Annotated in this window: 48 protein-coding genes and 3 tRNA genes (1 of these 51 only partly in view); 41 read left to right on the forward strand and 10 right to left on the reverse strand. The window is 62.2% G+C overall.

The genetic code is table 11. The features are described from left to right. Positions 1-151 precede the first annotated feature (151 nt). Together C5J26_RS05890 and C5J26_RS05895 are read left to right on the forward strand one after the other, a co-directional pair. Positions 152-1435 carry an O-acetylhomoserine aminocarboxypropyltransferase gene (locus C5J26_RS05890; protein ID WP_105400994.1) on the forward strand — a complete coding sequence of 428 codons (1284 nt, stop codon included), beginning with the start codon at positions 152-154 and terminating at the stop codon, positions 1433-1435. Between the two features lie 96 nt (positions 1436-1531). Next, positions 1532-1876, forward strand: coding sequence for a cupin domain-containing protein (locus C5J26_RS05895; protein ID WP_105400995.1), 345 nt, complete (start codon positions 1532-1534; stop codon positions 1874-1876). A gap of 3 nt (positions 1877-1879) precedes the next feature. Here C5J26_RS05895 and C5J26_RS05900 read toward each other — a convergent pair whose 3' ends face one another. Then, entirely contained in the window at positions 1880-2365 is a 486-nt protein-coding gene (locus tag C5J26_RS05900; RefSeq protein WP_105400996.1) for a MarR family winged helix-turn-helix transcriptional regulator, read from the reverse strand. 183 nt (positions 2366-2548) lie between these two features. On the opposite strand from C5J26_RS05900, the gene C5J26_RS05905 reads away from it, so the two are divergent. Next, complete coding sequence (locus C5J26_RS05905; RefSeq protein ID WP_105400997.1) at positions 2549-3358, forward strand: SDR family oxidoreductase; 810 nt, start codon at positions 2549-2551, stop codon at positions 3356-3358. A gap of 55 nt (positions 3359-3413) precedes the next feature. Here the strand turns inward: C5J26_RS05905 and C5J26_RS05910 are convergent, their stop codons facing one another. Beyond that, positions 3414-4682, reverse strand: coding sequence for a cytochrome P450 (locus C5J26_RS05910; protein WP_105400998.1), 1269 nt, complete (start codon positions 4680-4682; stop codon positions 3414-3416). 112 nt (positions 4683-4794) lie between these two features. On the opposite strand from C5J26_RS05910, the gene C5J26_RS05915 reads away from it, so the two are divergent. After that, on the forward strand, positions 4795-5625 hold the full coding sequence (locus C5J26_RS05915) for a hypothetical protein (protein WP_105400999.1): 831 nt from the start codon (positions 4795-4797) through the stop codon (positions 5623-5625). Here C5J26_RS05915 and ggt read toward each other — a convergent pair whose 3' ends face one another. Next, positions 5626-7413, reverse strand: a complete 1788-nt coding sequence (gene ggt / locus C5J26_RS05920) for a gamma-glutamyltransferase (protein WP_105401000.1) — start codon at positions 7411-7413, stop codon at positions 5626-5628. A gap of 67 nt (positions 7414-7480) precedes the next feature. Then, a complete protein-coding gene (locus tag C5J26_RS05925) occupies positions 7481-8731 on the reverse strand; it encodes a GGDEF domain-containing protein (RefSeq protein ID WP_172745768.1) in 1251 nt (416 codons plus the stop codon). Between the two features lie 374 nt (positions 8732-9105). Between C5J26_RS05925 and clpP the strand changes: the two genes are divergently transcribed. The 5 genes from clpP to C5J26_RS05950 all read left to right on the forward strand — a co-directional run bounded on the left by clpP (position 9106) and on the right by C5J26_RS05950 (position 16970). Beyond that, positions 9106-9738: an ATP-dependent Clp endopeptidase proteolytic subunit ClpP gene (gene clpP / locus C5J26_RS05930; RefSeq protein WP_007753416.1), complete on the forward strand. Its 633-nt coding sequence runs from the start codon at positions 9106-9108 to the stop codon at positions 9736-9738. 285 nt (positions 9739-10023) lie between these two features. Next, positions 10024-11301, forward strand: a complete 1278-nt coding sequence (gene clpX, locus C5J26_RS05935) for an ATP-dependent Clp protease ATP-binding subunit ClpX (protein ID WP_046635404.1) — start codon at positions 10024-10026, stop codon at positions 11299-11301. Between the two features lie 406 nt (positions 11302-11707). Next, complete coding sequence (gene lon / locus C5J26_RS05940; RefSeq protein WP_105401002.1) at positions 11708-14125, forward strand: endopeptidase La; 2418 nt, start codon at positions 11708-11710, stop codon at positions 14123-14125. Between the two features lie 200 nt (positions 14126-14325). Further along, positions 14326-14601: a DNA-binding protein HupB gene (gene hupB, locus C5J26_RS05945; protein WP_007753405.1), complete on the forward strand. Its 276-nt coding sequence runs from the start codon at positions 14326-14328 to the stop codon at positions 14599-14601. Positions 14602-14780: 179 nt separating this feature from the next. Further along, positions 14781-16970, forward strand: a complete 2190-nt coding sequence (locus C5J26_RS05950; RefSeq protein WP_105401003.1) for an esterase-like activity of phytase family protein — start codon at positions 14781-14783, stop codon at positions 16968-16970. 121 nt (positions 16971-17091) lie between these two features. On the opposite strand, the gene C5J26_RS05955 is transcribed toward C5J26_RS05950, so the two are convergent. Beyond that, a complete protein-coding gene (locus C5J26_RS05955; RefSeq protein ID WP_105401004.1) occupies positions 17092-18078 on the reverse strand; it encodes an aldo/keto reductase in 987 nt (328 codons plus the stop codon). A gap of 115 nt (positions 18079-18193) precedes the next feature. Between C5J26_RS05955 and C5J26_RS05960 the strand changes: the two genes are divergently transcribed. Continuing rightward, positions 18194-19429: a DNA repair exonuclease gene (locus C5J26_RS05960; RefSeq protein ID WP_105401005.1), complete on the forward strand. Its 1236-nt coding sequence runs from the start codon at positions 18194-18196 to the stop codon at positions 19427-19429. 3 nt (positions 19430-19432) lie between these two features. Then, complete coding sequence (locus C5J26_RS05965) at positions 19433-22885, forward strand: YhaN family protein (protein ID WP_105401006.1); 3453 nt, start codon at positions 19433-19435, stop codon at positions 22883-22885. Here the strand turns inward: C5J26_RS05965 and C5J26_RS05970 are convergent. Together C5J26_RS05970 and C5J26_RS05975 are read right to left on the reverse strand one after the other, a co-directional pair. After that, positions 22882-23730, reverse strand: a complete 849-nt coding sequence (locus C5J26_RS05970) for a DUF6030 family protein (protein ID WP_105401007.1) — start codon at positions 23728-23730, stop codon at positions 22882-22884. The two genes, C5J26_RS05965 and C5J26_RS05970, sit on opposite strands and share 4 nt — an antisense overlap. Before the next feature lie 132 nt (positions 23731-23862). Further along, positions 23863-24648 (reverse strand): metallophosphoesterase, encoded by a 786-nt coding sequence (locus C5J26_RS05975; protein ID WP_105401008.1) that lies wholly within the window; start codon positions 24646-24648, stop codon positions 23863-23865. 448 nt (positions 24649-25096) lie between these two features. Between C5J26_RS05975 and C5J26_RS05980 the strand changes: the two genes are divergently transcribed. The 13 genes from C5J26_RS05980 (at position 25097) to C5J26_RS06040 (ending at position 41033) form a co-directional block, all read left to right on the forward strand. Next, a complete protein-coding gene (locus C5J26_RS05980; protein ID WP_371681894.1) occupies positions 25097-26167 on the forward strand; it encodes a polysaccharide biosynthesis/export family protein in 1071 nt (356 codons plus the stop codon). Positions 26168-26305: 138 nt separating this feature from the next. Next, a complete protein-coding gene (locus tag C5J26_RS05985; protein WP_245441124.1) occupies positions 26306-28579 on the forward strand; it encodes a polysaccharide biosynthesis tyrosine autokinase in 2274 nt (757 codons plus the stop codon). 184 nt (positions 28580-28763) lie between these two features. After that, positions 28764-29870 carry a GDP-mannose 4,6-dehydratase gene (gene gmd, locus C5J26_RS05990; RefSeq protein ID WP_371412543.1) on the forward strand — a complete coding sequence of 369 codons (1107 nt, stop codon included), beginning with the start codon at positions 28764-28766 and terminating at the stop codon, positions 29868-29870. Then, positions 29863-30834 (forward strand): GDP-L-fucose synthase, encoded by a 972-nt coding sequence (locus tag C5J26_RS05995; RefSeq protein WP_105401010.1) that lies wholly within the window; start codon positions 29863-29865, stop codon positions 30832-30834. The genes gmd and C5J26_RS05995 overlap by 8 nt, the downstream gene beginning before the upstream one ends. Then, positions 30834-32141, forward strand: coding sequence for a WcaI family glycosyltransferase (locus C5J26_RS06000; RefSeq protein ID WP_105401011.1), 1308 nt, complete (start codon positions 30834-30836; stop codon positions 32139-32141). Before C5J26_RS05995 ends, C5J26_RS06000 begins: the two co-directional genes overlap by 1 nt. After that, positions 32138-33040: a hypothetical protein gene (locus C5J26_RS06005; protein ID WP_105401012.1), complete on the forward strand. Its 903-nt coding sequence runs from the start codon at positions 32138-32140 to the stop codon at positions 33038-33040. Before C5J26_RS06000 ends, C5J26_RS06005 begins: the two co-directional genes overlap by 4 nt. A gap of 18 nt (positions 33041-33058) precedes the next feature. Beyond that, complete coding sequence (locus C5J26_RS06010; RefSeq protein WP_172745770.1) at positions 33059-34594, forward strand: lipopolysaccharide biosynthesis protein; 1536 nt, start codon at positions 33059-33061, stop codon at positions 34592-34594. After that, positions 34591-36207: a hypothetical protein gene (locus C5J26_RS06015; protein ID WP_172745771.1), complete on the forward strand. Its 1617-nt coding sequence runs from the start codon at positions 34591-34593 to the stop codon at positions 36205-36207. Before C5J26_RS06010 ends, C5J26_RS06015 begins: the two co-directional genes overlap by 4 nt. Beyond that, entirely contained in the window at positions 36204-37241 is a 1038-nt protein-coding gene (locus tag C5J26_RS06020; RefSeq protein ID WP_105401015.1) for a glycosyltransferase, read from the forward strand. The genes C5J26_RS06015 and C5J26_RS06020 overlap by 4 nt, the downstream gene beginning before the upstream one ends. Beyond that, on the forward strand, positions 37238-38350 hold the full coding sequence (locus C5J26_RS06025) for a glycosyltransferase family 4 protein (protein ID WP_105401016.1): 1113 nt from the start codon (positions 37238-37240) through the stop codon (positions 38348-38350). Before C5J26_RS06020 ends, C5J26_RS06025 begins: the two co-directional genes overlap by 4 nt. Beyond that, positions 38347-39522 (forward strand): glycosyltransferase, encoded by a 1176-nt coding sequence (locus tag C5J26_RS06030; RefSeq protein WP_105401017.1) that lies wholly within the window; start codon positions 38347-38349, stop codon positions 39520-39522. Before C5J26_RS06025 ends, C5J26_RS06030 begins: the two co-directional genes overlap by 4 nt. Then, positions 39509-40105 (forward strand): putative colanic acid biosynthesis acetyltransferase, encoded by a 597-nt coding sequence (locus tag C5J26_RS06035; RefSeq protein ID WP_105401018.1) that lies wholly within the window; start codon positions 39509-39511, stop codon positions 40103-40105. The genes C5J26_RS06030 and C5J26_RS06035 overlap by 14 nt, the downstream gene beginning before the upstream one ends. 16 nt (positions 40106-40121) lie before the next feature. Next, complete coding sequence (locus C5J26_RS06040; RefSeq protein WP_105401019.1) at positions 40122-41033, forward strand: glycosyltransferase family 2 protein; 912 nt, start codon at positions 40122-40124, stop codon at positions 41031-41033. Between the two features lie 26 nt (positions 41034-41059). Here the strand turns inward: C5J26_RS06040 and C5J26_RS06045 are convergent, their stop codons facing one another. The 3 genes from C5J26_RS06045 to C5J26_RS06055 form a co-directional block, all read right to left on the reverse strand. After that, positions 41060-42781, reverse strand: coding sequence for a hypothetical protein (locus C5J26_RS06045; protein ID WP_105401020.1), 1722 nt, complete (start codon positions 42779-42781; stop codon positions 41060-41062). 4 nt (positions 42782-42785) lie between these two features. Continuing rightward, positions 42786-42968, reverse strand: coding sequence for a hypothetical protein (locus tag C5J26_RS06050; RefSeq protein ID WP_105401021.1), 183 nt, complete (start codon positions 42966-42968; stop codon positions 42786-42788). Positions 42969-43421: 453 nt separating this feature from the next. Beyond that, a tRNA-Val gene (locus tag C5J26_RS06055) sits at positions 43422-43497 on the reverse strand. A 276-nt stretch (positions 43498-43773) separates the two neighbouring features. Between C5J26_RS06055 and C5J26_RS06060 the strand changes: the two genes are divergently transcribed. From C5J26_RS06060 to C5J26_RS06140, 17 genes are all read left to right on the forward strand, one after another. Next, positions 43774-43850: transfer RNA gene (locus C5J26_RS06060), tRNA-Asp, on the forward strand. A gap of 72 nt (positions 43851-43922) precedes the next feature. After that, positions 43923-43999 (forward strand) — tRNA-Asp (locus C5J26_RS06065). 264 nt (positions 44000-44263) lie between these two features. Beyond that, positions 44264-44629 (forward strand): NADH-quinone oxidoreductase subunit A, encoded by a 366-nt coding sequence (locus C5J26_RS06070; protein WP_037080537.1) that lies wholly within the window; start codon positions 44264-44266, stop codon positions 44627-44629. After that, positions 44620-45201 carry an NADH-quinone oxidoreductase subunit B family protein gene (locus C5J26_RS06075; protein WP_037080534.1) on the forward strand — a complete coding sequence of 194 codons (582 nt, stop codon included), beginning with the start codon at positions 44620-44622 and terminating at the stop codon, positions 45199-45201. The genes C5J26_RS06070 and C5J26_RS06075 overlap by 10 nt, the downstream gene beginning before the upstream one ends. 32 nt (positions 45202-45233) lie before the next feature. After that, positions 45234-45836, forward strand: coding sequence for an NADH-quinone oxidoreductase subunit C (locus C5J26_RS06080; RefSeq protein WP_046636651.1), 603 nt, complete (start codon positions 45234-45236; stop codon positions 45834-45836). Between the two features lie 77 nt (positions 45837-45913). Next, positions 45914-47104 (forward strand): NADH-quinone oxidoreductase subunit D, encoded by a 1191-nt coding sequence (locus C5J26_RS06085; RefSeq protein WP_046667760.1) that lies wholly within the window; start codon positions 45914-45916, stop codon positions 47102-47104. Next, entirely contained in the window at positions 47101-47361 is a 261-nt protein-coding gene (locus tag C5J26_RS33165; protein WP_371411959.1) for a hypothetical protein, read from the forward strand. The genes C5J26_RS06085 and C5J26_RS33165 overlap by 4 nt, the downstream gene beginning before the upstream one ends. A gap of 16 nt (positions 47362-47377) precedes the next feature. After that, positions 47378-48319: an NADH-quinone oxidoreductase subunit NuoE gene (nuoE, locus tag C5J26_RS06095; protein WP_245441109.1), complete on the forward strand. Its 942-nt coding sequence runs from the start codon at positions 47378-47380 to the stop codon at positions 48317-48319. Between the two features lie 89 nt (positions 48320-48408). Continuing rightward, positions 48409-49713, forward strand: a complete 1305-nt coding sequence (gene nuoF, locus C5J26_RS06100; RefSeq protein WP_105401024.1) for an NADH-quinone oxidoreductase subunit NuoF — start codon at positions 48409-48411, stop codon at positions 49711-49713. A 4-nt stretch (positions 49714-49717) separates the two neighbouring features. Further along, on the forward strand, positions 49718-50434 hold the full coding sequence (locus C5J26_RS06105) for a 5' DNA nuclease (protein WP_245441110.1): 717 nt from the start codon (positions 49718-49720) through the stop codon (positions 50432-50434). Positions 50435-50504: 70 nt separating this feature from the next. Continuing rightward, positions 50505-52586: an NADH-quinone oxidoreductase subunit NuoG gene (gene nuoG, locus C5J26_RS06110; protein WP_105401026.1), complete on the forward strand. Its 2082-nt coding sequence runs from the start codon at positions 50505-50507 to the stop codon at positions 52584-52586. Positions 52587-52594: 8 nt separating this feature from the next. Beyond that, positions 52595-53638 (forward strand): NADH-quinone oxidoreductase subunit NuoH, encoded by a 1044-nt coding sequence (gene nuoH / locus C5J26_RS06115; RefSeq protein ID WP_038593139.1) that lies wholly within the window; start codon positions 52595-52597, stop codon positions 53636-53638. Between the two features lie 39 nt (positions 53639-53677). After that, complete coding sequence (gene nuoI / locus C5J26_RS06120) at positions 53678-54169, forward strand: NADH-quinone oxidoreductase subunit NuoI (RefSeq protein ID WP_038585696.1); 492 nt, start codon at positions 53678-53680, stop codon at positions 54167-54169. A 146-nt stretch (positions 54170-54315) separates the two neighbouring features. Then, positions 54316-54930, forward strand: a complete 615-nt coding sequence (locus C5J26_RS06125; RefSeq protein WP_046635483.1) for an NADH-quinone oxidoreductase subunit J — start codon at positions 54316-54318, stop codon at positions 54928-54930. A 22-nt stretch (positions 54931-54952) separates the two neighbouring features. Beyond that, positions 54953-55261 carry an NADH-quinone oxidoreductase subunit NuoK gene (gene nuoK, locus C5J26_RS06130; protein ID WP_007772674.1) on the forward strand — a complete coding sequence of 103 codons (309 nt, stop codon included), beginning with the start codon at positions 54953-54955 and terminating at the stop codon, positions 55259-55261. Positions 55262-55268: 7 nt separating this feature from the next. Beyond that, complete coding sequence (nuoL, locus tag C5J26_RS06135; RefSeq protein WP_105401027.1) at positions 55269-57269, forward strand: NADH-quinone oxidoreductase subunit L; 2001 nt, start codon at positions 55269-55271, stop codon at positions 57267-57269. Continuing rightward, positions 57269-57450 carry the beginning of an NADH-quinone oxidoreductase subunit M gene (locus C5J26_RS06140; RefSeq protein WP_105401028.1) on the forward strand. 1330 nt of this gene lie beyond the right edge of the window, so only the first 182 of its 1512 coding nucleotides appear in the window; the start codon lies at positions 57269-57271; its stop codon lies beyond the right edge, outside the window. Before nuoL ends, C5J26_RS06140 begins: the two co-directional genes overlap by 1 nt.

The following is a 57450-nucleotide window of genomic DNA, read 5'->3' on the forward strand; positions in this document are numbered from 1 at the left end:
GGTCAAGGGTGGGAATTGTGTTGTCCATTGCAAACTCCTCTCTATTTCCCCGGAGGATAGGTTCCGGAGAACGATATACCTTGATCGTGATCAACCGCCGGGGTCTGTTGGAGCGCTAATAACCAGGCGCCATTTAAGGGGAGGGACTAACATGCCGACACTCAATCCGGGGTTTTCGACGCTGGCCGTGCATGCGGGGGCGCAACCCGACCCGACGACCGGGGCGCGGGTGACGCCGATCTACCAGACGACCGCTTTCGTCTTCAACGATGCGGACCACGCCGCCGCCCTGTTCGGCCTGCAGCAGTTCGGCAATATCTACACCCGCATCATGAACCCGACCCAGGCGGTGCTGGAGGAACGGGTGGCGGCACTCGAGGGCGGCACCGCGGCGCTTGCGGTCGCCTCCGGCCATGCGGCGCAGATGCTGACCTTCCACACGATCATGCAGCCGGGCGACAATTTCATCGCGGCGCGAAAACTATACGGCGGCTCCATCAACCAGTTCGGCAACGCGTTCAAGAGTTTCGACTGGCAGGTGCGCTGGGCCGATCCCGACGATCCGGCAAGCTTCGAGGCCGGCATCGACGAGCGTACCCGGGCGATCTTCATCGAGAGCCTGGCAAATCCCGCCGGCACGTTCGTGGATATCGCGGCGATCGCCGAGGTGGCGCATCGGCGGGGCATTCCGCTGATCGTCGACAACACCATGGCAACCCCCTACCTCCTTCGGCCGCTCGAGCACGGCGCCGATATCGTCATCCACTCGCTGACCAAGTTCATGGGCGGCCACGGCAATTCCATGGGCGGCGTGATCGTTGACGGAGGCACCTTCAACTGGTCGAAATCGGGCAATTATCCGTTGCTCTCGGAACCGCGCAACGAATATGGCGGCATCGTCCTGTACCAGGCTTTCGGCAATATCGGCTTTGCCATCGCCTGCCGCGTGCTGGGCCTGCGCGATATGGGACCGGCGATCTCGCCCTTCAACGCGTTCTTGATCCTGACCGGCATCGAGACGCTGCCGCTGAGGATGCAGAAACACTGCGACAACGCCGCTGCCGTCGCCAAATGGCTGAAGGCGCATCCGAAGGTCGCCTGGGTCAGCTATTCCGGTCTGGAGGACGACCCCAACCATGCCCTGCAGAGGCGGTATTCGCCGAAGGGCGCCGGCTCGGTCTTTACCTTCGGCGTTACCGGCGGCTACGAGGCGGGTAAGACGCTGGTGGAAGGCCTGCAGCTGTTCTCCCACCTCGCCAATATCGGCGACACCCGTTCGCTGGTCATCCATCCGGCCTCGACGACGCATCGGCAGCTGAGCGAAGAACAGCAGATTGCCGCCGGCGCCGGGCCGGACGTGGTGCGCCTGTCGATCGGCATCGAGGATGCTGCCGACATCATCGCCGACCTCGACCAGGCTTTGTCGAAGATCTGATGACCGGCGCCCGCAGGTGCTCCGATCGGGCGCCTGCGGGCGATCATCGTGATCGCGTCAAACAGCTCGAAAACATGCACCCGAGAGAACCAAATAATGAGCGCCTGGATCAAATTCGACCTCTCGTCCATCGAACCGGAAGAGGGCGCGCCGGCACCGGATCGGCTGGTCTCCGGCACCCCGACGTTCCGCACCTGGAACTTCGAGGAAGCGGAGGGCGGGCTTTATGCCGGCATCTGGGAGGCGACCCCCGGCAAGTGGCGGATTGTTTATGACGAGTGGGAATATTTCCACATCCTCTTCGGCCACTCGGTCGTCACCGAGGAGGGCGGCGAAGCGGTCCAGTTAAAGCCGGGCGACAGCATGATCCTCAGACCCGGGTTCAAGGGAACCTGGCAAGTCGTTGAAACGACTCGCAAGGACTACGTGATCAGGGTTTGAGGGTCAGGCTTCTTCATCACGCTTGAAGGCCTTGGCGAATTCGCCCGACGAGATGAAGGCCAGCGTCCGCCGCAATTCCTCTGATTTTTCCTTGCCGAATGCCTTGTCGAAACGGTCCTGAGCGATCTGCCAGCGGGCGGTGAGGTCGCGCTGTGTGGCTGCGCCCGTCTCCGTCAGGCGGACGCGCTTGGCGCGGCGGTCCTGGGGATCGGGTACCAGTTCCACCAGTCCGTCGCGGATCAGCGGCTTCAGCGTATGGCCGAGCGCCGAGAGGTCCATGACCATCGCCTCCGCGAGGTTTTTCAACGTCGGCTGGTTGGATCCGGCGATCTGGGACATCAGGGAGAACTGCGTTCCCTTGAGGCCGGTATCGCCCATCGCATCCTCGTAGAGCTGGCCGAGATGCCGCGAGGCGCGGCGCACTGCGGTATTGCTGCAATGAAGCCAGACGCCGTCTTCGTTCTGCCCTTGCTTGTCTTTGTCCGTCATGTCTCGTTCCGATCCTGCCGCGGGATAATGCCCGCTTTTGGCAGGCCCTTCCACTTCGATAAAAATTTACGGCCGCCCCTTGCAGCTTCAAATCGTGCTTTTCATATATAGTGGCATATGCCAGTAAATTCCAGATGCCGGAAACGCCGGCCAAAATTCCAGCCAAAACCAAGGAGATGGACCATGACCAACACCTCGAAACTCGGAACCGCACTCGTGACCGGCGCGTCGTCGGGCATCGGAGCGACCTATGCGGAAAAGCTTGCCAAGCGCGGCTATGATCTCGTTCTCGTCGCCCGCGACGCGGATCGCCTGAAGGCGCTTGCCGGCCGGTTGACGAGCGAACATGGCATCAAGGCGGACGTACTGCGCGCCGACCTCAGCCAGCGTGCCGATGTGCTCGCCGTCGACAGGCGCCTGCGCGAAGACGGCTCGATCACGCTCTTCGTCAACAATGCCGGCATCGGCCCGAAGGGCCCGCTGCTGAAGGCCGATCCGGATTATCTCGACCAGATGGTCGACCTCAACGTCACCGCCGCCAACCGTCTCGCAATCGCAGCCGCGCAGGCTTTCGTTGCCCGGGGTCAGGGCGCCATCGTCAATATCGCCTCCGCCGTGGCGCTCGCCGCCGAATTCTTCAGCGGCACCTATGCCGCCAGCAAGGCCTTCGTCCTGGCCCTGACGGAAGCCCTCGCTGCAGAGCTGAAGGACACCGGCGTCAGGATCCAGGCGGTCCTGCCCGGTTATACCCGCACCGAAATCTTCGATCGTGTCGGCGGCTCGATGGACAATCTGGACCCGAACTCGGTCATGGAAGTCGGCGACCTTGTCGATGCGGCGCTTGTGGGTCTCGATCGTGGCGAACTGGTCACCATGCCGTCGCTTGCCGATACGCAGCTTTATGAGACCTACACGACCGCCCGCGGCGGGCTGCGCCCCTATCTGTCGCTCAACAAGCCGGCAATCCGTTACGGAGTTGTCGCCGGCGTCTGACTGCGACGTGCAACTGCGGCATAGTCCGCAGTTGCACACCGGTTTCGGGAACTATTCAGGGAGCCGGGCTTGCCTGTCCCCAAGCCAGGTCCAGCCGCTCAAGCCCGTGGAAATGATAGACGTCCTTCACCACTGGTGTTGCGGCGATCCGCATGCCGGGCAGCCGCCGGAAGAGGATGGGCAGCACGGTATTGAGTTCCAGCCTTGCGAGCGGCGCGCCGATGCAGAAATGGATGCCAGCGCCGAAGGAGAGGTTTGCGGCTTCCTGCCGGTTGGGCCTGAAGGCCAGCGGATCGGAGAATTTCTTGGGGTCGAGATTGGCGGCGGCGAGGATGAGGCTCACCTTGTCGCCGCGCTTGAACTCGAGCCTGTCGATCTCGACGTCCTCGAGCGCCCAGCGCTGGAAGATGTGCACGGGCGCGCAGATGCGCAGCGTTTCCTCGACCGTTCGCTCGGTCGCCGCCTCGTCGCGGAAAAGGTCTGCCGGGGACAGGCCGCTCTCCAGGATTACCCGCACCGAATTGCCGATCTGGTGCACCGTCGCCTCGTGGCCGGCATTGAGCAGCACGATGGTGGTCGAGACCAGTTCGTCGTCGGTGAGATACTGGCCCTTGTGCTCCGTGTGGATCATGTGGGTGAGGAGGTCTTCGCGCGGCTCCCGGCGGCGCTCGGCGATCAGGCCTTTGACATAGTCGGAAAATTCTCTTGCTGCCCGGTCGGCGGCATGTTCGTCCTCCTCGGTCCGCTTGAACATGTACATGCCGACATAGGCATGTGACCATTTGAGAAGCTGAGGTCCCATCTCGTCCGGAATGCCGATCATCCGGGCGATCATCGTTACCGGAATGATGTCGGCGAAGGCGGAGAGCAGCTCCGTTTCGCCTTGGCCGCCGAGCCCGTCGATCAGGCTTTCGGCAAGCTCTGCGATCTCCGGCCGAAGCCTTTCGATATGCCGCGAAACGAAGGCGCGGTTGATGAGCGTGCGAAGCCGCGTGTGGTCAGGCGGCTCAAGCTCCAGCAACGAATACCGCTCGGCGAGATCGAAGTTTTCGAGATGAGCCAACGGCTCGGGCAGGCCGAGTTCCTCACGGCTGGCGATATGCAGGATCTGCCGGCCGAACCGCCGGTCACGCAACAGCCCGTTCACATGGTCGTAGCCGGTGAAGAACCATTGCCGCTGCTCTTCCCAATAGAAGGTTGGACAATGTTCGTGGAGCAGGGCGTAGACGCGGTTCGGGTCGCTATAGAAAGCCGGGTTGCGGCCGTCGAGCGAGACGCGGCGGGTGTCGGGATCGATGCGCAGGAAATCGGGCAGAATGGTCATGCGAAAGACCTAGCGGATTTCGCGAGCGTGGAAAAGATTGAGTGATTGACGCAATTCAGGATTGCGATCATGTTTGGATGCAAGGGTCGCTGTCGAGCGGGGAGGGAAGCCTGTGTGCCTGTCATCGCGCGAATACAAGGTCATGCTGCATGCGAAGGAGTTCGCCGGTGACGAGGCTGCCCGCGGTAGAGCGGTGGCGCGCTTCTGGGAGCGTCTGCGTGCGGAACTGCAGGGCGTCGACATCGATACGCACGGCAGGCTTGATGTGCTAAAGGACAGCAAGCAGCGTGACCTCTTCTTTCTGGATACCGAGAAACGAGATCTCTACCGCCGTTCCGACATGGTTTTCCGCATGCGCCGCAAACTGGGTTCCAGCAAGGATTGGAAGGCGACGCTGAAGTTCCGGCATGGCGACCGCCTGCTTGCCGAAGCGCAGGATTTCGAACTGCGGAAGAAGGGCGACGAAGAGCCCAAGTTCGAGGAGGACGTGAAGGCGATGCCGCCTGCCGACACCCCCCGTTTCTGGGCGCTGTTCAGCCGTTCAGTGGAAGCGGAATTTAATCCGAAGCACATGCCCCTAACCGTCGGCGAGTGCCTTGCGCCTTACACGGATGTTCGCAAGGCCTCGCTGCCAGACCCCGAGACCCCGGTGCAGACCGTCGCCGGCCTGCGTGTCGTCGAACATGTCTACGAGGAAGGGTGGATCAGGTTTTCGAATGAGATCGAGGCGGAATGCGCCATGATCCTCTGGTGGAGGGAGGAAAAGCTTCGTACGCCGATCGCCGCCGAATTCAGCTTCCGCTTTTCTCTCGAAAAAGGCGGAGCGGATATCAAGGTGGTGCGCAAGGCCTGGACGGTGATGAAGACGCTTCTCAAGTCACCGCTGGTCGATCCGAAAGGGCCGACCAAGACGGCCCTGGCCTATGGCGACGCCGAAGTCTGATCATTCGCCGACTGCCACGCCCTCGCGGCGCGGGTCCGCGCTGCCGACGAGACCGCTCGCGGTGATCTCGATCGCATGCAGTCCGGAATTCATCTCGCCCGGCTTCACCTCGTAACCCAGCGCCTTCAACGGTTCGGCAAGCTTTTCCGCCTCGGTGCCGGCCTCGATCTCGTAAGTCCCGAACCGGTTGATGAAATGCGGTTGGGCGACGATCTGCTCCACCGGCATGCCCCAGTCGATATAGGCGATCAGGGCCTGCGCCACATAGCCGATGATCTGGCTGCCGCCGGGTGAGCCGATCGCGAGCAGCGGCTTGCCGTCCTTCATCACGATCGTCGGCGCCATCGAGGAACGCGGCCGCTTGCCCGGCTCGACGCGGTTGGCGACGGGCAGGCTGCCGTCATGGGTCTTGAAGGAGAAGTCGGTGAGCTCGTTGTTGAGCAGGAAGCCGTTTGTCATCAGCCTTGAGCCGAAACCGCTTTCGATCGTCGTGGTCATCGACACGACATTGCCCTCTCTGTCGACGATGACGAAATGGCTGGTGGAAGGCATCTCGATCGCCGCGTCGCGGCCGAACAGCAGCGCATGGTCCCATTCCGGCTCTCCGGCCTTCACCTGGTCGGCGTTAAGAGCCTTGGTGCCGTCGAGCAGGCCGGCGCGCTTGCCGAGATAGTCCTTCTTCAACAGGCCCTTGATTGGCAAGGGCTGGAAATCCGGGTCGGCCAGGTAGCGCTCGCGATCGGCGAAGGCGAGGCGCTGCGCGTCGCCGATGATCCGCCAGCTTTCGGCGTTCCGTGGGCCGAGGGCCTTGACGTCGAAATTCTCGATCACGCCGAGCATTTGGCCGACCGCGACCGCGCCGGAGGAGGGCGGTCCCATGCCGCAGATGTCGAGCGCCCGGTAGGCGGCGCAGACCGGCTCGCGTTCCTTGACGCGGTAATTGGCGAGATCGGCGAACGACAGGACGCCGGGATTGCCTGGCGCTTCGCGCACCGTCTTGACGATCGCCTCGGCGATCGGCCCTTTGTAGAAGGCATCCGCGCCGCCGGTCGCAATCGCTTTCAGCGTCTCGGCATAGGCTGGGTTCTTGAGCACCGTGCCGGCCTTCAGCGGCGCGCCGGATGCGTCGTAGAAGTAACCCCTCGGACCATCGTGTTTCTTCAGCCGGTCACCGTCGGCGGCGATCAGCGAAGCCAGACGGGGGGAGACCTGGAAACCGTCGGCGGCAAGCTTCTCCGCCCGTTCGAACAGGCTCGCCCAATCGGCCTTGCCGTAGCGCTTGTGGACTTCGGAGAGGAGGCGCACGGTACCTGGCGTGCCGACCGAACGACCGCCGATAACCGCGTCCATGAATTTCAGCGGCTGGCCCTGAGCATCGAGGAAAAGTTTTGGCGTTGCCTCCATCGGCGCCGTCTCGCGACCGTCAAACGTGACGAGCTTGCTGGTGGCCGCATCGTAATAGACGAGGAACGAGCCGCCGCCGAGGCCGGAGCTCTGGGGCTCGACAAGGCCGAGCACGGTTTGGACCGCGATCAATGCGTCGATCGCATTGCCGCCCCTGGCGATAACGTCGCGCCCGGCTTCGGCCGCCAGTGGATTGGCGGCGGCGACCATGAAGTTTTTCGTCTCGACGCGCTTGGCGGACGTGAACCCCGTTGCCCGTTCCGGTGCAACGGTATCGGACGCCTGCTGGGCAAACGCCGTACCGGCCGAAAACACCGAGACGGAAAGCACTGATGAAAGAAAAATGCCCGCGAAAGGTCTGATCCCCGAAAATCCTGCCCGCATGACCCACTCTCCGCGTTTTATCCCTGCGGACGAATGTGGGTTTCAGGATGAAGAGGACAAGGGGATGTCAGCGCTTGCCAAGCGACGCCATGCGTTTGAGAGCTGCGACCTGGTGGCTGGCGCGTACGTCGGTTGGCGCCTCGTCCTCACCCTGCCGGTCGACGGCCGGGACGACCGAGGCGTCGGTGCCGGTATCGATCGCGGTACGATCGCGGCCGCTGTCCTTTGCGGTATAGAGCGCCCGGTCCGCGGCGCTGAGCAGAAGATCGAGGTCAGCGCTTTCGGCTGCCGCGATCGCGATGCCGGCGCTGACGGTGACCGTGATGTTGTGCTCGCCAGTGACGATGGTCTGGCGCTTGAGCGTCAGGCGGATCGCCTCGGCGATGCTCGCGGCCTCGATCATGTCGCCGACGCGCAGGATGGAGGCGAATTCCTCGCCGCCCATGCGGCCGAAGAAGCCGCGGCCGCGCATCGAGGTCTGGCCGACCTGCGAAAAGGCGACCAGCACCGAATCGCCCGCCTGGTGGCCGCAGCGGTCGTTGATCTGCTTGAAGTTGTCGAGGTCGAAATGCAGGAAAGCGATCAGCGGCTTTTCATCGTTCTCGATTTTTCTCAGGGCATGGAACTGGTCGATCAGGCCGCGCCGGTTGAGAACCCCGGTCAAAGGGTCGGTGACCGCAAGCGTCTTGAGCTTCTCCTCCGAACGCTCGGTCAGCAGTTTGGCGCCGGTCATGACGATGGCGATGAGACAGACTGCCGCCGGGAAGAGCAACCAGGCGGAGTGCGGCGACGCGCCGATGGTTTTCGCCTCGCCGACGACCACCAGAACTGCGACGACGCCGTTTGCGCAGAGTTGTACGGCGATGAAGGCCGCAAGCACCCGTCGCGTTATCTTCGACGCGCCGTGGTTCCTGAGGAGGATGGCGATCATGATCGCATGGCCGACCATGGTCGCGACGTTATGGAGAGCCACCCGGTTGGCGAAGTTCTCGCGCACCGGATAGAGGAACATGCCCGCCACCCAGAGAAGTGCCGGGATGGCGACGTAGGCTTCCACGGGCTTTCGGTCGAACTGCAGGAGGCCGGCGATCCACAGGCCGACACCGGCGAGCACCAGCGTGTTGGCGATCTGGATGGAGACGAAATCGGGAATGTCGCCGCGCAGCGCGACCAGAATGACGCCTATCCCGTGCAGCGCAAACCCGCCGCCCCAGCTCAGGTAGAAGCGGTCCCGCTCGTAATACCAGCGTGAGCACAGGAGGACGGCAAGCGTCAGTGCCTCCGCCGCCCAGATCATCAGGCCCGTTAAAATATCCACCCGAAACTCCCATACTCGATGTCGAGCGCGGCCAGAATGCCATGCAGTCTTTAAGACGACGTTGCACGGATCACGGAAAATCCGGGGCTCGGACCGGCGGTGGAGGGATTTTCGAGACAATGTTCACGCCTGCTTTACCCTGATTGGGCAAAAACCTGTGCTTGTCAGCGAAACCAGGCATCTGTCGGCTGTGGCCGGGCACGAATCGTAATAGCGGTCAGCCTCGCGCATCCCCGGGCAGTTAAGGATATCGGATGCTCCGTCTTGAAGTACCGGGCGTTGACACTCTATGTAGGGATGACCCATTCCATTTGATTCCGGAGCGCCTTTCTGCCTTCGGCCAGGGATCAAGAGAAGCTTGACAAAGGACGGACATGAGAAATCCAGTTGATACCGCAATGGCCTTGGTGCCAATGGTCGTCGAGCAGACCAATCGCGGTGAGCGCTCATACGACATCTATTCGCGTCTTCTTAAAGAGCGCATCATCTTCCTGACGGGCCCCGTCGAAGACTATATGGCGTCGCTGATCTGCGCCCAGCTTCTCTTCCTCGAGGCGGAAAACCCGAAGAAGGAAATCGCCCTCTACATCAATTCCCCCGGCGGCGTCGTCACCGCCGGCATGGCGATCTACGATACGATGCAGTTCATCAAGCCAGCGGTTTCGACGCTCTGCATCGGCCAGGCCGCCTCCATGGGCTCGCTGCTCCTGTGCGCCGGCGAGAAGGGCATGCGCTTTGCAACCCCGAACTCGCGCATCATGGTGCACCAGCCCTCCGGCGGCTTCCAGGGTCAGGCGTCCGATATCGAGCGCCATGCCCGTGACATATTGAAGATGAAAAGACGTCTTAACGAGGTCTACGTGAAGCATACGGGCCGCACGTTGGAGGAAGTCGAAAAGACCCTCGACCGCGACCATTTCATGACGGCCGACGAAGCCCAGGATTGGGGCGTCATCGACAAGATCCTGACATCGCGTCAGGAAATGGAAGGTGGCTCCGGAGACTGAGTCTGATGGCGCGACCCGTGCACCTCACCCCGAAGTGAGCAAAAAGGGGTTTCAAGTCGCACGGAAAGCGCTATTAGTACTTATTAATGCTGTGTTGAACTTTTATGACATAGCATTCGTTTCTTAGGGGTTTCGTTGCCGCTGATCCCGCATGATGTGCGCAGGATCGGTAGAGTACCCTTAAGGCAAGGCAGGCGCGCAAGGCCCGTCGGGCGCGCGCCGGCAAGCGGTAGAGTGGACCGCGCCCGTTTTGACGTGAGTGCGGAGTGCTGGAAGGAAAGTGATATGAGCAAAGTCAGCGGCAGCAACGGCGGCGACTCCAAGAATACCCTGTATTGCTCTTTCTGCGGAAAGAGCCAGCACGAAGTCCGGAAGCTGATCGCCGGACCGACCGTATTCATCTGCGATGAATGCGTCGAGCTGTGCATGGACATCATCCGCGAAGAGAACAAGACCTCGATGGTCAAGTCCCGCGACGGCGTGCCCACGCCTCAGGACATCATCAAGGTCCTCGACGAATACGTCATCGGCCAGAAGCAGGCCAAGCGCATCCTGTCGGTCGCGGTGCATAACCATTACAAGCGCCTGGCGCACGCCTCCAAGGGCGGCGACGTCGAGCTTGCGAAGTCGAACATCATGCTGGTCGGCCCGACCGGCTGCGGCAAGACCTATCTTGCCCAGACGCTCGCCCGCATCATCGACGTTCCCTTCACGATGGCCGATGCCACGACGCTGACCGAAGCCGGCTATGTCGGCGAGGACGTCGAAAACATCATCCTGAAGCTTCTGCAGTCTGCGGATTACAATGTCGAACGCGCCCAGCGTGGCATCGTCTATATCGACGAAGTCGACAAGATCTCCCGCAAGTCCGACAACCCGTCCATCACCCGCGACGTGTCGGGCGAGGGCGTGCAGCAGGCGCTTCTGAAGATCATGGAAGGCACGGTTGCCTCGGTCCCGCCGCAGGGCGGCCGCAAGCATCCGCAGCAGGAATTCCTGCAGGTCGACACGACGAACATCCTGTTCATCTGCGGCGGCGCCTTTGCAGGCCTCGACAAGATCATCTCGGCCCGCGGCGAAAAGACCTCGATCGGCTTCGGTGCCTCCGTGAAGTCTGCGGAAGACCGTCGCGTCGGCGAAGTGCTGCGCGAACTGGAGCCGGAAGATCTGGTGAAGTTCGGTCTCATTCCGGAATTCATCGGCCGTCTGCCGGTTCTGGCGACCCTCGAAGACCTCGACGAGGATGCGCTGATCCAGATCCTGTCCGAGCCGAAGAATGCGCTGATCAAGCAGTACCAGCGCCTGTTCGAGATGGAAGACGTCGATCTGACCTTCCACGAGGATGCGCTGCGCGAGATCGCCAAGCGGGCGATCACCCGCAAGACCGGCGCCCGCGGCCTGCGCTCGATCATGGAGAAGATCCTTCTCGACACCATGTTCGAACTGCCGACGCTCGAAGGCGTGCGCGAAGTGGTCATCTCGGACGACGTCGTGCGTGGAAACGCCCGGCCGCTCTACATCTATGCCGACCGGCAGGATGAAAAGGCGAACGTTTCGGCCTGATCCGCCCGTTCCGAACCGCACAATGCAAGAGGCCCTGTCGGGGCCTCTTTTTTATGTTGGTGGATAGCCTTGCTTATTTTGATTTTTCCACCATTTTCGCCTCGCGAAGAATTGCACCATATTCATCTTGCATTAGAGACGGTGCGGGAAGATCATCAATGTCCGGGCTGCTTCGCCTGCATGTGATCGCAGGTTGGCAGTTCAGGTGAGTCGCGTCCCGTGTCCTTAGGCGTTCCGCGTGGCGTAATGTGCGCACGCTTTGTAATACCCCTGTCACAATCCCAGCGGCGGCGGCCTTGCAAGGCTTGAAATCAAATTTCGAAAACTCCACTTTGGGCGAGAGTGAAGTGCCCGGGTGATTTGCCCGGGACGTATCCCGGAAACGGGACGATGGAAAGGAAATGAAATGACGAATTCAACGTCTGCGACTGGTAGCGAAACCTATCCGGTGCTGCCGCTGCGCGACATTGTGGTCTTTCCGCATATGATCGTGCCTTTGTTCGTCGGACGGGAGAAGTCTATTCGCGCGCTCGAAGAGGTGATGGGTTCCGACAAGCAGATCATGCTGGTCACCCAGATCAACGCCGGCGACGACGATCCCGAACCCTCGGCAATCTACAAGGTCGGCACCGTCGCCAACGTGCTGCAGCTCCTGAAGCTGCCCGACGGCACCGTCAAGGTTCTGGTGGAAGGCCGCTCGCGCGCCAAGATCGACGGCTATACCGACCGTGAAGAATTCTACGAGGCGACGGCAAGCGTTCTTGCCGAACCCGACGAGGACGCGGTCGAGGTCGAAGCCCTGTCGCGCTCCGTAGTTTCCGAGTTCGAAAACTACGTGAAGCTCAACAAGAAGATCTCGCCGGAAGTGGTGGGCGCCGCAAGCCAGATCGAGGACTATTCGAAGCTGGCCGATACGGTCGCTTCGCATCTGTCTATCAAGATTACCGAAAAGCAGGAAATGCTGGAAACGGTTTCCGTCAAGCTGCGCCTCGAAAAGGCGCTCGGCTTCATGGAAGGCGAGATCTCAGTCCTTCAGGTGGAAAAGCGTATCCGCTCGCGTGTAAAACGCCAGATGGAGAAGACCCAGCGCGAGTACTACCTCAACGAACAGATGAAGGCGATCCAGAAGGAGCTCGGCGACGGCGAGGAAGGCCGCGACGAGATGGCCGAACTGGAAGAGCGCATCGCCAAGACCAAGCTGTCCAAGGAAGCCAAGGAAAAGGCCGATGCCGAGCTGAAGAAGCTCAAGCAGATGAGCCCGATGTCGGCGGAAGCCACCGTCGTGCGCAACTATCTCGACTGGCTGCTCGGCATTCCGTGGGCCAAGAAGTCGAAGGTCAAGGCCGACCTCAACAATGCCGAGAAGATCCTCGAAGCGGATCACTTCGGCCTCGACAAGGTCAAGGAACGCATCGTCGAATATCTCGCTGTGCAGGCCCGTGCGACCAAGCTCAAGGGTCCGATCCTGTGCCTCGTCGGCCCTCCGGGCGTCGGCAAGACCTCGCTCGCCCAGTCGATCGCCAAGGCGACCGGCCGCGAATACGTGCGCATGGCTCTCGGTGGCGTCCGTGACGAAGCCGAAATCCGCGGTCACCGCCGCACCTATATCGGCTCGATGCCCGGCAAGGTCATCCAGTCGATGAAGAAGGCCAAGAAGTCCAACCCGCTCTTCCTGCTCGACGAAATCGACAAGATGGGCATGGATTTCCGCGGCGACCCGTCTTCGGCCCTGCTCGAAGTGCTGGATCCGGCGCAGAACTCGACCTTCATGGACCACTACCTGGAAGTCGAATACGACCTGTCCGACGTGATGTTCATCACCACGGCGAACACGCTGAACATCCCGGCTCCGCTGATGGACCGTATGGAAATCATCCGTATCGCCGGTTACACCGAGGATGAGAAGCGCGAGATCGCCAAGCGTCACCTTCTGCCGAAGGCGATCAAGGAACATGCCCTGCAGCCGAACGAATTCTCGGTCACCGACGATGCCCTGATGGCGATCAGCCAGCAGTACACGCGGGAAGCCGGCGTTCGTAGCTACGAGCGTGAGCTGATGAAGCTCGCCCGCAAGGCGGTCACCGAGATCATCAAGGGCAAGACCAAGTCGGTTGCGATCACCGCGGCCAACATCTCCGACTACCTCGGCGTTCCGCGCTTCCGCCATGGCGAAGCCGAGGGCGAGGATCAGGTCGGCGTGGTCACGGGTCTCGCATGGACCGAAGTCGGTGGCGAGCTGCTGACGATCGAAGGCGTGATGATGCCGGGCAAGGGCCGCATGACGGTCACCGGCAACCTCAAGGAAGTCATGAAGGAATCCATCTCGGCGGCGGCATCCTATGTCCGCAGCAGGGCCGTGGATTTCGGCATCGAACCGCCGCGCTTCGACAAGTCGGACATCCACGTCCACGTTCCGGAAGGTGCCACCCCGAAGGACGGCCCGTCCGCCGGTGTCGGCATGGCAACCGCGATCGTCTCGATCATGACCGGCATTCCGGTTCGCAAGGACGTGGCGATGACCGGCGAGATCACCCTTCGCGGCCGTGTGCTGCCAATCGGCGGCCTCAAGGAAAAGCTGCTTGCCGCCCTTCGCGGCAACATCAAGACCGTTCTCATCCCGGAAGAAAACGCCAAGGATTTGGCCGAAATTCCGGACAACGTGAAGAACAACATGGAGATCATTCCGGTTTCCCGCATGGGTGAGGTGATCCGTCACGCGCTCGTCCGTCAGCCGGAAGCGATCGAATGGGATGGTACGGTGGAAACGCCGCTGATCACCACGGTCGAAGGCGTGGACGACGCAGGCGTTGCCGTCGCACACTGATCGATAGCCTTTTGGTTATGCCAAATTGGCACCAGCAATGAAAAAAGCCGGCAAAACGCCGGCTTTTTTTGTGAAAAATAACGCGGACCCCTTGTTTTTCAGGCGATTGCGGAGCTTTTGGGTTGCCACGGGCGGGCGCCTGACTATTGTCTGCCCCGATTACATGAGTCGTTCCAAAACCGTTTGAAAGGGGTGGAAACATGAATAAGAATGAGTTGGTATCCGCAGTGGCCGAGAAGGCCGGCCTCTCTAAGGCTGATGCCGCATCCGCTGTAGACGCCGTTTTTGAGACCGTACAGGCTGAACTGAAGAAGGGCGGCGATATCCGTCTTGCCGGTTTCGGCAGCTTCTCCGTTTCCCGTCGCGAAGCGTCCAAGGGTCGTAATCCTTCGACCGGCGCCGAAGTCGACATCCCGGCACGTAACGTGCCGAAGTTCTCGGCCGGCAAGGGCCTGAAGGACGCAGTCAACAGCTAACGCGCTGCCTTTAAGGCATCCTGTTACAGTCTCGCATTTGAAAAGGCCCGGGTTTTCCCGGGCCTTTTTTACGAATTGCTAATCTCCACCGGCCAGGACGCCGGATGCGAAAACTGTCATCTGCCTGTCACGACCGTGGCTCACAAGCCACCTGTGTTTCATGGACAGGAGGGCTTCCCATGACGTTTTCACTTCGTGCCGCGTTGACCGCAGCACTTCTTGCTTCGGTCGCCGTGCCGGCGAGCGCCGAGCAGGTTTTCAACCGCATCGCATCTTTCCCTGTCGCAGCCAATCTTCCCGCTGACAAGGACAAGCTGAGCGTCAGCTCGGCTGAAATCGTCACCGCCAGCGAAGACGGCATGACGCTCATCTATACCGATAGCCCGCTCGGCGCGATCGGCTTCATCGACATCACCGACCCAAAGGCCCCGAAGGCGCTCGGCGCGCTCACCTTCAAGGGCGAGCCGACCTCGGTTGCCTCGGTCGGCAAGAAGGTTCTCGCCGCCGTCAACACCGGCGAAAGCAAGCAGAAGCCGACCGGCATCCTCGCCGTCGTCGACATTGCGACGAAGAAGGTCGACCTGACCTGCGATCTCGGCGGCCAGCCGGATTCGATCGCCGTCTCCAAGGACAAGACCTTTGCCGCGATCGCCATCGAGAACGAGCGCGACGAGGACGTCAACGATGGTGCCCTCCCGCAGATGCCGGCCGGCGACCTGGTGATCGTCTCCCTGAAGGACGGCACCGCCGACTGCGCCTCGATCAAACACGTGACGCTGACCGGCCTTGCCGGTGTCGCGCCGGAAGATCCGGAGCCGGAATTCGTCGCCATCAACGACAATGGCGAAATTGCCCTGACAATGCAGGAGAACAACGAGATCGTCATCATCGACGGCAAGACCGGCCAGGTCACCGGCCACTTCTCCGCCGGCAAGGCCGATCTCGAAGGCATCGACAACAAGACCGACGGCCAGCTGTCCTTTACGGCCAAGGCTTCGGCGTTGCGCGAGCCTGACGCCGTCAAGTGGCTCGACAACAACCGCCTCGTGGTCGCCAACGAAGGTGACTGGAAGGGCGGCTCGCGCGGCTTCACCATCTTCGACCGCACCGGCAAGGTTCTCTACGAATCAGGCGCCTCGCTGGAGCGCGCGGTTGCCCGCCTCGGCCATTTCCCGGAAAAGCGCGCGCGCTCGAAGGGCATCGAGGTCGAAGGCATGGAAGCCGCGACCTTCAACGGCCAGAAGTATCTCTTCCTGCTCGCCGAACGCGCCTCTGTCGTCGCCGTCTACAAGGACACCGGCGCCGAGCCGCAGCTCATGCAGATCCTGCCCTCGGGCATCTCGCCGGAAGGCGCCGTCGCCGTTCCGGGCCGCAACCTTTTTGCGACCGCCAATGAAGTCGATCTCGGCAAGGACGGCGGCGCCCGTTCGCATGTGATGATCTACGCCCTGGAAGAAGGCGTGGCCAGCTATCCGAAGCTCGTCTCCAAGGACATCGACGGCAACGTGCTCGGCTGGGGCGCGCTCTCGGGTCTGGTCGGCGACGCCCAGAAGGACGGCGTCCTCTATGCCGTCAGCGACTCGGTCTACACCATGCAGCCGTCGATCTTCACCATCGACACCACCAGGAAGCCCGCCGAAATCACCGGCGTCCTGCGCATCACCCGCGGCGGCCAGCCGGCTCAGAAACTCGACATCGAAGGCATCGCGCTCGACGGCAAGGGCGGTTTCTGGCTGGCGTCGGAAGGCGACTCCGCCAAGCTGACCGGCCATGGCCTCTACAACGTCGACGCCAAGGGCGAGATCAAGGCCGAGATCGGCCTTCCCGCAGACCTGCTCGCTGGCGAGACCCGCTTCGGTTTCGAAGGCGTGACGACGGTCGGGTCAGGCGACGACATGGTCCTGTGGATGGCGATGCAGCGCGAGTGGAAGGATGACCCGAAGGGCACCGTCAAGCTCGTCTCCTACAAGCCGAAGTCCAAGGAATGGGGCGCCGTGCGCTACCCGCTCGACAAGGCCGGGGCAGGCTGGGTCGGCCTTTCGGAAATCACCGCCCACGGCGATTATGTCTACATCATCGAGCGCGACAACCAGATCGGCGATGCCGCCAAGCTGAAGAAGCTCTATCGGGTGGCGATCGCCGACCTGAAGCCGGCCAAGATCGGCACCGAACTGCCGGTGGTGAAGAAGGAAGAAGCCCACGATTTCATCCCGGACCTGAAGGCTTCGAACGGCTACGTGGTCGATAAGCTCGAAGGCTTCACCTTCGACAAGTCCGGCAAGGCCTTCGCCGTCACCGACAACGACGGCGTCGACGACAGCTCCGGCGAGACCCTGTTCTTCCCGGTCGACCTCAAGGGCACTCACTAAGCCTCTCTATGGTTGAAACGGAAAAGGCCGGGTTTTGCCCGGCCTTTTTGTGTTTATGGGGATCGTAACCGGTAGCCCTCAGTGCTTGAGCTGCCATATTTGAGGAGCAGGCTCGGCGTTCCTACCAGCGCTGATGCACATGCGGGGCAACCAGCCGCGCATAGATTTCCTTGGTCGCCGTCATCACGTCGGCCGAAAGTGCGGCAAGCTCTGCCGCCGCCGCATTACCCATGGCCTGCGCCTCGTTGCGGGCGCCGGGAATGACGACGGTAACGGCCTCGTTCATCAGGATCCATTTCAGCGCGAAAGCCGCCATCGACGCTCCCTGCGGCACCAGCTTGCGGACTTCCTCGACCGCCTGGAGGCCGACTTCGAATGGCACGCCGGCAAAGGTCTCGCCGACATCGAAGGCATCGCCATGCCGGTTGAAGTTGCGATGGTCGTCCTTGGCAAACGCCGTGTCCCGGGTGATCTTGCCCGACAGCAGCCCGCTTGCGAGCGGCACGCGGACGATGACCGCGACGTTCTTCCGCCTGGCTTCATTGAAGAACAGGTCGGCCGGGCGCTGGCGAAAGATGTTGTAGATGATCTGGATGCTGGTGACGTCGGGATATTGGATCGCCTTCAGCGCTTCCTCGACCTTCTCGACGCTGACGCCGTAATTCTTGATCTTGCCGCCGCGACGCAGATCGTCGAGCGCGCCAAAGACTTCCGGGCGGTAAAGGACTTCGGTCGGTGGGCAATGGAGCTGCACGAGGTCGAGGCTGTCGATTTCGAGGTTCTTGAGGCTGCGGTCGATGAAGCCCTCGAGATTGGCCCTGGTATAGCCGTCAGCGACATGCGGGCTGAGGCGCCGGCCGACCTTGGTCGCGACCATCGGGCGATCGCCGCCGCGCGACTTCAGGACGCCGGCAATGATCTTTTCCGAGCGGCCATCGCCATAAACGTCGGCGGTGTCGATGAAGGTGACGCCCGCATCGAGCGCCGCTTCCAGCGCCTTGGCCCCGTCCGCTTCGGCGACATCGCCCCAGGAACCGCCGATCTGCCAGGCGCCGAAACCGATCTCGCTGACGGTGAAGGATGTGCGTCCGAACGCGTGGTTTCTCATGATGTCCTCCGAATAAGATTGGGCTATCCACAGGCTGCGGAACCCTGAGCTTCCTTCGTGCCCGGCATTTGCCTAAAACACCTGATCAGCTCCGGCAACCGAAACAAGCGATTCGATGACCTCCTTCCGATTCATTCACGCCGCCGACCTGCACCTCGGCAGTCCCTTCCAGGGGCTGGCGCTGAAGGATGCCGCGATCGCCGAATTGTTCATCGAGGCGAGCCGCACGGCGTTTTCAGGCCTGGTCGACCAGGCGGTCGAACGCAAGGTGGACTTCTTCATCGTTGCCGGCGACGTCTATGACGGTGACTGGAAGGACAACAAGATTGGCCTGTTCTTCAACCGCGAAGTGGCGCGGCTGGAACGCGCCGGTATTCCTGTTTTCCTGCTGAAGGGCAATCACGACGCCGAAAGCGTCATCACCAGGACGATCACCCTGCCGAAGAATGTCAGCGAGTTCCCGGTCAACAAGCCGGGCAGCTTCAAGCTCGATCATTTGAAGGTGGCGCTGCACGGCCAGGGCTTTGCCGAACGTTCGGCCGTCGAAAACCTGTCGCTCGCCTATCCGAGGCCGGAACAGGGCTGGTTCAATATCGGCGTGCTGCACACCTCGCTCACCGGCCGCGAGCCGCACGCGCCCTATGCCCCGTGCTCGGTCGAGGACCTGCGCTCGCGCGGTTACGACTACTGGGCGCTTGGCCATGTGCATGATTTCGAGATCGTCGCTGAAGACCCGCTGGTGGTCTTCCCCGGCAATCTCCAGGGCCGCTCGATCCGCGAGCAGGGGGCGAAGGGCGCGGTCCTCGTGACCGTCGAGGACGGTCGCATCACCCATGAGCGGATCATCACCGACAGCGCCCGCTTTGCCGAACTCGTGGTCCTGGTCGAACCGGACGACAACATCCCGGCGATCCTGCGCCGCACCGAGAATGCGTTGGAAGATGTCGTCGAACGGATGGAAGGCCGGCCGCTGGCGCTGCGCATCCGCCTCACGGGCAAAAGCCGCTTCCGCAACGAGGTCATGGCCCGCGCCGAGGATTTTCGCGACGAGGTCCAGGCCGCCTGCCATCGCTCCCATCAGGATATCTGGCTCGAAAAGCTGGAAGTGCGGCTGGAACCGGAAATGAACGGGACGCGCGTCGCGACCGACATGCTCGGCCTCGAAGGCCTCATCCCGATGGGCGGCTTCCCGCCGGAACTGCTCGCCGACGCCAACGCCAAGATCGCCGAGATCACCGCCCGCCTGCCGGGTGGCATCGGCGCCGGCGACCTGGCGCTCGGCGATGACGCTGAAGCGCTGCTGGCCGAGGCCCGCGATCTCCTGCTCTCGCGCGCGGCGAGGGCCGGCTGATCCATGCGCTTCAACCGCCTCGACATTCTGCGCTACGGCGCGCTGACCGACCGGACATTGACCTTCCGTCCGGATGCCAGATTGCACGTGATCTACGGCCCCAACGAAGCCGGAAAGTCCTCGGCGCTGTCGGCGATCTCAGACCTGCTGTTCGGGTTCCCGACTGCCGCCGAATACAGTTTCCTGCACGACGCGACCGCGCTTCGCGTCGGTGCCGCGATCACCGCGCGCGATGGGCAGGCGCTCGAATTCCGACGCCGCCGTGGCCGCAAGAACACGCTGCTCGCCGCCAATGAGGCGGAAGAGGCCTTGGCCGAGGATGCCTTGGCACCGTTCCTCGGCACCTTGTCCCGCGACGTGTTCGAACGCGCCTTCGGGCTCGATTCCGCGTCGCTCAGGGCAGGTGGCGAGACGATGCTGAAAAGCGGCGGCGAGATAGGCAGCCTGCTGTTTTCCGCAGCCTCCGGCCTGACCGGGCTTTCGGACCTGCGCAAGTCGCTCGATACGGAAGCCGACGGCATCTATGCGCCGCGCCGCTCCAAGGACCGCTCGTTCTATCAGGTCCTCGACAGCCATGACGAGGCGCGCAAGGCCGAACGCGACAACGAGCTGAAATCCGGCGACTGGAAGAAGCTGCTCGCCGAACAGGCCGAGATCGAGGCCGACCTTGCCGCCGTGCAGGCCGAACGGCAGGAAACCAAACGCGCCCTCGATCGGCTGCGCAAACTGCTGCGGCTGGAACCGGTGCTGCGGGAGATCGACCGCGAGCGGCAATTGCTCACGCAATACGAAGCGCTGGCTGCGTTGCCTGCCGGCTTCGAGGAGCGACTGGCCGGGGCTCTGGAGGCGGAGCACAAGAACGCCGAAGCGCTCAAGGCGGCGGAGGCCGAGGTATCGCGCCTGCACGATGAAATCAGCGCTGTGCATGTCGATGAGGCACTGATCGCAGCGGCGCCCAGGATCCTTGCCGCCCATGCGGACAAGGGCGCCTATCTGAAGGCTCGGGAAGATATCGCCCGGGTACGCGGCGAGGTCGACGACTTCGATCAGCGTATCGCGCAGGCGGCCCGCCGGCTCGGTTTTGGCAAATTTGAGGAACTTCAGCGCGCCCAGCCAGCCGATGCCGATCTTGTGCACCTCCGCAAGCTTGTCGAGGAGGGCAGCGAGCTCGACCGCAGCCTGAAGCAGCTTCGCCAGCAGATTGAGGACGCCCAGGATGTTCTGCGGCGGCTCGGAGACCACGGGCCGGATGGCCGGTTGATCGATCCGAAACCGTGGGCGGAACAGCTCGCCGTGCTGCGTCCGGACGTCAGCGAGCTCTCCGGCATCGAGGCCCTGCAGGTGCGCGTCACCCGTGCCGAAAGCGATCTTGCCGCCGCCGCCGCGCGCCTCGACCCGCCGGTCAAGGATATCGGCCGTCTCCTCTCGGTGCCGCTGCCGGATATCGCGACGCTCACCCATCACCGCCGGCTGATCGATGCGGCCAAAGCGGAGAGCGCCCAGGCGGCCCAGAAACTTGCCGGCATCCGCGACGAAGCCAAGGCGATCGCCGGGCAGCTTGCGGCGCTGGAAGGGCAGGGGCGGATCGTCTCCCGCGAGGATATCGCAGTGGCAAGAACCGGCCGCGACGAAAAGGTCGATGCGTTCGGGGCAAAACCTTCTGCCGAAAAGCTGAGCGAACTGAAGAGCGCCGTGGGGGATGCAGACCGGCTCGCCGATGCGGCACTCGCCGACGCCGAACGTGTCTCGCGCCATGCCCACCTCACCCTGCGGCAGCGGGAACTGCTTGAGGCGGTCGGCGCTGCCGAGACCGCGGCCAGGGAAAGCGGCATTGCCGCCGCCGATGCGGTCACCGAATTCGAAGACCTTTTCCATGCAGCGCCTGTCGCGCCGTCGATGCCGGAACGGATGATCGAATGGCGCCGTGCCGTCGATGGGCTTTCCCTGCTGTCGGGGGCATTGGACGAGGCGCGAGACGAGCTGGAGACGCTGCGTCTCAGGGAGGAAAAACTCAAGCCGGCCTTGCTGGCGCTGGCGGATGCCATCGGTCTTGCCGCATCCGCACTGCCGCCGCTGGCACTCGCACGCGGGCTGGAACGCCGGATCGGGGACCTGACCGAGCGCTGGACCGAAAGCCGTTCGCTGGAAGGCAAACGCCATTCCGCCGAGGAGGCGCTGGAAAAGCTGGAGGAACGCGAGACCGGTCTGCGCCGGGATATCGAACGCTGGCGCTCGACGTTCTCCAATGCCGCGGTCCTGGCGGGGCTCTCGGAAGACGCGACGGTCGACATGGCTCTCGCGGCGCTGGATGTCTGGCGCACCGTTCCCGATCTTCTCTCCGAACGAGAAAACCGGGATCGCCGCGTCAAGGGCATGGCGCGGGACATGGAGGATTTCGAAGCGGAGGTGAAGGCGCTTGCCACTGCGGTGGTGCCGGATCTGGTCTCGCTGCCTGCCGATGTTGCGGCAGGCATGCTGAACGACCGCGCAACAGACGCAAAGACCGCCGCAAACCAGCGGGCCACCCTCACCACAGCGCTGGAGCGCGCCGAGCTCGCGGTGGCCCGGCACGCCGCTGACGCGGAAAGACTTATGACGGACCTGCGCGGGCTTGCCACCGCCGCATCCAAGCATATCGAGGAGGCCGACGGCCTTCTCCGCGATCTTCGCGAACGCAACCGGCTGGAAGCGAGCCTCGCGCAATGCCGCAGCCGCTTTGCCGAACAGGCGGACGGTGCGACCGAGGACGAGGCACGCGCCGCGCTCGTCGGTTTCGACAGGATCGCCGCCGGCCTGGAAATCGAGCGGCTGGACGCCGAGGATGCCCGGCAGGTTGAGCGGATGAAGGTGCTCGGCATTGCCCAGGCCGATAGCGAGCGCCGCCGACGGGAGCTGGAAACCGGCATCGGTGCCGAACGCGCGGTCTTCCAGAAGCTCGCGGCGGAGACGGAAGCCAAGGAGTTGGCGCGGCGCTGGGTGGTGCTGAAGCTCGCCGCCGGCCTTCTGGCGAACTCGATGGACGCCTATCGCGAACGCCAGGCCGACCCGGTCATGCAGCGGGCAGGGCAGGTCTTCGCCGATCTCACCGGTGGCCGCTTCTCGCGCCTCGTCCAGGTTTATGACGAGCGCGACGAGCTGCAGCTCGCGGTCGAACGGCAAACCGGCGAGCAGGTGAGGCTTGACGGCCTGAGCGAAGGCACCGGCGATCAGCTCTATCTGGCGCTGCGGCTCGCCTTCCTGGAGGATTATTGCCGCCGCAACGAGCCGGCGCCGCTGATCCTCGACGACATTTTTCAGACCTTCGACGACGAGCGGACCGCAGCGGGCATCCGGACGCTTGCGGCGGCGGGCGAAAAATTCCAGACCGTGCTCTTTACCCACCAGATGAGCCTAGTCGAGGCCGCGCGCCGCGAGCTGGGGGACGGGCTGGACCTCGTCCAGCTGGAGCGGGCCTAGGAGGCGGATTGCGGCTGAGACGGGCTGCGCAGCGCCAGGCAGCCGACCGGCATGCGATAGGTCGGCGTAGCCCACCTGTCCGGCGGGGCCGACGGGCGTTCGCCGCAGCCGGCCGTCTGCCGGCGCGGCAGGATCAGCAGATTGTAGCGCCGTGCGTCGGTGATCTCCCGGCTGAACGTCATCCGGTAGTTTTCGACGATCGAGCTGAACTCGGTGCGTCCCGCCAGTTTCTCGATCAGATAGGTTCGCGTCTCCGGCGTCATCGGCAGGCCGAAACGCTCGGTGGCTCCAATCGCTTCGCTGAGCACCGCAAGCTCCGTGGTCAGATCCGTCAGGCTGACCTTGATGCGAAAGCTGCTGACGGTGCCGGGCTCCGTGCCGCGGGCCTGGATGAACAGCGCAGCCGGTTCAGGCGCATTCCCGAATTCCTCGAAGAATAGGCATTCCCAATCGTCACCCGAACGGCTGAAGGTCGGTGCGGTGCCTCTAACGTCCCGCAGCAGGTCGCAGCGCTCTTCGGCCGAAAGCGCCTCGGTCTTCTCGAATACCGCCATCCGCTCGAGGCCTGCCTTGAGAAGCCAGGGCGGGTAGTGTTTCTCCGGTGGCAGCGATCTATGCCTGCCGACCCGCAGGGGCGGCGCCGGTGGCGCGGGAAGTAGGTATTGCTCCAGCGCGAATTGCCGGACGAGCCGCTTGTAGTTTCGGCCATTGTTGACCGTGAGCACGGTCGTCGCGAGGGCGGCCAGCACGACCGCAAGGAAAAAACCGAAAACCAAAACCGCCGAATGCTGCCTGCGGCGGCGGTCGGCTGGTGTCGGTCTGTCTGCCTTCCCCTCCTCCGGCATGGCTCCGCTTCCGATCGAGGATGGCCCGGCGTTCGATCCCCGCCGAGAACATAACACGCCTCTTCGGCTCGATGATCAAGCCTCTGCTGTTCCGGTGGTCTCGGCGTCGGCCCGCCCGACATCCCCGGTCTTTCAAAGGAACGAGAAGCGGCCGCCGTCGATCTTGAGGATCGTGAGCCTGCCGGAATAATAGGCGCCCGTATCGATGCCGATCCGGCCGGGTCCGAAATCCGGTTCCGGCTGCGGCGTATGTCCGTGGATGACGAGGAGAGGCAGCTGCGGTCCGGTCGCAAGAAAGGCGTCTCGGATCCAGAGCATGTCTTCATCGGTCTGCTGTTTGAGCGGTATGCCGGGCCTCAGACCGGCATGGACGAAGACGAGCTTGCCGATCGTCAGGCTGGCTGGGAGATTGGCGAGGAATTTCCTGTGCGGCACCGGCACGGCTTCCATCAGCAGGTCGCCGAACCTGGCGCCGCGCTTCCTGCCGCGTGCGCCGAACTGGTAGGGGTCCAAGCCGTAGGATAGCAGCGTCTGTTCGCCGCCCATTCCCAACCATTCGGAATAACGTTCCGGATCGTCCACAAACCTCATGAAAGTATCGTCATGATTGCCGCAGAGCGCTATCCGTCTCAACCCGTGTTCGCTGGGCCTGATCAGGTGTTCGAGGACGTGGCTCGAAGCCGGCCCCCGATCGACATAGTCGCCGAGCAGGATGACCATGCCGGGACGTCGGTTTTCTTCGATGTCGTGAGCGATGCGCGCCTCGGCATCCTGAAGCAGGTCGAGGCAGCCGTGCACATCGCCGATCGCATAGATCGGATAGGAGGGCGGGTTCTGACCGAGATCGATCCGGCGGCGGCGAGGCCGGATCGGTCCGGCCGGCCGGCGTCCCCAAAACCAGTCCGTCAACTTTCGCATGCTTACCGCCATCCGCCTGATATGTACGATCCCGCCGCCAATGAGAAGTGGATGCCCCAAGGAGTGTTAACAACGTCCAAAGTGCTGGGCTTTCCATACGGGTATCGGTAATCGCCGCCGCCATCTGTGGGACAATTCCGCGGGCGGACAAGGCCGTTCGACAGCGTTGGCAGCGAAGGGCCTGTATTCTGTGGATAGTAAATGATTAACCAACCATGTTGTTGATTTGCCACAGCATGCGGATTTTCGATTCGCCCCCGGTTTACCCCTTAGAATCACCGGGTCCCCTCATCGGCTAAACCGATACCATACTTTGGGTTGTATGGCGGGGCGTATGTTTAGTTCCTTGGATGCTGTTTTAACGCTTGCTACTATTGCGTTTCTGTCCGGCTGCGCGGGACTTCCTAGGTCCGGTCCGGATCCGCACGCCGTTGAAGCCAATGCAACCGTGAAGGCATTTTCCGCCGCCGGCAACAGGGTCGGCATCGACTATGCGCTCGTCGACATCAATCAGTCCGTCCTCGCCCATCTGCCGAAATCGGCCAGTCCCAGCCTGAGCGCCGGTTTCGGCAGTGTCGGTAACGGACCGCCGCCGCTCACCCTCGGTGTTGGCGATGTCGTTCAGGTCTCCGTCTTCGAGGCGCAGAGCGGCGGCCTGTTCATTCCCGCCGATGCCGGCGCCCGTCCGGGCAATTACATCACTCTGCCGAACCAGACGATTGGTCGTGACGGCACATTGAGCGTCCCTTACGCGAACAAGGTGAAGGCCGCCGGCCGTCCGGTCGATGCCGTGCAAATCGATATTGCAGAGCGTCTGGCCAACCGCGCCATCGAGCCGCAGGTGGTCATCTCGACGGTGACGAGCCGTTCGATGGGGGCATCGGTCCTCGGCGACGTCAAGCAGGCGAAGAAGATCGAGCTCAGCCCCGCCGGCGAACGCATCATCGACGTGATTTCCGAGGCAGGCGGTTTGAATATCCCCAAGGAAGAGGCGACCGTTACGCTCCTGCGCCGCGGCCGCAGCGTCACCGTCGCCTATCGGACGCTGAGCGAGCATCCGCGGGAGAATATCTATGTGCAGCCGGGCGATACGATCTTCGTCGATCGCAATCGCCGGACTTTCCTGGCCTTCGGCCTGACCGGCGAAAGCGGACGCTTCGATTTCGACGATTCCAATCTGTCGCTCGGGGAGGCTTTGGCGAAGGCCGGCGGGTTGCTCGACGACAAGGCCGAGCCGCAATCGGTCCTGCTCTACCGCCTCGTGGAGCGTGATCTCCTGCGCAATATCGGCCTCGACGTCAGCCGGTTCAGAGCGCGGGACGTGCCGGTGATCTTCCGCGCCAATCTGCGCGATCCGGCGGCGTTCTTCGCCGTCCAGCAGTTTCCCATGCAGGACAAGGACGTGATCTATGTATCGACGGCCGATGCGGTCGAGCTTGTGAAATTCCTTACCATCCTCAATTCGGTCACCGCCTCCACCCGGGGTATCGCGAGTAGTCATGATGCCTGGCGCGACTGACATCCAGGCCGCGTGCGGCCGCTCCGGGTGGGTTTCGGCCGCTGCGCGCCTCGGTCGGGTGGTGCGATGAACCAGCGGTCGGTTTTTCTCACTCGCCAGCAGCAGGAGCCCCGCAACGAAGAGGCTCCGGAACTGGACATGGACGGCCTCATCGCCATCGTTCGGCGGCAGTGGCGGGTGGTCGCCCTCTGCATCGCGGTGTTTGTGGCGCTCGGCATCGGTTACCTCATCACTGCCGTGCCTCGATATACCGCCAGGACCAGCGTGCTGATCGACCGCGGCAACCGGCAGGTCGTCGAGCAATTGTCGACGATCGGCGGGGTTCTTGATGATGAGGCGTCGGTCCTCAGCCAGGTCGAACTGCTGCGCTCCGAGACGATAGGCCTGTCGGCTGTCGACAAGCTGAAATTGTCGGATGATCCGGAATTCATGGCGGGCCGCCGAAGCCTGCTGCTCGCGGCAGTATCCGACATACGTTCGATACTCGATATCAGGCGATGGCTGGGCGGTGGCGAGGTTCGTTTCGATCAGATCGAGGCGAAACGCCGCCAGGCGCTCACCAACCTTCTCGGCAATATGAAGGTTTCGCGCGTCGGGCGTTCCTACGTTCTGGAAATCTCCTTCACGGCCCCATCGCCGCGCCTTGCCGCAGCGGTCGCCGGCGCGATTGCGGATGCCTATCTGACCGACAAGCTCGATGCCAAATACGATGCCACAAGGCGGGCCGGCACCTGGCTGCAGGAGCGCATCGAGGAACTGCGGCAGCGCTCGCTGGAATCGGATCTGGCAGTCCAGAGATTTCGCGCCGCCAACGGCCTTGTTGTTGCCAATGACAAGCTCGTTTCCGACCAGCAGCTTACCGAAATGAACAGCGCGCTGATCGTAGCGCGTGCCGATACCGCCAGAGCCCGGGCGCGTTCCGAGCGGATCGAAGCGATCATCGCGAGTGGCGAGAGGGACGCGATCGTCACTGACGCGCTGGACAGTTCGGTGATCAGCTCGCTGCGTGAAAAATACCTGGAATCGTCGAAGCGGGAGGCCGAGATATCGAGGCGGTTAGGGCCGGACCATGTTCAGGCGGCCCGCCTTCGCCAGGATATGGCGGAATATGACCGGCTGATGTTCGACGAGATCAGGCGGATCGCCAGGAGTTACCACAGCGAGCTGGAGGTCGCCCGGTCGCGCGAGCGCCAGATTACGCAAGGGGTTCGCAACGCCACCGACATCAGCGTCACCGCAGGGGAAACGCAGGTACAGTTGCGGGAACTGGAACGGGCGGCGGAAACCTACCGCAACCTCTACCAGACTTTTCTGCAGCGATATCAGGAGGCCGTGCAGCAGCAGTCCTTTCCCGTCACGGAAGCGCGTATCATTTCCCGGGCCGTGCCGCCGGCAACCGCCAGCGAGCCGCGGATGTCGCTGGTGCTTGCGTTCTGTCTGGCGCTCGGCAGCGGCGTCGGCGGAGTTCTCGGGGCATTCCGTGAGTTCCGGGATCGGTTCTTCCGTACCGGTGAACAGGTGAGGGATGTTCTGGGCCTGGAATATCTGGGCTCGGTACCACGAGTGGAACCGCAGCCGGGCGGAAGCCCCCCGACGGAGCCCATGAAGGGGGAGGTCTGGAGGAAGAACGGCCTATCGGCCTTTGCGCTGGAGCATCCGTCTTCCGCCTTTGCCGAAACGTTGCGCAGCGCCCGGATCGCGGCGGACGTCCATATCGACAGGCCGCACAAGATCATCGGCATCGTTTCGATGCTGCCGGGCGAGGGTAAATCGGCGATCGCCATGAATTTCGCCCAGGCGCTGGCCGGGAGTGCGAGGACGTTGCTGATCGATGCGGATCTTCGCAATCCGGGTGCCACGAGGGCGCTGGGCCAGCATGCCGAAGAGGGGCTGCTCGAAGTGCTGCTGGAAGGCCAGACGCCGGCCTCGGCGATGTTGATCGATCCGGAGACCGGCTTGAGGTTCCTGCCTGCGGTCGTAAAGCGGCGGACACCTCATTCATCGGAACTGCTGGCATCGGCCGCCATGGCCAGGCTGCTGGCGCAGATGGCCGGCGACTTCGATTATATCGTCCTCGACCTGCCGCCGCTCGGCCCCGTCGTCGATGCGAGGGCCATCGCCCCGCGTGTCGATGGCTTCATCATGGTCGTCGAGTGGGGCGAGACATCCCGAAAGGCCGTGAAGGATACCCTAAATGCGGAACCGCAGATCGCCGGCCGTTGCCTCGGCGTCATCCTCAACAAGGTCGATGCCGCCAGAATGAAGCTCTATGAGGGGTACGGTTCGCCGGACTATTATGCATCGCGTTACACGCAGTACTACCATGAAACGCATCCTGATCCGACGCCGGCTTCCGTCGGCACCGCAACCAGGATCAAAACGACAAGGGAGAAGCCTGACAACAGCCGATGATCTTTTCTGAAGCGTTTCACTGCAATGTTTGGCATAAGCCCGAGATGCTACGAATCACTGTATGTCTCGGATTCGCCGCATTCCGGGGGACATCACAATGGTGTTCTCAGTGCTTGCGACTGGCACATTGCGCGGATAGACGTGCACGTTTCACTTAAAGACTGACGGGTTCCGTTAGGGGGATATGATGACTGGAAATGTGAAGAGCAACGGCAAGGTAGCATTGATCACCGGGGTAACGGGCCAGGACGGCGCTTACCTTGCGGAACTCTTGCTGTCCAAGGGCTATACCGTCCACGGCATCAAGCGGCGCTCTTCCTCGTTCAACACCAACCGCATCGAGCATCTCTACGAAGATCCGCATGTGGCAGACCCGCGGTTCATCCTGCATTTCGGCGACATGACGGATTCGACCAACCTCATCCGCGTCGTGCAGGAAGCCCAGCCGGACGAAATCTACAATCTCGCCGCCCAGAGCCACGTGCAGGTCTCCTTCGAGACGCCGGAATATACCGCCAATGCCGACGGCACCGGCACTCTGCGCCTGCTCGAGGCGATCAGGCTCCTCGGCCTTTCCAAGAAGACCCGCTTTTACCAGGCATCGACCTCGGAACTGTATGGCAAGGTGCAGGAAGTGCCGCAGAGCGAGACGACGCCCTTCTATCCGCGTTCGCCCTATGCGGTTGCCAAGCTCTATGCCTACTGGATCGTCGTCAACTATCGCGAGGCCTACGGCTTGCATGCCTCGAACGGCATCCTGTTCAACCACGAGAGCCCGATCCGCGGCGAGACCTTCGTCACCCGCAAGATCACTCGCGCGGCCGCCGCCATCCATCTGGGCCTTCAGGAACGCCTCTTTCTCGGCAATCTCGACGCCAAGCGCGACTGGGGCCATGCCCGTGAATATGTGCGCGGCATGTGGCTGATGACGCAACAGGACGAACCGGACGACTACGTTCTGGCGACCGGCGAGACCCATACTGTACGGTCCTTCGTCGAAAAATCCTTCGCCAAGGTCGGCATGCCGATCGAGTGGCGCGGCGAGGGTGTCGAGGAGAAGGGCTACGACACGACATCCGGCGAATGCGTCGTGGCGATCGACCCGCGCTATTTCCGCCCGACGGAAGTCGACCTTCTGATCGGCGATCCCACCAAGGCGCACCGGAAGCTCGGCTGGAAGCACGAGACCAATCTCGACCAGTTGATCGCCGAAATGGTCCGCGAAGACCTGAAGGTGATGGCGCGCAACGTGCCGACCGCGGGTGGCAACAAGGGTCTCTCCCATGCCTGAGACGATCTACAGCCTTGCGGGGAAGAAGGTCTATGTCGCGGGACATCGCGGCATGGTCGGCTCGGCGATCGTCCGCCGTCTGGCCTCGGAAGGCTGCGAGATCCTGACGGCGTCGCGCGGTGATGCCGATCTGACGCGCCAGGCGGAAGTCGAGGCCTGGATGGAGAAGAACCGCCCGGACGCAGTGTTCCTGGCGGCCGCCAAGGTGGGCGGCATCCTCGCCAACGACACCTATCCGGCCGATTTCCTCTACGACAACCTCATCCTCGAGGCGAATATCATTGAGGCCGCCCACAAGGTCGGCGTCGAAAAGCTGATGTTCCTCGGCTCGTCCTGCATCTACCCGAAATTCGCCGATCAGCCGATCGTCGAGGAGTCGCTGCTGACCGGTTCGCTGGAGCCGACCAACGAATGGTATGCGATCGCCAAGATCGCCGGCATCAAGCTCTGCCAGGCCTATCGCAAGCAGCATGGCAGCGACTTCATCTCGGCCATGCCCACTAACCTTTACGGCCCCGGCGACAATTTCGACCTGAAATCCAGCCATGTCATGCCGGCGCTGATCCGCAAGGCGCATGAGGCGAAGACCGGCCACCTTCCGGACATCACCGTATGGGGCACCGGCACGCCGCGCCGCGAATTCCTGCACGTCGACGATTGCGCCGACGCCTGCGTCCATCTGATGAAGACCTATTCGGCCGAGACCCATGTCAATGTCGGGTCCGGCGAGGACGTGACCATCCTGGAACTCGCGAAACTGGTGTCCAAGGTCGTCGGTTTCCAGGGGGATATCTCTCATGATCTCACCAAACCCGACGGCACGCCGCGCAAGTTGATGAGCGTGGCCAAGCTGCGGGCGCTCGGCTGGTCGCCGAGGATCGGGCTGGAGCAAGGCATAACCGATGCCTACCAGGCCTTCCTCAAGGGCGAATATCTTGAGCGCAAACGAGGAGATGCTGCCTGATGACAGCAGCCGCTCAGCCCCTCAGCGACGAATGCGAACAAACGTTCGACGCCGCACCGGGGCTGGCCACGGCAGCTGCCACATCGCCACGCAAAAGCGTGGTCGTCTATGCGATGAACTACGCGCCCGAAACCGCGGGCGTCGGCAAATATACCGGCGAAATCGCCGAATACCTCGCCGCCGAGGGCATGGACGTCACGGTGGTGACCACCCCGCCGCATTATCCCGACTGGGCGGTCCAGGCCGGATATCGGAACCGCTATTCGTCGAAAATCGAAGGCCGTATCTCGGTGTTGCGAGCGCCGTTGATGCTGCGGCGGAAGATGGGCGGCATCTGGCGGCTCCTGGCGCCGCTCTCCTTCGCGCTCACCTCGGCGCCCTTGGTCTTCTGGCAGATCCTGCGGCATCGCCCGGTTACCGTCTTCTGCGTCGAACCGACGCTGTTTGCCGCGCCCGTTGCCCAGCTTGCGGCCAGATTTGTCGGCGCTCGGACCGTGCTTCATGTTCACGACCTGGAGGTGGACGCGGCATTCGCCGTCGGGCATCTGAGCTCCAAGGCCTGGCTGAAGACGGTCGGCCACGTTTTCGAGCGCGGCGTGCTTGCTAGGTTCGATCGGCTGGTCACCATTTCCAACCGCATGGCTGAAGGCCTGGCCGGGAAAGGCGTCCCGAACGCAAAACTGTCGGTCGTCCGCAACTGGGTGGATCTCGCGCATATTCATCCGTTGGAGGACGTCAGCCCCTACCGTGCGGAGCTCGGCTTTGGCCGCGACGACTTCGTCGTCCTCTATTCGGGCAGTATCGGCGCCAAACAGGGCCTGAACGTGCTGCTCGACGCGGCCGAGCGTCTCAAGGACGAGCGGCGTATTCATTTCGTGATCTCCGGCGAGGGACCGCAGAAGCCGGAACTCGAAGCTCGTTACGGCCAGCTTGAGAATGTCCGTTTCCTGGCCTTCCAGCCCTATTCCCGGCTGAACGCGTTCCTCAACATGCCGGATCTGCATGTGCTGCCGCAGGACAGGAACGCCGCCGACTTGACGCTGCCCTCCAAACTCGGTGGCATGCTTGCCTCCGGAAAGCCCGTCCTCGTGACCGCCGACCCAGGAACGGAACTGGCGCAATTCGTCGAGGACACGGTCTATCTGACCCCGCCGAACGATCCGGAGAAGCTGGCGGCCAACATCGTCCGTGCGATGTCGGAACGGGACGAATGGCAGCCGCATTCCCAGACAGCTCTCGTGCAGAGCCTTTCAAAATGGCCGGCCATCATCGCCATCAAGCAGTTGATCGACGGCGGCAGTCCATGAAGGTCGCCGGCCATATCCTCGCCTACAACGTCGATCGTTTTCTGCCGCACGTTGTCGAGAACTGTGGCCGTTTCGTCGACAAAATCTTCATCGTCCGGCCCGAGCGTCCGTGGGCCTATCTGCCCGGCTCGCGCGCCACGAGGACAAACCCCACGACCAGGGAAAAGGTGGACGAGGCGATCGCCTTCGCCCGCGCAAAAGGCATGAGTTGCGAGATAGAGGTGATCTGCAGCGACTTCGAGACTGAAGAGGATACCCGCAACGACTGCCTCGACCGGGCGATCCGCCAAGGTTACGACTGGCTGGTCATCCAGGACGCCGACGAGTTCTATCCGGACAGCGGTTGGGAAACGCTGCTCGAATTCATGGCGGCGGACGGCAGGCATGACCGCATCCTGACCCCATGGCACAATTTCTGGAAAACGCCCGAGCTGGTGCTGACCAGCGGCGATGGCTCGATCAGGGATGTCAACGCGGGGTTCGCGATCCGCTGCAAAAGCGGCGTTCGCTTCGATACTGCCCGGAAGACCACCCCTGCTGCGACCATCCTCGTCGATGCGCCCTGCTACCACTACGGCTACGTCATGAGCGACGCCGAGATGTGGGAAAAGATCACCAGCTGGGGACATGCGCATCAGGTGAACGCGCAAAAATGGTTCCGGCTGAAATGGCTGGGATGGACGCCCGCCCATTCCTACCTCCATCCGGTCACGCCGCTATTCTGGCCAAAGGCGGTCCGTTTTCCTGGCAGGCAGCCCGCCTTCGCCTCTCCGTTCATGAACTTGGCCCAGGAAACCGCACCGCTCGGGTTTGCCGATTTTTTGGAAAACATGCTTGCCGACCGTGCGACGGACGTCCGCATCGTCGCGCGAAAATTATTGAGAAGGTCAACCGTGTAGCCGTAGGTCGCGTTTTCGATGAGTGTGTCAGTACGGCTAATCTCGGGCTCGATCGCCAATGGGGCGTTGCTTGCCGCCAATGTCCTGATCCAGACGATCAGTGTGCCGATCATGCTCGGCTGGTGGTCGGCGCAGCAATTCGGGCTCTGGGTCCTGCTGCAGACGCTTTTTTCCCTCTCCGTGGTGTTCGACCTCGGCCATCAGAACTACCTCGGTTACGAGTTCCAACGCCTCGGCACCAAGGATGCCGTAAGGCGGGACTTCGCCTCGTCCATCCCGGCCGCCATTCTGCTGGGAACGATACTTCTGTGCTTCTGGATGGCCGCCCCGGCTTTCGGATGGGCCGACGCGTTGTTCGGAGATTTCGTTCCTGCGGAGCTGATGGACGACCTATCAGGCTCGATGATCGTCTATGCGCTCGCCTGGCTCGTCACCAGCTCCGTCGGCGGCATCCTCGGGCGGGCGCTCATCCCTTTCGGCTATTACGCGAGAATGGCGTGGTGGCGGTTTGCATTGCTGGTCGGCATCAACCTCGCGGCCCTCGCGGCAGTCCTTTCCGGCGGTGACGTCCTCGACGCCGTCATCGCCTCGTCGGTTGCCAACGTGGCCGTCAACATCGCCATTCATGTCGACTATTTTCGTCTCTGGCGGCGCGAAGAAATCGGCTTTGCCGTCCCCGATCTGCGCAGGGGCTGGTCCAACCTCACGAGGAGCCTGTTCGTATCGCTCCGCGAGCTGCTCGCTATCGGAAACCAGCAGGGCATCCGACTACTGATCGCCCCGCTCGCCGGCGTCAGCCTTCTCGGTGCGTTCACCGCGACCCGGACGCTGTCGAATATAGCGATGCAGGGCATCAATGCGCTGGCAGGCCCGGTCGATCCCGAGCTCCTGCGCTATCTGAGGGAAGGGAAGAGCGAGCCGGCGGAAGCCGTGGTCACTCTAAGCTGGATTTTCGTGCTGGTCGTCATCGGCCCGGGGTGCATTCTGCTCCAGTGGGTAACGCCCGGCCTTTTCCTGTGGTGGACCCGTGGCAACTTCCATCTCGACCCGCTGCTGTTCGGCTCGCTCTGCGCCTGCATCATCGTCTACGGTTTCGCCCAGCCGATGGTTTCGATCGTCCGGGGGAGCAACATCCTGCTGCCGCAGATCGTTGCGAACGGCATGTCTCTGCTGATCACGGTGATCGGTTGTTATCTGACGTTGACCTCATGGGGGCTGCCGGGCGCCGGTTTTTCGCTGCTGGCGGCCGAGAGCGCCAGTTTCCTCATCTACGCAGCGGCCGCCGGCGGAGTCCTCCGAGAGCTGCGGTTACCCCTCCCAATCCATGCCTTTGCCACATCCGTTTGTGGTGGCCTCTCGGTTATCGCCGGGCTGTTCGCCATGGCGGTCTGGCCTCAATCGGCCGGCTGGTCATCCCTCCCGGTGATGCTCGGCTCACTGCTGGCGGCGTGGATGGCCTATCGGTCCCTGCCAGCCAATATGCAGGCGATCCTTCAAGGGCGTCTTCCAAACCTCTCCCGCAAGCGGGTGGTTCTCACGGGGGATCGGCCATGATGGGGAGTGGAGGTCTGGCGAGCGGCGACATGGTATTCGGCCGTCGTTCGGTACAAGGGCAACGCCGCCGCAATTCCCGTTATGTCGCCAAGGCCCGCTGGGGCGTGGTTGTTTTGGTCTTGCTCTGCGCGGCGATCCAGGTGGGGATATCGCCGGATATCACCAGCATGTACTGCGCCGTGTCAGCCGGTCTGATCGGGATACTGGTATTTTGCTACTGCACCAAACCTAGTCGGATCGAGCGTCATACGATCTCGACGCTGGTAATGCTCGGTTTTCAGGTCCATTCGAGCCTGGCCGCCCTGATCGTCCAGACACTCGCCTGGAAACCGATCACCTTCAACCTCGAGGCGCCGGTAGCCACGTTTTCCGTTCTGGCACTTCTGCAGATATGGGCGGTAGCGCTGCACTGGTTCTATGCGCAGTCGCGGGCGATGCAGGCCGTGACGATCACGATCCGCCAAAGGATGTTTGCGCCGCTCGGTCTCTATCGCTCCCCGACGAACCGGCAATTGTGGTGGATGGGGCTGCTCGGGTCGTTCGGGTCCTGGTACGCGCATGCCGACCGCTGGGGCGAGGACAATTTCGGGGATATCGCCTTCAAACTGCTCGCCGGAATGTCGCAATTTTCCGTCGCGCCTTTCCTGATCCCGGTTGCCGCCTACCTCATCGATCCGCCGAACGGCAAGCGCACGGTCAACTGGTTCGCGCTGACCGCCTACTGCGCCCTGACGCTCTATATCGCGCTGGCGCGCAACAGCCGCGGCGTGTTCGCGGTCAACGTCTTGACCGTGCTGATCTGCCTCGCCATCGCAGTGGTGATAGGACGCTTCATCCTGACGAGGCGGCGCGTGATCTGGCTCGCGGTCGCCGTCCTGCTCAGCCCCATCTCGGCCGGCATCCTCTCTGATCTCGCGACCGCCATGGTCATTGCCCGCGACGACCGCTCGGACATCTCATCGCAGGATCTCGTCTTGTCGACCATCGGCACGTATTTCGATGGAGATGCGCTGCAGTCCCGGCGGGAGACGGACCGGATCCTGGCCGAGGGCAGCTATAACGAAATCTACATCGACAACCCGCTTCTGGCCCGCTTCGTCGCCACCAAATACATCGACCATAACATCGCCCTTGGCCTTTCGCTGTCGCAGACCGGAGAAGGTCTGGCGCGTGAAAATGCCGTCAACCAGCTGCTATTGCTGATTCCGACGCCGGTTCTGAATTTTTTCGCGCCCGAACTCGATAAATCCGGCAACGCCTTTTCGTCCGGCGATTACTACAACTTTCTCGTCACCGGCGATGAACTGGGAAGTTACCGCACCGGCTCGTCGATCGCCGATGGCTTCGTCCTTCTCGGCGCATTTTACGTGGTTGTGTTCGCCATCTTCGCCTTCGCGATTTTCATTGTCGGTGACGCGCTGACAATCCGGACACGGGACAGACATGTGCTGCTTTCGGCTCTGGCCTGCATCTGTATCGTCCGCTTCTTCATGAACGGCCTCATGGACGAATCTATTGCGGTCCAGGCCGGCAACTTTGTCCGGGCACTGCCGCAGACGGTGCTGCTCTACGTTCTGATGTTCTGGCTGACGAGGGGCGTGAAGCTGAGATGAGGCTCCTCTATGTCGGCGCAGAATCAGGGACCAGCCTGCAGCGGGCGGCGGCATTCCGGCGTATCGGCTTCGATGTTCTGCACCTGTCTCCCTACGCTCTCCTGCCGCCCCATTGGGCGGCGTGGCTGAACAGGGCAGGCGGCCCGGGTATCGATCGCCTCGTGGCAAACGGGCTCGGCCGGCGGATCGGCGGGCAACGCTTCGATTTTGCCCTGATGGATTGCGGCGACGTGGTCGGACCAACCGCCCTGAACGTCATCCGCAAGGCCGCGCCGATCGTCGTCAACTACAACGCCGACAATCCCTATCTGGACCCGTCTCCGGAACGTCTCCGCTGGAGCATCCTTCACCGCGCCCTCCCGCACTACGATCTTGTCGTCACCGTGCGCCGTGACTGCATCGAGGAGATGATGGCGAGGAGAGGTGCAAGACGGATCGACACGATCTGGCAGTGCGCGGACGAGGTGGCGCATCGCCCTCTGTCGCCGACGCCGGAGGAGAAAAGCCGATGGTCGTCCGAGGTCGCTTTCATCGGCACATGGATGCCCGGCCGCGGCGCCTTCATGGCGCGGCTGATCGAAAGGGGCGTGCCGCTGGCGATTCACGGGCCCCGATGGAAAAGAGCGCCGGAATACCGGCTGCTCCGACCCTTTATCCGCTCCGATCACCTTGAAGGTTTTGACTACACACGCGCAATTGCCGGCGCGAAAATCGGTCTGGTTCTGCTGAACGGTCAGAATGCCGACCTGCATACGACGCGCTCCGCCGAAATTCCCGCTATCGGCACCGCCATGTGCGCTCCCCGCACTCCGCATCATCAACAGCTCTACAAGGAGGGTGAGGAAGCCATCTTTTTCGACGGAGCGGATGATTGCGCGGAGGCTTGCAAACGTCTGCTGGCGGATGACGGCAGGCGCCAAACGATCGCCGATGCCGGGCACCGGCGCACCTTTGTGAACGGGACCTATAACGAGATCCTGGCCCGGCGGATTGTCCAGCAGGTCGCCGACATAAAACATGGCTGCGTGCGATGAGTAGGGCGGAGGCGCGCAATCGTGGCATTCTGCTCCTGGCCCTGGACACCTATGGCCGGATAGGCGGTATCCAGCGCTTCAACCAACGGGTCATCGCTGCCCTGGCGGAAATCTCTGGCGACAAGGGGTGGAAGCGGCCGGCCATCCACATCATGCGCGACGGCAAGGCCGACATTCCCGAAACCACGGCGGCCGCAATCCGCGCGTTTGGCCGTCGGCGCCTAGATTTCATCGTTCATTCGGCTGTCGCTGCCCTCAACTGCAAAATCCTGTTCCTCGGGCATGTCAACCTTCTGCCGGTGGGACTGTTGTGCAAGCTGCTGTCTCCAAGAATCAAGCTCGTGCTCTTCGTCCATGGCGACGAGGTCTGGAACGATCCGGCCTATCGCCGCATGCGGTTTTATGAACCGGTTATGGCAAGAGCCCTCAGCCAGATCGCCTCCGTCAGCACCTTCACGGCCAGCCGGATGCAGAAGGCATTCAAACTGCCCCTTGAAAAATTCACGCTCTTTCCGAACGCCGCCGACGACATGGACCGGCGACCCGTTTCGGAAACGAATCGCGGCAACATCCTGACGGTCGCCCGGCTGGATCGGCATGACCGCGGCAAGAATATCGACGCCCTGATCAAGGCGGTGGCCCTGCTCAAGCGCCGGAACGTGGAATGCATCCTCCAGATCGTCGGCGAGGGACCGCTCAGATCGGAACTGGCGTCATTGGCCCGGGAGTTTGCGGTCGAAGACAGGGTCGAATTCCTGGGTCGCGTATCGGATGCGAGGCTGGCCGGGATTTATGCCCAAGCGTCCCTTTTTGCGATGCCCTCGTCCAAGGAGGGGTTCGGCATCGTTTTCCTGGAGGCCTGGCTGCACGGCCTGCCGGTGATCTGCGGCACTGAGGATGCAGCGGCGGAGATCATTACCGACGGGGTCGACGGCTATGCGGTGAACGCATGGGATATCGAAGCGCTGGCCGCGAAAATCGCGATGCTTCTCGCCCATCCGGGCATGGCAGCGGCGATGGGAGAGGCGGGGGCCGACAAGGTCCGCTCCCGTTATCTCATGGAGCACTTCAAGGGAAATCTCGAAAAACTCATCGCGGAGCTGCCATGAGAATCCTCAACATCATCGCCAGCGCCGATCCCGAAACCGGAGGCCCTATCGAGGCGCTGCGGCTGACTGGACTGCAAATGGCGCGTCTGGGCCATGCGGTGGAAGTGGTTACGCTGGACAAGCCATCGGCGCCCTACGTGACAGAGTTTCCCTTTCCCGTTCACGCCTGCGGGCGATGGACCCGGAGATACGGATATACGCCGGAATTGGCACGCTGGATCGTCGCGAACGCGGATCGTTTCGATGCGGCGATCATCCATGGCCTCTGGAACCATGCCTCAGTCGGCGGCTGGTCGGCCCTGAGGCGGACAGGCCTGCCTTATGTCGTCTTTGCCCACGGCATGATGGACCCATGGTTCCGTAAAACCCATCCGCTCAAGCACGTCGCCAAACAGGCGTTCTGGTCCGCCTGGCAGGGCAGGGTTCTCCGGGATGCTGCGGCGGTCCTGTTTACCTGCGAAGACGAGCGTCGCCGGGCGCGCGGCGTCTTCCGGGGTTACAGTTATGCGGAGCGTATCGTCGCCTTCGGCACGGCCGATCCGCCGGCAGGGGTTGAGAGCCAGCTTGCCGCATTCCACCGGCATCTGCCGGAATTGAAGGACAAGCGGTTCCTGCTGTTCCTCAGCCGTTTCCACGCAAAGAAGGGCGGCGATCTTCTTATCGAAGCCTTCGCGAAGATCGCCGCGTCCGATCCCGATCTCGACCTGGTGATGGCGGGGCCGGATCAGTCCGGGCTGAAATCGAAACTGATTGTCCAAGCCGCCAAGGCCGGCATCGCCGATCGTATCCATTGGCCGGGCATGCTGGCCGGCGACGCCAAATGGGGTGCCTTTCTCGCTGCCGAGGCCTTTGTCCTGCCGTCGCACCAGGAGAATTTCGGAATCGTCGTTGCGGAAGCGATGGCCTGCAAGACGCCGGTCCTGCTGACCGACAAGGTCAATATCTGGCGTGAAGTGCAAATGTGCGGAGGCGGCCTCGTCGGGCCGGACACATCGGAGGGCATCGAAAGCCTGCTCTGGTCATGGCTCTCGCTCTCCGACGACGGCAAAAGCGCCATGCGCGCCCATGCCCGCGCGGGTTTCGAACGGCATTTCCGCATCGAGGCGGCGGCCCGCGATCTCATCACCATTCTGCACTCCATCTCTCCACGAGGCCTCCATGAAGCCGCTTGACGCGAAGACCTCCAATCCACGGCAGGGAGCCCCGAGTTTTCCGCTGGGACATCGGCTGTTCAGGCTTGCATGGAACCTCGTCTGGAGCCTTTTCGGCCGCTGGACGCCGGTACCGCTGTTTGCATGGCGCCGGTTCCTGCTGCGCCGCTTCGGAGCCCGGATTGACCGGACGGCGCGGATCTATCCCGGCGTCGAGGTCTGGTATCCGCCGAACCTCGCCATGGCCGCGTATTCCTGTCTGGGAAGCGGCGTGAACTGTTACTGCATGGATCGCATCGAGCTCGGCGCCCACGCAATCGTCTCCCAGGGAGCCCATCTGTGCACCGGCACGCATGATGTCGACGATGCGAATTTCCAGCTGGTTACGAGACCCATTGTCATCGGTACGAATGCCTGGATCGCGGCGGAAGCGTTTGTCGGGCCAGGTGTCACTGTCGGGGAGGGCGCGGTGCTCGGCGCCCGCGCCGTCACCTTCCGCAACCTCGATCCGTGGACGATCTACGCCGGCAACCCGGCCAGGAAGTTGCGGCGGCGCTTCGAGCAGGACAAGCTCGGCATCTTTCCGGTGCGGTTGAACTCCTGATTGGACACGTCGTCGAATGGCCAGCCTCGCCGTCCTCATCCTCACCTATAACGAAGAATGCCATATCGCCCGGGCGCTGAAAAGCGTCGCGCCCTTCGCGTCCGAGGTCTTCGTCATCGATTGTTTCTCGACCGACGGCACGGTCGAAATCGCGCGCTCGCTTGGCGCAACCGTGCTCAGCAACCCCTGGATCAATTATTCCAGGCAATTCCAGTGGGGGCTGGACAATGCCCCGATCACCGCCGACTGGATCATGCGGCTCGACGCGGATGAGGTGATCGAACCCGAACTGGCGGTGGAGATCACTGAGGAGCTTCCCACTCTCGCTGCCGATGTCGCAGGCGTGAACCTCAAGAGAAAACATATCTTCCTCGGCCGCTGGATCCGCCATGGCGGACGGTATCCGCTCATCCTCACCCGCATCTGGCGGCGAGGGCAGGGACATGTCGAGGACCGCTGGATGGACGAGCACATCATCGTGAAGGGCGGCCGGATAGTCCTTTTCGACGCGCCGTTCTCGGATCACAATCTCAACGATCTCAGCTTCTTCACCGGCAAGCACAACGGCTATGCAACACGAGAGGCAGCCGACGTTCTCGGCCAGCGTTACGGGCTGTTTCCAGAAGGTTTGGGGCTATCGAGAGAAGCGTCCTCACGACAGGCTACCGTCAAGCGGCGCATCAAAGAGCAGATCTACAACCGGCTTCCGTTTCAGGTCGCCGCGCTCGCCTATTTCCTGTTCCGCTATATCGCCCAGCTCGGCTTCCTCGATGGCCGCGAAGGGCTGATCTACCACGTGCTGCAAGGTTACTGGTACCGTTTCCTCGTCGGCGCGAAGGTCATGGAATTCGACCGGTCGCTCCGGTCGCTTACAACGCTTGAGGAAAAGCGCGCGGCGCTGGCGCGATTGACCGGACTGCCGCTCTGAAGCGACAGCCCGTGAAGCACAGTGGTTCAGGCAACGCCCACACTCGGGAAGGCGGCCCAGAAGAGCGTCGAGCCCGCCCCTTCGGCGGCGACCACCAGAAGGCTTTCACCGGCATTCAACGTGTAGCCGGTCTTGCCCGGGATCTTGTTGAAGAGCTGCGTGCCGTTGGTATTGATCGCCAAATCCGCCGATCCGGCGTTGACGATATGAAACGGCAGTCCCACCAGCGAGGACGCATCCGACGAATTCGTGATCGCGGGCAGCGTGCAGACGAGCGCCGACGCGGCGTCGAAGGTGACGAGGCCGGCATCCAGTGGGTGGAGTACGGTGTTCGCGGTCTTGAGCGTCGACTTCATTCCCATTCCGAAGCGGGGATAGATGAAGCTGTTGCCGCCCCTGACCTCCAGATCGCCTTGGTTTTCCCCTGCGTCGCCGCGAATGTTGAATGCCGCCAATCCGTTGCGGGTCTGATCGGTCCACAGACCTGATAGCATCGCGTGGCGGCCAATTCCGCGCGCGCCGTGAAACTGGCTGGTTGCTGAAGCCGTGTCGAAATCGGTAATCGTCGTGTTGCTGCTGTAGAACCGGCTGAAGCCCGTCGCGCGTCCGACGACGTCGGCATTCTTGTCGCCGGGCACTTCCGAGATGTTGAGGTCGCAGCCCTGTGCGTTCTCCACGTAAATCCCGGCGCCGGAGCCGCCTTCCGCATCGACGCCGAGGAAGCGCGAGTTGGAGACGAACGCGCCTTCGTCGCGGGAACTCAACTCGAAACAGGGCATGCCCCAGGACGAGAGCATCAGCGAGCCGCTGCCGGACGCTATTATGGCCGGGGAGGTGAAGGCCTTTCCGATCTGAATCGTGTTGCCGCTCACCGACTTGACGACATGGACCCGCCCGGCGGTGATCCCGTAATCGCTGCTCGTGAACGCGACCGGCATGCGCGCCCGGAATTTGCTGCCGTCGGCAACGGCGATATTCGCCGAACCGTTGGAGAAAGTCGCGCTCACCACAAGCTCGGTCCGGTTGAAGGCGTTGTTCTGGATGCGGTCGGCATACATCTCGTTCAGACGGGCGCCGTCGCCGCCGGCTTCGAATACGATACCCCGGCAGAGCCGATTGTCTCGTCCATCGGCGGGAATGATGTTGAAGAGCGAATCGAAGCGGCTGTTTCCAGGCATCAGGGTCGAACCGGGCAGCAACGATGCATAATACTGGCCGTTTTCGCAAAGATGCGTCCAGATCCGGGAAACGTCCGTGTGCATGAAATTGGCAAGGAACATGCCCCAGTCGCTGCAGTCGCGGATGAAGAGATCGTGGATGGTGGAAAACTGCAGGCCGATATTGTTCACCGCGCCGATGCTGACGGCGCGTGTGAAGCCGGTAAAGCCGATATGCTCGCATCGCCAGGCGGCAATGCAATTGGCGGTGATCGTGGCGGACGGCGAGCCAAGGTCTGCGTCATTGGCGGCAAAAGCCGGAAACGAGCCGTCGCCGGCAAGCACGGTGCCACCGACGAAATCCCATCCGCTGTCCGGCAGTGTGTCGTTGAGATAGTTCAGCACCGGCTGTACCCCCTGGTAACCGATACCTGAGGCGACCGGGAGCGGTTCCGTGAGCGTGATCACCGCATCCGGCAGCAGGATGGTCCCGCCGCCGCCCGCAGCAACCGCTGCCGCATGTACGGCCCGGATTGCCGCTTCGGTGGCATCTGAGGGAATGTAAAGTTTCGGAATTTGGCGCGATGGCATCGTGTCAGTCCTCCAGGCCGATCAATCGGCTGATCGTGCGTTGGCTGATGGTGAGCTGATTATTTTCTGCGTCGGCAAGCGTGTTGCCTTCGGCATCCATCAGGGTGAACCCGTCGTCTTCGGGCGGCTCACCGCCGCCGATGGAAAAAGTGCCGGGACCGGTCAGGGAAAGTCCGAGATCCAGCATTATCCCCTCCCGCCGCAAACGCTCGCCGTCCCGCACCGAGCGCATCCGCCGGCGCCTCCCATGTTGATGCCGTGTCTGAGATGATGTTTTCCCATTTTCGTCTCCTCGTGCTCCAGGCTGCGCGCGAGCGTCTATCCGCAGACGGGCAGTTCGGAACCGATTTTAGGAACGGGTTGAGGAGCGGGGACGAAGTGGCGGAAAAGATTCGCTTAATGGCCGCTGCGTTGTGGAACGGCGTATAGGCCAAATGCCTGATATGCTTCACGAACCGGAGGCTATGGGACGGCCGGAATGGAGCGAGTTGTCGCGCTCACGGCAAATGTTCTTCCCCGCGCTAGCCAAAGAAGCGGATGAGATTGCGCGCGCTCGACCGAAAACCGAAGCGAGGGACGTAGCGAAACGATCTTCCGGAAGCGGGAAAATTCGGAGTAGAGGCAGGAAAGAGGGCGGGAATGGTGGGCGATGACGGACTCGAACCGCCGACATCCTCGGTGTAAACGAGGCGCTCTACCAACTGAGCTAATCGCCCGTTCGCGATTGCAGAGCCTCAGAGCCCGCCGCGTCGGTGGCCGTGATCTATGCGGATCGCGGAAAAACCGCAAGGGCTTTCATGATGTTTTTTTGAAAATTTTGGGGAAGAGCCGACTGGGCAGGGGCGTATAGGGGGCAGGAGAGGGCAAAGCGACAGCACGTCATCCTTTTGTCTTGAAACGCGCTTGACACCCGATCACGAACCTCTTAGTTAGCCGCTCAACCGAGCGATTGAGGTCGCCCGGCCAAGAGGTTTCGACCTCAAGAGAAATGCGCGGGTGTAGCTCAGTTGGTTAGAGTGCCGGCCTGTCACGCCGGAGGTCGCGGGTTCGAGCCCCGTCACTCGCGCCATTCTCTTCTTCGAACAACCCGCTTTCTACGCTTCTTGGGCGTAAGGGGGCGAGCCGTCAGTCGGCATTATGCGCGGGTGTAGCTCAGTCGGTTAGAGTGCCGGCCTGTCACGCCGGAGGTCGCGGGTTCGAGCCCCGTCACTCGCGCCATTTACCATCCGAGAGAACACGCTTCCCAATACGATTTGGCCGTTGCCGGTCCCTGACGATCATGGTCGGAGGCTGTCGCCAGGATGCGGCCGCTGATAATCGTTTGAACTGCTCCATTTTGGCGCAGGATGCGACATTCAAAAAGCTTGCGCCGGGGCTTCGGCTGCGCTAACCACGGCTTGTTGCAATGCACGTTCGCTTTGCCTGTGCATTGATATTCAGGCGTCGTCTCCCGACGCTTCAGGCAAGCTGGGATCGAATACAATGAGTGAACTCCTCACTTCCTATATCCCGATCGCGATTTTCATCGGCATTTCCCTGGTGATCGGCATCGCGCTTCTGGTTGCGCCGTTCGCCGTCGCCTACAAGGCGCCCGATTCGGAAAAGCTGTCGGCTTACGAATGCGGCTTCAACGCCTTCGACGATGCGCGCATGAAGTTCGACATTCGCTTCTACCTAGTCTCGATCCTCTTCATCATCTTCGACCTCGAAGTGGCCTTCCTTTTCCCGTGGGCGGTATCGTTCGGTGCGATTGGCTGGTTCGGCTTCTGGTCGATGATGGTATTCCTCGCCGTTCTGACGATCGGCTTCATATATGAATGGAAGAAAGGAGCGCTGGAATGGGAGTAGTCGACAACGGCAGCACTCTCGTCGCGCCACAGCCCAAGGGCATTATCGATCCGAATACGGGCAAGCCCATCGGCAGCGACGACGCGTTCTTCGGCGAGATCAACAATGAGCTCGCCGACAAGGGTTTTCTCGTCACCTCCACGGACGAGCTGATCACCTGGGCCCGTACGGGCTCGCTGATGTGGATGACCTTCGGCCTTGCCTGCTGCGCGGTCGAGATGATGCAGCTTTCGATGCCGCGTTACGACGTCGAGCGCTTCGGTTTTGCGCCGCGCGCCTCGCCGCGCCAGTCGGACGTGATGATCGTCGCCGGCACGCTGACCAACAAGATGGCGCCCGCGCTCCGCAAGGTCTACGACCAGATGCCGGAGCCGCGTTACGTCATCTCCATGGGCTCCTGCGCCAATGGCGGCGGTTATTACCACTATTCCTATTCGGTGGTGCGCGGCTGTGACCGCATCGTGCCGATCGATATCTATGTTCCGGGCTGTCCCCCCACGGCGGAGGCACTGCTCTACGGCGTGCTTCTGCTGCAGAAGAAGATCCGGCGGACCGGCACGATCGAGCGCTGAGGGCCAGAGGCTAAGGGTAATTGGACAAGATCATGAGTGAAGCCCTGAACGAGCTTTCGACCTACATCCGCGAAGCGCGTCCGTCCCTCGTGGCGGATGCGGAAATCGCCTATGGCGAGCTGACGCTGACCGCGACGGCGGAAAATCTGCTGCCGCTGCTGACCTTCCTGCGCGACGACGTGCAGTGCGGGTTCATCAGCTTCATCGACATCTGCGGTGTGGATTATCCGGCGCGCGAAAAGCGTTTCGACGTGGTCTATCACCTTCTGTCGCCCCGCCAGAACCAGCGTATCCGCATCAAGGTCGCGACCGCCGAGGACGAGCCGGTTCCGTCTGCCTGCCCGGTCTACCCGGGCGCCGACTGGTTCGAGCGCGAAGCTTGGGACATGTACGGCATCCTGTTCACCGGCCATCCGGACCTGCGCCGCATCCTGACGGACTACGGTTTCGAAGGCCATCCGCTGCGCAAGGACTTCCCGACCACCGGTTTCGTCGAGGTTCGTTACGACGACAACGCCAAGCGCGTCGTCTATGAGCCCGTCGAGCTGCGCCAGGAATTCCGCAGTTTCGATTTCCTCTCTCCTTGGGAAGGCACGGACTACGTGCTCCCCGGGGATGAAAAGGCCAAAGCCTAAGACCGGCGCATCCGCGCCAGCCGAATGCACGTCTTTCCCGCCCGGTGCGATCCGCCGCCCGGCATGGAGCAAGCAGTATGACCGAACACAACGTCCGCAACTTCAACATCAATTTCGGACCGCAGCATCCGGCGGCCCATGGCGTCTTGCGCCTTGTGCTGGAGCTTGATGGCGAAATCGTCGAGCGCGTCGATCCGCATATCGGTCTTCTGCACCGCGGCACCGAAAAGCTGATCGAGACCAAGACCTACCTGCAGGCCATTCCCTATTTCGATCGCCTCGACTACGTCGCGCCGATGAACCAGGAACATGCTTTCGCGCTCGCCGTCGAAAAGCTCCTGGATATCCAGATCCCGATCCGCGGCCAGCTGATCCGCGTGCTCTATTCGGAAATCGGCCGCATCCTCTCGCATCTCCTCAACGTCACGACGCAGGCGATGGACGTCGGCGCGCTGACGCCGCCGCTCTGGGGTTTCGAAGAGCGCGAAAAGTTAATGGTGTTCTATGAGCGCGCCTCGGGTTCGCGCATGCATGCGGCCTATTTCCGTCCGGGCGGCGTCCATCAGGACCTGCCGCCGGAACTGGTCGAGGACATCGGCAAGTGGTGCGATGAGTTCCCGGCAAAGCTCGATGACATCGACGAACTGCTGACCGGCAACCGCATTTTCAAGCAGCGCAACGTCGATATCGGCGTCGTCAAGCTCGAAGACGCCTGGGCCTGGGGCTTTTCCGGCGTCATGGTCCGCGGTTCGGGCGCGGCCTGGGACCTGCGCCGCTCGCAGCCTTATGAATGCTATTCCGACCTTGAGTTCGACATTCCGATCGGCAAGAACGGCGACTGCTACGACCGTTACCTGATCCGCATGATCGAGATGCGCGAGTCGGTGAAGATCATGAAGCAATGCGTCAACCGTCTGCTCGGCGATGCCAGGACCGGTCCGTTCTCGTCTACGGACGGCAAGGTCGTGCCGCCGAAGCGCGGCGAGATGAAACGGTCGATGGAAGCGCTGATCCATCACTTCAAGCTCTATACCGAAGGTTATCACGTGCCGGCCGGCGAGGTTTATGCCGCCGTCGAAGCCCCGAAAGGCGAGTTCGGCGTCTTTCTGGTCGCCGACGGCACCAACAAGCCCTATCGGTGCAAGATCCGCGCGCCGGGTTATGCCCATCTCCAGGCGATGGATTTCATCTGTCGGGGTCACCAGCTGGCCGACGTCTCGGCGGTGCTCGGCTCGATCGACATCGTCTTCGGTGAGGTGGACCGCTGATGCTCCGCGCCGTCGTTTTCGCTGCCCTTGTCTCTGCTGCCCCGGTTGCGTTCGCGCAGCAGGCGCAGACGGATGGCGCGATCTCGACGCAAGGCGGCGGATCGAGGTCGATGAAGGATCTCCTGTCCGAAGGATACGAGATCAAGTCCTCCGTTCCCAGTGGAACAAAGTTCATAGTGTTCATGCAGAAAGACAAGTCTGCCTATGCCTGCGAATTCGTGACGCTCACGAGATCGCGGTGTGGATCCATAAACTGATAAGGCGTGGAAAAGAATGTCCGTTCGTCGATTAGCCGAAGACCAGGTGCAGCCGGCAATTTTCGCCTTCAATGACGAGAATTCCGTCTGGGCCGAGGCAACGATCAGGAAATATCCGGCAGGCCGGCAGCAATCGGCTGTCATCCCGCTCCTGATGCGTGCGCAGGAACAGGATGGCTGGGTGACCCGCGCGGCGATCGAATTCGTCGCAAACAAGCTCGACATGCCCTATATCCGCGTCCTCGAAGTCGCGACCTTCTACACCCAGTTCCAGCTGAAGCCGGTCGGTACCCGCGCCCATATCCAGGTCTGCGGCACCACGCCCTGCATGCTGCGCGGCGCCGAGGACCTGATGAAGGTCTGTCAGCACAAGATCCACCACGATCCGTTCGCGCTGAACGCCGACGGCACGCTGTCGTGGGAAGAGGTCGAATGTCAGGGCGCCTGCGTCAACGCACCGATGGTCATCATCTTCAAGGATGCCTATGAGGACCTGACGCCGCAGCGCCTGGAAGAGATCATCGATGCTTTCGAAGCCGGCAAGGGCGATGAGATCAAGCCCGGCCCGCAGATCGACCGCATCTTCTCGGCGCCCGAGGGCGGCCCGCAGACGTTGAACGACGAGATCAAGCCGGTCCGCACCAATCTCGACCCGCATCCGAGCGCCGAAGAGGCTGCGGCAGCTGCAAGCATTCCTCCGGCCGATGCCGGGCGTCCGAAGGACACCGCGCCGGAGACGGACCCGAAACTGAAGACCCCTGCCACCGCCCCGGCGGCGGCGGCCGCGAATGCCAAGGCCGCGGAGAAGCAGCCGCTCTCGGCGACTGCGAAGAGCAAACCGGCTCCGAAGACGCCCGGCAGTGCAGCGGAAGGCGCGCCGCCGGAACCGGGCGCGGTCTCCGGGGACTTGAAGCCGAAGCGTACGCGGCGCAAGACCACGACTGAAGGTGAGTCGTGACATTTGAGAATTTGTGTGCGGCCTTTGAAAAAGGCTGCAATATATCGACTGGCAACCGGCTTAATCGCGACGGACTTGTGGAATAGATCATGTTGAAAGATCAGGATCGCATCTTTACCAATATCTACGGCCTCAAGGACAAGTCCCTGAAGGGCGCGATGAGTCGCGGCCATTGGGATGGCACCAGGGAGATCATCGAGAAGGGCCGGGACTGGATCATCAACGAGATGAAGGCTTCGGGCCTTCGCGGCCGCGGCGGCGCAGGCTTCCCGACCGGTCTCAAGTGGTCCTTCATGCCGAAGGAATCGGATGGCCGCCCGCATTACCTCGTGGTCAATGCAGATGAATCCGAGCCCGGCACCTGCAAGGACCGCGAAATCATGCGCCACGATCCGCATACGCTGATCGAAGGCTGCGTCATCGCCGGTTTCGCCATGGGCGCCAACACGGCCTATATCTATGTACGCGGCGAATACATGCGCGAGCGCGAAGCGCTGCAGGCGGCGATCGACGAGTGCTATGATTTCGGCCTGCTCGGTGGCAACAACAAGCTTGGCTGGGATTTCGACATCTACGTCCACCACGGCGCCGGCGCCTATATCTGCGGCGAAGAGACCGCGCTGCTCGAAAGCCTCGAAGGCAAGAAGGGCCAGCCGCGCCTTAAACCCCCGTTCCCGGCAAACATGGGCCTCTACGGCTGCCCGACCACGGTCAACAACGTCGAATCGATCGCGGTTGCTCCGACCATCCTGCGCCGCGGCGCCGGCTGGTTCTCGTCCATGGGCCGTCCGAACAATGTCGGCACCAAGCTGTTCATGCTCTCCGGCCACGTCAACAAGCCGTGCACCGTCGAAGAAGTAATGGGCATCACCTTCCGCGAGCTGGTCGACAAGCATGCCGGCGGCATCCGCGGCGGCTGGGACAATCTGCTGGCGGTCATCCCCGGCGGCGCATCCTGCCCGATCGTGCCGGCCAAGGACATCATGGACTGCCAGATGGATTTCGACGGCCTGCGAGCCGTCGGCTCCTCCTTCGGCACTGCCGGCGCCATCGTCATGGACAAGTCGACGGACGTCATCAAGGCGATCGCCCGCATCTCGGCCTTCTTCAAGCACGAGAGCTGCGGCCAGTGCACGCCGTGCCGCGAAGGCACCGGCTGGATGTGGCGGGTACTGGAGCGCATGGTCAAGGGTAATGCCCAGAAGCGCGAAATCGACATGCTGTTCCAGGTGACCAAGCAGATCGAAGGTCACACCATCTGCGCGCTCGGCGATGCGGCGGCCTGGCCTGTCCAAGGCCTGATCCGGCATTTCCGTCCGGAGATCGAAGCACGTATCGACCAGTATACCCGAAACGCGACGGCGCATGGCGCCGTCCTGGAAGCTGCGGAGTAGTCACGTGACGAAGTCGGGCAAAGAGCATGAACGGGAGGCGGCGGATCGTCCGGCGCTCGATCCAGCACGCATGCCCGATTTTTCCGAGGCGATGAAGCTCAATCCGCTAATGGCGAACATGGCTGCCGCAACTGCGATCGGTTTCGGCATTGCCACCCAGATGGCTGGCGTCTTCTTCGGCGCGCTGCAGGGCGCGATGGAAGCGGGCAACCGCCAGAAGGCCGCCGATCCAAATCCGGCTGAGGCCTTTCCGATTGCGGAAACTCCGGCCCCTGCGGAAACGCCGGCGGTTGCAGAACCGGTCGTTGCAGCAGCGACGGCAAAGCCGGTCGCCGCCAAGCCGAAGGCGCGCCGCAAGGCAGCTGCTCCGGTTCTCAAGGCGGCACCCGTTGCCGAACCGGTCACGAAGCCGGCCGCCAAGGCTGCGCCGGCGAAAGCTGCGCCCAAGGCCGCTCCGAAGGTTTCGGCCAAGCAGCCAGCCCCGGTAAAGCCGGCGAAGGCGAGGACGGCCAAGGCATCTGCCGGCGGCGGAGATCTCAAGCAGATTTCGGGCATCGGCCCGAAGCTGGCGGAAGTGCTGAACGGCCTGGGCGTGACGAGCCTTGCGCAGGTCGCGGCCTGGAACGAGGCCGATATCGCCCGTTTCGACAAGGAATTGGGTTTCGAGGGACGCATCAGCCGCGACGACTGGGTCGGCCAGGCGAAAGCTCTGTTGAAATAAAAGAATATGTCCCCGAGTCGCCTGACCCCCAGGAGACCCAAAGGATGGAACTAAGGACGTAAGTGAGACGATGGTTAAGCTGAAGGTTGACGGCAAAGAGGTCGAAGTTCCGGATCATTTCACGCTGCTTCAGGCATGCGAGGAAGCCGGCGCCGAGGTCCCGCGCTTTTGTTTCCACGAACGTCTTTCGGTCGCCGGCAATTGTCGCATGTGCTTGATCGAAGTGAAGGGCGGACCGCCGAAGCCGGCAGCCTCCTGCGCCATGGGCGTGCGCGATGTCCGCGGCGGCCCGAACGGCGAGCTGCCGGAAATCTTCACCAATACGCCGATGGTCAAGAAGGCCCGCGAAGGCGTGATGGAATTCCTGCTGATCAACCATCCGCTGGATTGCCCGATCTGCGACCAGGGCGGTGAATGCGATCTGCAGGACCAGGCGATGGCCTTCGGCATCGACAGTTCCCGCTACACGGAAAACAAGCGCGCCGTCGAAGACAAGTATATCGGCCCGCTGGTCAAGACCGTGATGAACCGCTGCATCCACTGCACGCGCTGCGTCCGCTTCACCACCGAAGTCGGCGGCATTTCCGAACTCGGCCTGATCGGCCGCGGCGAGGATGCCGAGATCACCACCTATCTCGAAAGCGCCATGACGTCGGAACTGCAGGGCAACGTCATCGACCTTTGCCCGGTCGGTGCGCTGACCTCGCGTCCCTTCGCCTTCACCGCCCGTCCGTGGGAGCTCAACAAGACCGAATCGATCGACGTCATGGACGCCGTCGGCTCGGCGATCCGCGTCGATACCCGCGGCCGCGAAGTGATGCGCATCATGCCGCGCGTCAACGAGCAGGTGAACGAGGAGTGGATCTCCGACAAGACCCGTTTCATCTGGGATGGCCTGAAGACCCAGCGCCTCGACCGGCCTTACGTCCGCAAGGGCGGCCGCCTTCAGGCTGCGTCCTGGGGCGAAGCCTTCGGCGCCATCAAGGCTGCCGTTTCCGCAACGTCCGCTGCAAAGATCGGCGCGATCGCCGGCGATCTGGCGTCGGTCGAGGAAATGTACGCCCTGAAGGAACTGATCCGGTCGCTCGGATCGGAAAACCTCGACTGTCGCCAGGACGGGACGGCGCTTGATCCGTCGCTCGGCCGTGCAAGCTACATCTTCAACCCGACCATCGAAGGCATCGAACAGGCCGGCGCTCTGCTCCTGGTCGGCGCCAACCCGCGCCTCGAGGCAGCGGTCCTCAATGCCCGCATCCGCAAGCGCTTCCGCCGCGGCAACTTCCCGATCGGCGTGATCGGCGAAGTCAGCGAACTGCGTTACGTCTACGACTATCTCGGCGCAGGCGCTGAAACGCTCACCGACCTCGCGTCCGGCGCAAACAGCTTCGCCGATAAGCTGCGGGCTGCAAAGAACCCGATGATCATCGTAGGGCAGGGGGCTCTTTCCCGTGCCGACGGCGCGGCGATCCTTAGCTCGGCCGCCCAGCTTGCCGGTTCGGTCGGCGCGCTGACCGATGAGTGGAACGGCTTTGCCGTCCTGCATACCGCCGCTGCCCGCGTCGGTGGCCTCGACCTCGGCTTCGTGCCGGGTGCGAAGGGCGCCAATGCCAGTGCCCAGCTGGCCGGCATGGACGTCCTCTTCCTGCTCGGCGCCGACGAGCTCGACTTCTCGAAGAAGGGCGCCAAGTTCACCGTCTATATCGGCAGCCATGGCGATGCCGGCGCACACAATGCCGACGTCATCCTGCCGGGTGCGGCCTATACCGAAAAGTCCGGCACCTGGGTCAATACCGAAGGCCGAGTCCAGATGGGCAACCGCGCCGGCTTCGCGCCCGGCGAGGCTCGCGAAGACTGGGCAATCATCCGCGCACTCTCCGACGTGCTCGGAAACAAGCTGCCTTTCGACTCGCTGAGCGCCCTGCGTGCGAAACTCTATGCGGATTACCCGCATTTTGCGGCCATCGACGAGATTGCGGCGGGCTCGGTGAACGAAATTGCCGCACTTGGCCAAAAAGCCGGTGGTATGACGAAGTCCGGGTTTGCGTCGCCGATCAAAGACTTCTATTTGACGAACCCGATCGCTCGCGCTTCGGCCGTCATGGCTGAATGCTCGGCATTGGCCCGCAACAATTTCCAGGCTGCGGCGGAGTAATTTTGAACATGGACTCGTTCTTTTCCATCTACGTCTGGCCGGGCATCGTCATGGTCGCGCAGTCGCTGCTGCTGCTGGTCTGCCTGCTCGTTTTCATCGCCTATGTTCTACTTGCCGACCGCAAGATCTGGGCGGCCGTGCAGCTGCGCCGCGGCCCGAACGTCGTCGGCCCCTTCGGCCTGTTCCAGTCCTTCGCCGACCTTTTGAAGTTCGTCTTCAAGGAGCCGGTCATTCCGGCGGGCGCCAACAAGGCCGTCTTCCTGCTCGCGCCGCTGGTCGCCGTGCTCCTGGCCCTGTCGACCTGGGCGGTGGTGCCGCTCGCGGACGGATGGGTCATTGCCAACATCAACGTCGGCATCCTCTATATCTTTGCGATCTCCTCGCTCGAAGTCTACGGCATCATCATGGGTGGCTGGGCTTCGAACTCGAAATACCCGTTCCTCGGCGCGCTCCGCTCGGCGGCGCAGATGGTCTCCTACGAAGTTTCGATCGGTTTCGTCATCGTCACCGTGCTGCTCTGCGTCGGCTCGCTGAACCTGACCGATATCGTCAATGCCCAGCATGACGGCCTCGGCACGAGGATGGGCCTGCCTGCCTCGTTCCTCGATTGGCACTGGCTGGCGCTGTTCCCGATGTTCGTGGTGTTCTTCATCTCGGCGCTCGCCGAAACGAACCGCCCGCCCTTCGATCTTCCCGAAGCGGAATCGGAACTGGTCGCCGGCTTCATGGTCGAGTACGGCTCCTCGCCATACATGATGTTCATGCTCGGCGAATACGCAGCCGTCTGCCTGATGTGCGCGCTGACGACCATCCTGTTCCTCGGGGGCTGGCTGCCGCCGGTCGATATCTGGCTCCTCAACTGGGTACCGGGCATCGTCTGGTTCATGCTGAAGTCGATGCTCGTCTTCTTCATGTTCGCCATGGTGAAAGCCTTCGTGCCGCGTTACCGCTATGACCAACTCATGCGTCTTGGCTGGAAGATCTTCCTGCCGCTGTCGCTTGCCATGGTCGTCATTACCGCATTCGTGCTGAAGCTGGCTGGGTGGGCGTGACCATGACCGTCCAGGCTTCCGGCATCATTGGAGAATAATATGGCAAGTCTCGGCCAAGCCGTGAATTCGCTGTTCCTGAAGGAGTTCGTCGGCGCGTTCTTCCTGTCGATGCGCTACTTCTTCAAGCAGAAGGCGACGATCAACTACCCGTTCGAAAAGGGCCCGGTCTCGCCGCGTTTCCGTGGCGAACACGCGTTGCGCCGTTATCCGAACGGCGAGGAACGCTGCATCGCCTGCAAGCTCTGCGAGGCGATCTGTCCTGCCCAGGCGATCACCATCGAGGCAGGCCCGCGCCGCAACGACGGCACCCGCCGCACGGTGCGTTACGACATCGACATGGTGAAGTGCATCTATTGCGGCTTCTGCCAGGAAGCCTGCCCGGTTGATGCGATCGTCGAAGGCCCGAACTTCGAATTCGCCACCGAGACGCGCGAAGAACTCTATTTCGACAAGGCGCGGCTGCTGGAAAACGGCGACCGCTGGGAGCGCGAAATCGCTCGCAACATGGCAATCGATGCGCCCTACCGCTAAGGCGGGGTGATTTGTCCGGCGGCCCCCATTCAGCGGGCGGTGCGCCGGTGACATCTGGATGAAATACCCGGCGCATATCACAAAGCCGGGTTTCGACGGGTAGGGGCATTCGCCCCGATCCCGGTGAGGGACGAAAAGGCACCACGATGGGTCTGCAGGCAATCTTCTTCTATCTCTTCGCGTTCATCGCGGTGGCGTCGGCGTTCATGGTCATTTCGGCCAAGAACCCGGTGCACTCCGTGCTGTTCCTCATCCTGGTCTTCTTCAACGCTGCCGGTCTCTTCCTGCTGACGGGCGCCGAATTCCTGGCGATGATCCTGCTGGTCGTCTATATCGGCGCGGTTGCGGTTCTCTTCCTCTTCGTCGTGATGATGCTCGATATCGACTTTGCGGAACTGCGCTCGGGCGTGCTGCAATATGCGCCGATCGGCATGCTGGTCGGCCTCATCGTCGCCGCCGAACTGGTGGTCGTCATCGGCGGCAGCGTGCTTACGCCGGAAGCGGCCAAGGCGATCACGATGCCGATCCCGAACCCGGCCAGCCGCACCAATACGGCAGCGTTAGGCGACGTGCTCTATACGAACTACGTCTACTTCTTCCAGATCGCCGGCCTGGTGCTTCTGGTGGCGATGATCGGCGCGATCGTGCTGACCCTGCGTCACCGCACCAATATCAAGCGACAGGATGTTTCCAAGCAGGTGGCCCGCACGCCGGCGACAGCCGTCGAAGTGGTCAAGGTCAAGCCGGGCCAGGGCGTCTGAGGCGGGAAAAAGGAATAAAGACATGGAAATCGGACTTTCCCATTACCTCACGGTCAGCGCCATTCTCTTCACGCTCGGCGTTTTCGGCATCTTCCTGAACCGCAAGAACGTCATCATCATCCTGATGTCGGTGGAGCTCATTCTGCTCTCGGTCAACCTCAACATGGTGGCCTTTTCCTCCTTCCTGAACGACATCGTCGGCCAGGTCTTCGCATTGTTCATTCTGACCGTGGCGGCCGCCGAAGCGGCCATCGGTCTTGCAATTCTCGTCGTCTTCTACCGCAACCGCGGTTCGATCGCCGTCGAAGACGTCAATATGATGAAGGGCTGATCGGGTCATGATCTACAAGGCAATCGTCTTTCTTCCCCTGATCGGCTTCCTGATCGCCGGCCTGTTCGGCCGTTCGATCGGCGCAAAGGCGTCCGAATACGTCACCAGCGGCCTGATGATCATAGCAGCCGTGCTCTCCTGGATCGTCTTCTTCAACGTCGCGCTCGCCCATGGCGAAGCCGGCGAGGTGATCAAGGTTCCGGTCATGCGCTGGATTCAGTCCGGCGGCATCGACGTCGAATGGGCTTTCCGCGTCGACACGCTGACGGCGGTCATGTTCGTCGTCGTCAACACCGTTTCGACGCTCGTGCATGTCTATTCGATCGGCTACATGCACCACGACCCGCATCGGCCGCGCTTCTTCGCCTACCTGTCGCTGTTCACTTTCGCGATGCTGATGCTAGTTACGGCCGACAACCTCGCCCAGATGTTCTTCGGCTGGGAAGGCGTCGGTCTCGCCTCCTATCTGCTCATCGGCTTCTGGTACAAGAAGCCGTCGGCCTCGGCTGCCGCGATGAAGGCCTTCATCGTCAACCGCGTTGGCGACTTCGGGTTCGTTCTCGGCATTGCCGGCGTCTTCGTCCTGTTCGGCTCGATCAGCTTCGAGACGATCTTTGCGGCTGCCGCCACCTATCTGCCGGCTGCGGGCGCTCCGGAGGCGTCTCAGGTCATCGCCAACATCTTCGGCATGGAACTGACCAAGAGCGGTGCAATCACCATCGTCTGCCTCCTTCTGTTCATGGGCGCGATGGGCAAGTCGGCGCAGTTCCTGCTGCACACCTGGCTGCCGGACGCCATGGAAGGCCCGACCCCGGTGTCTGCGCTCATCCATGCCGCGACCATGGTCACCGCCGGCGTCTTCCTCGTCGCCCGCATGTCGCCGATCTTCGAACTGTCGCCCAATGCCCTGCTGGTCGTCACGATCATCGGCGCGATCACCGCCTTCTTCGCGGCGACCGTCGGCCTCGTCCAGAACGACATCAAGCGCGTCATCGCCTATTCGACCTGCTCGCAGCTCGGCTACATGTTCGTGGCGCTCGGCCTCGGCGCTTACGGCGCAGCGATCTTCCACCTCTTCACCCACGCCTTCTTCAAGGCGCTGCTGTTCCTTGGCGCCGGCTCGGTCATCCATGCCGTCGATGGCGAGCAGGACATGCGCTACATGGGCGGTCTTCGCAAACACATCCCGGTCACCTTCTGGATGATGACGATCGGCACGCTGGCGCTGACCGGCGTCGGCATCCCGGGAACCATGTTCGGTTTCGCCGGCTTCTTCTCCAAGGACGTGATCATCGAAAGCGCCTATTCGTCCCATTCGGCGGCGGCGGGCTTTGCCTTCACGCTTCTGGTTATCGCCGCGCTGTTCACCAGCTTCTATTCCTGGCGTCTCGCTTTCCTGACCTTCTTCGGCAAGCCGCGCGCCTCCGCCGACGTCATGCACCATGTGCACGAATCGCCGATGGTCATGCTGGCGCCGCTCTATATCCTTGCCGCCGGTGCGGTTCTCGCCGGCGTTCTGTTCGAAGGTTATTTCTTCGGCCACGAATATGCCGAGTTCTGGAAGGGCGCACTGTTCACGCTGCCGGAAAACAAGATCCTCGAAGAGTTCCATCACGTGCCGCTGCTGGTCGCCTGGAGCCCCTTCATCGCCATGGCGGTCGGTTTTGTCACGGCCTGGTATTTCTACATCAAGTCGCCGTCGACGCCCCGTCGTCTCGCCGCTTCGCAGAAGGTCCTCTACGAGTTTCTGCTCAACAAGTGGTATTTCGACGAACTCTACGACTTCCTCTTCGTCCGCTCCGCCAAGGCGCTCGGCCGGTTCCTGTGGAAGAAGGGTGACATCGGCGTCATCGATACCTACGGCCCGAACGGCGTTGCCGCCCGCGTGGTCGACGTCACCAACCGGGTGGTCAAGCTGCAGTCCGGTTATCTTTATCACTATGCGTTCGCGATGCTGATCGGCATCGCCGCCCTCGTCACCTGGATGATGCTCGGGAGCTCGATCTAATGACCGACTGGCCAATTCTCTCGACGGTCACCTTTCTGCCGCTGGTCGGCGTACTGTTGCTGCTTCTGACACGGGAAGACGGCCCCTTCGGGCGCCGCAACATTCTCAACGTTTCGCTGTTCACGACGGTCTTCACCTTCGTCGTCTCGCTGTTCATCTGGATCGGCTTCGACAATTCGAA

The organism is Neorhizobium sp. T7_12 (assembly GCF_002968535.1).
In the GTDB taxonomy this organism is placed as follows: Bacteria; Pseudomonadota; Alphaproteobacteria; order Rhizobiales; family Rhizobiaceae; genus Neorhizobium; species Neorhizobium tomejilense.

What these genes read in the sequence shown, in the direction of transcription:
- C5J26_RS05890 (WP_105400994.1), top strand. Translation starts at nt 152, where the DNA reads ATGCCGACACTCAATCCGGGGTTTTCGACGCTGGCCGTGCATGCGGGG.
- C5J26_RS05895 (WP_105400995.1), top strand. Translation starts at nt 1,532, where the DNA reads ATGAGCGCCTGGATCAAATTCGACCTCTCGTCCATCGAACCGGAAGAG.
- C5J26_RS05900 (WP_105400996.1), bottom strand. Translation starts at nt 2,365, where the DNA reads ATGACGGACAAAGACAAGCAAGGGCAGAACGAAGACGGCGTCTGGCTT.
- C5J26_RS05905 (WP_105400997.1), top strand. Translation starts at nt 2,549, where the DNA reads ATGACCAACACCTCGAAACTCGGAACCGCACTCGTGACCGGCGCGTCG.
- C5J26_RS05910 (WP_105400998.1), bottom strand. Translation starts at nt 4,682, where the DNA reads ATGACCATTCTGCCCGATTTCCTGCGCATCGATCCCGACACCCGCCGC.
- ggt (WP_105401000.1), bottom strand. Translation starts at nt 7,413, where the DNA reads ATGCGGGCAGGATTTTCGGGGATCAGACCTTTCGCGGGCATTTTTCTT.
- clpP (WP_007753416.1), top strand. Translation starts at nt 9,106, where the DNA reads ATGAGAAATCCAGTTGATACCGCAATGGCCTTGGTGCCAATGGTCGTC.
- clpX (WP_046635404.1), top strand. Translation starts at nt 10,024, where the DNA reads ATGAGCAAAGTCAGCGGCAGCAACGGCGGCGACTCCAAGAATACCCTG.
- lon (WP_105401002.1), top strand. Translation starts at nt 11,708, where the DNA reads ATGACGAATTCAACGTCTGCGACTGGTAGCGAAACCTATCCGGTGCTG.
- hupB (WP_007753405.1), top strand. Translation starts at nt 14,326, where the DNA reads ATGAATAAGAATGAGTTGGTATCCGCAGTGGCCGAGAAGGCCGGCCTC.
- C5J26_RS05950 (WP_105401003.1), top strand. Translation starts at nt 14,781, where the DNA reads ATGACGTTTTCACTTCGTGCCGCGTTGACCGCAGCACTTCTTGCTTCG.
- C5J26_RS05955 (WP_105401004.1), bottom strand. Translation starts at nt 18,078, where the DNA reads ATGAGAAACCACGCGTTCGGACGCACATCCTTCACCGTCAGCGAGATC.
- C5J26_RS05960 (WP_105401005.1), top strand. Translation starts at nt 18,194, where the DNA reads ATGACCTCCTTCCGATTCATTCACGCCGCCGACCTGCACCTCGGCAGT.
- C5J26_RS05965 (WP_105401006.1), top strand. Translation starts at nt 19,433, where the DNA reads ATGCGCTTCAACCGCCTCGACATTCTGCGCTACGGCGCGCTGACCGAC.
- C5J26_RS05970 (WP_105401007.1), bottom strand. Translation starts at nt 23,730, where the DNA reads ATGCCGGAGGAGGGGAAGGCAGACAGACCGACACCAGCCGACCGCCGC.
- C5J26_RS05975 (WP_105401008.1), bottom strand. Translation starts at nt 24,648, where the DNA reads ATGCGAAAGTTGACGGACTGGTTTTGGGGACGCCGGCCGGCCGGACCG.
- C5J26_RS05985 (WP_245441124.1), top strand. Translation starts at nt 26,306, where the DNA reads ATGGACGGCCTCATCGCCATCGTTCGGCGGCAGTGGCGGGTGGTCGCC.
- gmd (WP_371412543.1), top strand. Translation starts at nt 28,764, where the DNA reads ATGATGACTGGAAATGTGAAGAGCAACGGCAAGGTAGCATTGATCACC.
- C5J26_RS05995 (WP_105401010.1), top strand. Translation starts at nt 29,863, where the DNA reads ATGCCTGAGACGATCTACAGCCTTGCGGGGAAGAAGGTCTATGTCGCG.
- C5J26_RS06000 (WP_105401011.1), top strand. Translation starts at nt 30,834, where the DNA reads ATGACAGCAGCCGCTCAGCCCCTCAGCGACGAATGCGAACAAACGTTC.
- C5J26_RS06005 (WP_105401012.1), top strand. Translation starts at nt 32,138, where the DNA reads ATGAAGGTCGCCGGCCATATCCTCGCCTACAACGTCGATCGTTTTCTG.
- C5J26_RS06010 (WP_172745770.1), top strand. Translation starts at nt 33,059, where the DNA reads ATGAGTGTGTCAGTACGGCTAATCTCGGGCTCGATCGCCAATGGGGCG.
- C5J26_RS06015 (WP_172745771.1), top strand. Translation starts at nt 34,591, where the DNA reads ATGATGGGGAGTGGAGGTCTGGCGAGCGGCGACATGGTATTCGGCCGT.
- C5J26_RS06020 (WP_105401015.1), top strand. Translation starts at nt 36,204, where the DNA reads ATGAGGCTCCTCTATGTCGGCGCAGAATCAGGGACCAGCCTGCAGCGG.
- C5J26_RS06025 (WP_105401016.1), top strand. Translation starts at nt 37,238, where the DNA reads ATGAGTAGGGCGGAGGCGCGCAATCGTGGCATTCTGCTCCTGGCCCTG.
- C5J26_RS06030 (WP_105401017.1), top strand. Translation starts at nt 38,347, where the DNA reads ATGAGAATCCTCAACATCATCGCCAGCGCCGATCCCGAAACCGGAGGC.
- C5J26_RS06035 (WP_105401018.1), top strand. Translation starts at nt 39,509, where the DNA reads ATGAAGCCGCTTGACGCGAAGACCTCCAATCCACGGCAGGGAGCCCCG.
- C5J26_RS06040 (WP_105401019.1), top strand. Translation starts at nt 40,122, where the DNA reads ATGGCCAGCCTCGCCGTCCTCATCCTCACCTATAACGAAGAATGCCAT.
- C5J26_RS06045 (WP_105401020.1), bottom strand. Translation starts at nt 42,781, where the DNA reads ATGCCATCGCGCCAAATTCCGAAACTTTACATTCCCTCAGATGCCACC.
- C5J26_RS06050 (WP_105401021.1), bottom strand. Translation starts at nt 42,968, where the DNA reads ATGCTGGATCTCGGACTTTCCCTGACCGGTCCCGGCACTTTTTCCATC.
- C5J26_RS06070 (WP_037080537.1), top strand. Translation starts at nt 44,264, where the DNA reads ATGAGTGAACTCCTCACTTCCTATATCCCGATCGCGATTTTCATCGGC.
- C5J26_RS06075 (WP_037080534.1), top strand. Translation starts at nt 44,620, where the DNA reads ATGGGAGTAGTCGACAACGGCAGCACTCTCGTCGCGCCACAGCCCAAG.
- C5J26_RS06080 (WP_046636651.1), top strand. Translation starts at nt 45,234, where the DNA reads ATGAGTGAAGCCCTGAACGAGCTTTCGACCTACATCCGCGAAGCGCGT.
- C5J26_RS06085 (WP_046667760.1), top strand. Translation starts at nt 45,914, where the DNA reads ATGACCGAACACAACGTCCGCAACTTCAACATCAATTTCGGACCGCAG.
- nuoE (WP_245441109.1), top strand. Translation starts at nt 47,378, where the DNA reads ATGTCCGTTCGTCGATTAGCCGAAGACCAGGTGCAGCCGGCAATTTTC.
- nuoF (WP_105401024.1), top strand. Translation starts at nt 48,409, where the DNA reads ATGTTGAAAGATCAGGATCGCATCTTTACCAATATCTACGGCCTCAAG.
- nuoG (WP_105401026.1), top strand. Translation starts at nt 50,505, where the DNA reads ATGGTTAAGCTGAAGGTTGACGGCAAAGAGGTCGAAGTTCCGGATCAT.
- nuoH (WP_038593139.1), top strand. Translation starts at nt 52,595, where the DNA reads ATGGACTCGTTCTTTTCCATCTACGTCTGGCCGGGCATCGTCATGGTC.
- nuoI (WP_038585696.1), top strand. Translation starts at nt 53,678, where the DNA reads ATGGCAAGTCTCGGCCAAGCCGTGAATTCGCTGTTCCTGAAGGAGTTC.
- C5J26_RS06125 (WP_046635483.1), top strand. Translation starts at nt 54,316, where the DNA reads ATGGGTCTGCAGGCAATCTTCTTCTATCTCTTCGCGTTCATCGCGGTG.
- nuoK (WP_007772674.1), top strand. Translation starts at nt 54,953, where the DNA reads ATGGAAATCGGACTTTCCCATTACCTCACGGTCAGCGCCATTCTCTTC.
- nuoL (WP_105401027.1), top strand. Translation starts at nt 55,269, where the DNA reads ATGATCTACAAGGCAATCGTCTTTCTTCCCCTGATCGGCTTCCTGATC.